Annotated in this window: 32 protein-coding genes and 1 pseudogene (1 of these 33 running past the window's edge); 15 read left to right on the top strand and 18 right to left on the bottom strand. The window is 42.0% G+C overall.

The window, feature by feature from the left end; genetic code table 11:
* The 6 genes from LEP1GSC050_RS17155 to LEP1GSC050_RS17130 all read right to left on the bottom strand — a co-directional run.
* On the bottom strand, nt 1-2,545 hold the 5' portion of the coding sequence (locus LEP1GSC050_RS17155) for a SpoIIE family protein phosphatase (protein ID WP_010568985.1). Its footprint begins 638 nt before the window's first position; only the first 2,545 of its 3,183 coding nucleotides appear in the window; the start codon lies at nt 2,543-2,545; its stop codon lies off the left edge, out of view.
* Between the two features lie 70 nt (nt 2,546-2,615).
* Nucleotides 2,616-4,673 (bottom strand): AMP-dependent synthetase/ligase, encoded by a 2,058-nt coding sequence (locus LEP1GSC050_RS17150; protein WP_010568984.1) that lies wholly within the window; start codon nt 4,671-4,673, stop codon nt 2,616-2,618.
* A 301-nt stretch (nt 4,674-4,974) separates the two neighbouring features.
* Nucleotides 4,975-10,914 (bottom strand): carboxyl transferase domain-containing protein, encoded by a 5,940-nt coding sequence (locus LEP1GSC050_RS17145; protein ID WP_010568983.1) that lies wholly within the window; start codon nt 10,912-10,914, stop codon nt 4,975-4,977.
* Between the two features lie 7 nt (nt 10,915-10,921).
* On the bottom strand, nt 10,922-20,974 hold the full coding sequence (locus LEP1GSC050_RS17140) for a type I polyketide synthase (protein WP_010568982.1): 10,053 nt from the start codon (nt 20,972-20,974) through the stop codon (nt 10,922-10,924).
* Between the two features lie 411 nt (nt 20,975-21,385).
* Nucleotides 21,386-22,525, bottom strand: coding sequence for an acyl-CoA dehydrogenase family protein (locus LEP1GSC050_RS17135; protein WP_010568981.1), 1,140 nt, complete (start codon nt 22,523-22,525; stop codon nt 21,386-21,388).
* A 56-nt stretch (nt 22,526-22,581) separates the two neighbouring features.
* Complete coding sequence (locus tag LEP1GSC050_RS17130) at nt 22,582-23,430, bottom strand: 3-hydroxybutyryl-CoA dehydrogenase (RefSeq protein ID WP_010568980.1); 849 nt, start codon at nt 23,428-23,430, stop codon at nt 22,582-22,584.
* 475 nt (nt 23,431-23,905) lie between these two features.
* Here LEP1GSC050_RS17130 and LEP1GSC050_RS17120 point away from each other — a divergent pair, with 475 nt between their 5' ends.
* From LEP1GSC050_RS17120 to LEP1GSC050_RS17110, 3 genes are all read left to right on the top strand, one after another.
* Nucleotides 23,906-24,712: a helix-turn-helix transcriptional regulator gene (locus LEP1GSC050_RS17120; protein WP_010568979.1), complete on the top strand. Its 807-nt coding sequence runs from the start codon at nt 23,906-23,908 to the stop codon at nt 24,710-24,712.
* 261 nt (nt 24,713-24,973) lie between these two features.
* The gene (locus LEP1GSC050_RS17115) at nt 24,974-28,120 is read left to right on the top strand and encodes a SpoIIE family protein phosphatase (RefSeq protein WP_010568978.1); all 3,147 of its coding nucleotides are present in this window, start codon (nt 24,974-24,976) and stop codon (nt 28,118-28,120) included.
* Between the two features lie 187 nt (nt 28,121-28,307).
* On the top strand, nt 28,308-28,886 hold the full coding sequence (locus LEP1GSC050_RS17110) for a hypothetical protein (RefSeq protein ID WP_010568977.1): 579 nt from the start codon (nt 28,308-28,310) through the stop codon (nt 28,884-28,886).
* Between the two features lie 37 nt (nt 28,887-28,923).
* Here LEP1GSC050_RS17110 and LEP1GSC050_RS17105 read toward each other — a convergent pair whose 3' ends face one another.
* Nucleotides 28,924-31,251, bottom strand: coding sequence for a sigma-54-dependent Fis family transcriptional regulator (locus tag LEP1GSC050_RS17105; RefSeq protein WP_010568976.1), 2,328 nt, complete (start codon nt 31,249-31,251; stop codon nt 28,924-28,926).
* An 83-nt stretch (nt 31,252-31,334) separates the two neighbouring features.
* Complete coding sequence (locus LEP1GSC050_RS17100) at nt 31,335-32,384, bottom strand: DUF3089 domain-containing protein (RefSeq protein WP_010568975.1); 1,050 nt, start codon at nt 32,382-32,384, stop codon at nt 31,335-31,337.
* 363 nt (nt 32,385-32,747) lie between these two features.
* On the opposite strand from LEP1GSC050_RS17100, the gene LEP1GSC050_RS17095 reads away from it, so the two are divergent.
* Both LEP1GSC050_RS17095 and LEP1GSC050_RS17090 read left to right on the top strand, forming a co-directional pair.
* On the top strand, nt 32,748-33,578 hold the full coding sequence (locus LEP1GSC050_RS17095) for an extracellular medium-chain-length polyhydroxyalkanoate depolymerase (protein ID WP_010568974.1): 831 nt from the start codon (nt 32,748-32,750) through the stop codon (nt 33,576-33,578).
* Between the two features lie 66 nt (nt 33,579-33,644).
* Nucleotides 33,645-34,235 (top strand): hypothetical protein, encoded by a 591-nt coding sequence (locus LEP1GSC050_RS17090; protein WP_010568973.1) that lies wholly within the window; start codon nt 33,645-33,647, stop codon nt 34,233-34,235.
* Nucleotides 34,236-34,315: 80 nt separating this feature from the next.
* Here LEP1GSC050_RS17090 and LEP1GSC050_RS17085 read toward each other — a convergent pair whose 3' ends face one another.
* A complete protein-coding gene (locus LEP1GSC050_RS17085; RefSeq protein WP_232225805.1) occupies nt 34,316-35,398 on the bottom strand; it encodes a hypothetical protein in 1,083 nt (360 codons plus the stop codon).
* A gap of 340 nt (nt 35,399-35,738) precedes the next feature.
* On the opposite strand from LEP1GSC050_RS17085, the gene LEP1GSC050_RS17075 reads away from it, so the two are divergent.
* From LEP1GSC050_RS17075 to LEP1GSC050_RS17060, 4 genes are all read left to right on the top strand, one after another.
* Entirely contained in the window at nt 35,739-38,024 is a 2,286-nt protein-coding gene (locus tag LEP1GSC050_RS17075; protein WP_010568970.1) for a SpoIIE family protein phosphatase, read from the top strand.
* A gap of 40 nt (nt 38,025-38,064) precedes the next feature.
* Nucleotides 38,065-38,961 carry a bile acid:sodium symporter family protein gene (locus tag LEP1GSC050_RS17070; protein ID WP_010568969.1) on the top strand — a complete coding sequence of 299 codons (897 nt, stop codon included), beginning with the start codon at nt 38,065-38,067 and terminating at the stop codon, nt 38,959-38,961.
* A 216-nt stretch (nt 38,962-39,177) separates the two neighbouring features.
* Nucleotides 39,178-40,263, top strand: a complete 1,086-nt coding sequence (locus LEP1GSC050_RS17065) for a fatty acid desaturase (protein ID WP_010568968.1) — start codon at nt 39,178-39,180, stop codon at nt 40,261-40,263.
* Nucleotides 40,264-41,095: 832 nt separating this feature from the next.
* Nucleotides 41,096-42,760, top strand: a complete 1,665-nt coding sequence (locus tag LEP1GSC050_RS17060; protein WP_040911892.1) for an outer membrane beta-barrel protein — start codon at nt 41,096-41,098, stop codon at nt 42,758-42,760.
* 71 nt (nt 42,761-42,831) lie between these two features.
* Here LEP1GSC050_RS17060 and LEP1GSC050_RS17055 read toward each other — a convergent pair whose 3' ends face one another.
* Nucleotides 42,832-43,320 (bottom strand): tetratricopeptide repeat protein, encoded by a 489-nt coding sequence (locus LEP1GSC050_RS17055; RefSeq protein WP_010568966.1) that lies wholly within the window; start codon nt 43,318-43,320, stop codon nt 42,832-42,834.
* Nucleotides 43,321-43,767: 447 nt separating this feature from the next.
* Here LEP1GSC050_RS17055 and LEP1GSC050_RS17050 point away from each other — a divergent pair, with 447 nt between their 5' ends.
* From LEP1GSC050_RS17050 to LEP1GSC050_RS17025, 6 genes are all read left to right on the top strand, one after another.
* On the top strand, nt 43,768-44,448 hold the full coding sequence (locus LEP1GSC050_RS17050) for a tetratricopeptide repeat protein (protein WP_198012861.1): 681 nt from the start codon (nt 43,768-43,770) through the stop codon (nt 44,446-44,448).
* Nucleotides 44,449-44,752: 304 nt separating this feature from the next.
* Nucleotides 44,753-45,184, top strand: a complete 432-nt coding sequence (locus LEP1GSC050_RS17045; RefSeq protein ID WP_010568964.1) for a MarR family winged helix-turn-helix transcriptional regulator — start codon at nt 44,753-44,755, stop codon at nt 45,182-45,184.
* Between the two features lie 117 nt (nt 45,185-45,301).
* Nucleotides 45,302-45,694, top strand: a complete 393-nt coding sequence (locus LEP1GSC050_RS17040) for a nuclear transport factor 2 family protein (protein ID WP_010568963.1) — start codon at nt 45,302-45,304, stop codon at nt 45,692-45,694.
* Nucleotides 45,695-46,191: 497 nt separating this feature from the next.
* Nucleotides 46,192-47,568, top strand: coding sequence for a copper-containing nitrite reductase (nirK, locus tag LEP1GSC050_RS17035; protein WP_010568962.1), 1,377 nt, complete (start codon nt 46,192-46,194; stop codon nt 47,566-47,568).
* 73 nt (nt 47,569-47,641) lie between these two features.
* On the top strand, nt 47,642-48,322 hold the full coding sequence (locus LEP1GSC050_RS17030) for a formylglycine-generating enzyme family protein (protein ID WP_010568961.1): 681 nt from the start codon (nt 47,642-47,644) through the stop codon (nt 48,320-48,322).
* Entirely contained in the window at nt 48,319-48,831 is a 513-nt protein-coding gene (locus LEP1GSC050_RS17025; protein ID WP_010568960.1) for an SCO family protein, read from the top strand. The genes LEP1GSC050_RS17030 and LEP1GSC050_RS17025 overlap by 4 nt, the downstream gene beginning before the upstream one ends.
* Before the next feature lie 29 nt (nt 48,832-48,860).
* Here the strand turns inward: LEP1GSC050_RS17025 and LEP1GSC050_RS17020 are convergent, their stop codons facing one another.
* From LEP1GSC050_RS17020 to LEP1GSC050_RS16980, 8 genes and pseudogenes are all read right to left on the bottom strand, one after another.
* Entirely contained in the window at nt 48,861-50,405 is a 1,545-nt protein-coding gene (locus tag LEP1GSC050_RS17020) for a methyl-accepting chemotaxis protein (protein WP_010568959.1), read from the bottom strand.
* A gap of 18 nt (nt 50,406-50,423) precedes the next feature.
* Nucleotides 50,424-51,029 carry an SCO family protein gene (locus LEP1GSC050_RS17015; protein ID WP_156896024.1) on the bottom strand — a complete coding sequence of 202 codons (606 nt, stop codon included), beginning with the start codon at nt 51,027-51,029 and terminating at the stop codon, nt 50,424-50,426.
* A 626-nt stretch (nt 51,030-51,655) separates the two neighbouring features.
* Nucleotides 51,656-52,633, bottom strand: a complete 978-nt coding sequence (locus tag LEP1GSC050_RS17010) for a patatin-like phospholipase family protein (protein WP_084695349.1) — start codon at nt 52,631-52,633, stop codon at nt 51,656-51,658.
* Nucleotides 52,634-53,041: 408 nt separating this feature from the next.
* A pseudogene (locus LEP1GSC050_RS17000) lies at nt 53,042-53,668 on the bottom strand (TIGR04388 family protein); the annotation flags it as partial.
* 64 nt (nt 53,669-53,732) lie between these two features.
* Nucleotides 53,733-54,149, bottom strand: coding sequence for a hypothetical protein (locus LEP1GSC050_RS16995; protein WP_010568954.1), 417 nt, complete (start codon nt 54,147-54,149; stop codon nt 53,733-53,735).
* A 76-nt stretch (nt 54,150-54,225) separates the two neighbouring features.
* Nucleotides 54,226-54,579 (bottom strand): hypothetical protein, encoded by a 354-nt coding sequence (locus LEP1GSC050_RS16990; RefSeq protein ID WP_010568953.1) that lies wholly within the window; start codon nt 54,577-54,579, stop codon nt 54,226-54,228.
* Nucleotides 54,580-54,684: 105 nt separating this feature from the next.
* Nucleotides 54,685-54,996, bottom strand: coding sequence for a hypothetical protein (locus tag LEP1GSC050_RS16985; protein WP_010568952.1), 312 nt, complete (start codon nt 54,994-54,996; stop codon nt 54,685-54,687).
* Nucleotides 54,975-57,671: TIGR04388 family protein (locus LEP1GSC050_RS16980; protein WP_020987815.1), on the bottom strand; the 2,697-nt coding region annotated here is incomplete at its 5' end. The genes LEP1GSC050_RS16980 and LEP1GSC050_RS16985, both read right to left, overlap by 22 nt.

Here is a 57,671-nt window from a genome sequence, read left to right as displayed (position 1 = left end):
CCAGGAAACGAGTATGATCGTCGTTTATCAATTTTTCGCCCGCTTCGTTTAATCCGATATGTATATCGTCCCTTCCGTCGGAACCGGCGATAATGACGTCTCCTGGTAGTAATTGGAATGTTTTCACATAGACCCGACCGTTCATTCCCTCTGTTCCTAATTTTCTAAATGTCAAATCATTCTCGATAAAGCCGGCTTGATCGTTTCTATATAAGACCGTCCACGGATGCTCGGCATTTAAATGATAAAGTATGCCCGTCTCCTCATCCACTAATCCTATCACGGCGGAAACCAACATGGAGCCGTTAAAACTTAGAAAAACTTTATGGAGCTCCATGAAAGTGCTTTTAAGCCATCTTTCCGGCGAATAGTCTCGGATCGAATCGGTGATTTTCGTTCGCTCGATGATGGCTTCGAAAACGGCTCCGAATACCAGCGCTCCGCCGGCTCCTTGCATCGATTTTCCCATCGCGTCCGCATTCAAAAAGACGGTATAGTTTTTCCCTCTCAATTGGATACGATTCGAAGCGCTGATGTCCCCTCCGATCTCAGAGTCATAATTGCGAAATTTGAATTTCTTTTTTTGATCCGTTAATAAATCGACTTTAACATTCCCGTGGTTTGCACGGTTAGCGGCTAAAGATTTTAATAGAAGAGACATCAGGAAATAGTCGCCATCCTGCTGTTCCTTAAGAACTTTAACTTCGTTTAAAGTTATTTCAAGTTCGTTCGTTCTTTCCTTAACTTTTAACTCCAGATTTTCGGCATAGTTCCTTAGACTATTTCTCGCCGACAACATGCTTTCCGCCATATGATTAAAGGACCTAGCGATAAATCCTATCTCATCCTCGACTTTAGGGACCAGTCGATATTCCAGATTCCCGGCATATACTTCCTGCAAACCGGATACGACCTCCTTCATCGGGATAATTAACGCATATTTAAAGAAAAGCTCGAAGCCAAAAACGACTAGAAACATTATGGAAATCAGACAGAGAAGTAAAATTAACGAAGGGTAATGTAGATAGGCTCTGTATATGCGGTAATCGAATCCGGCTTCGAATAGCCGGCCGGACGTTTTGTTTACAAGATAATAAGCCACATAGTATCTAAACGGCTTACTTTCCTGAGCCATACTCGAAGAATCGGCCCCCCTATACATTCGTTCTCCCTCTCGATAAATCGGGAGTGTGGAATTAAATACCAGACGCCTTAAATCATCGTCAGACGCACCCGCCTGCAGCTCCCGTCCGTAGGTGATAGAAAGTTCGTTTAACATTTCGGTGACGCCCGGCTCGCTCGAGGAAAATAATTTCGAAATACGAACTAAGTCCTTCTTATCTTGAACGTGAGCAAATTGACTGTTCAATACAATCATTCTCTGGGATAGACGTTTTAAAAAAGTTTCCATTTCGATGTTCGATACCGCTTTATTTTCCCGGGAAGAAAGAAATCCCAGAATCGCGGCTTTATATGCGAAAAACTCCGGAGGGCTATCGATTAATAGAGACTCCGTTTTTAGTAATCGCTCATTTGCCGGAAGATCCTCCAAGTCGTTAAGCGAATTCCAGAGATGCATGTAATTAGCTTCGAGCCTTCTTGCCGATTCGGAAATAGGATCGGATTTTCCGAAAACTTGATTCGAACTTCGGGTAGATATGTCATACGAAACTACATATTCTAGTCCTTTCGCTTTTTCTTGAGTCGCAACAGACAATTTGGCTTCTTGGTATTGTATCCGATCGAATGCAAGCTCGTATTCGATTAATATAAAATAAGCTATTATCTGAAATACAAGAAAGAAGGTTGCCATCGAAATGCCGACGATACGATTTAGGATCGTGGTTTTCTCCTTAGCGATATTAAGATAGATCACTAAAAGGAGAAAAAAACCGATTACGAACGATAAGTCTACCGCTTGTTGATAAACGATTCTAGAAATGGAACCGTTTCTATTTAACGCATTGGTTACCGCAGGAATGACGAGAATAATGCAGAATGCGAAAAGCATATAAATTACCGCTTTCCTTTCTTTCCCTTTCTCGCTGAGAGCCCTCCAGATTCCCAAAAATACGCAAAGAAGGTTAAAAAAGAGAACCAATACGGAATATATCATGTAAAAGGAATATGTTTCGAAGTCCCAGTAATGACTTCCTTTTACGAAGCGTCCGACGGAATTGCGGGAATTCAATATAAACAGAATCTCCACGACTACGACGATTAAGACTAGGAAGAAATAAATGTATTTCCCGATCTTTTCTTTTCTTGGTGTCGGGAAATAAAAGAAGACTAAGGAAAACTGAGCGAATACAAGCAGCGCTGACGGAATGACTATCCATCGATGGTAGATCCCCCATCGTTCCAAAGTGAAGAAACCGATCGTATATCCGAAATGAAAGAAGAAAGCAAAGCAGGATGCAATTCCTAAATGAAGTGCAGCCTGACTCCTTTCTTTGATCCTTAGAAAGAAAAAAGCCACATACAAGCAAAACAGAGCGGCCAAAATGGAACCGAAAGAATAGAAATTTAAATATCCGAATTCCATCTAAAACCCCTCCTAATTTCTGATACACGAACAAAGCAGGAATGGCCCTATCTAAAGAACCATTCCGAATTTAAACCTTAGTTGTTTCCCCTGACTTATATAATTCTTCGATCTGATACTTGTATTTTTCCATTATCGTTACGCGTTTCATCTTAAGAAGATTCGTTAGCTCATCTCCCACCTCGAACGGCTTAACTATCAATAAAAATGGAGTTACTTGCTCGAACGATTTGAAGCCGCTTCTCGCGTTATTCAGGGCTTTGATTTCGCTGCGATACAGATCTATAACCTGCCTTCTTTGAAGCAATTCCTGTATGGAATCAACGGGAATGTAATTCTCTTTAGCCCAACCGATAAGAGACTCAAAATCGGGAACTATAATCGCCCCTAAATTTTTCTGATCCTGCCCGATTACCATACATTGGCTTATATACTTGGAAACCTGTAACTTTGCCTCGATCGGGACCGGCTCCACATTTTCTCCCCCTCTCAATACGATCGTTTCTTTTGCCCTGCCGGCTAAGGTTAAGGTGCGATTGTAACTGACGATTCCAATATCGCCGGTATTCATCCAACCTGCATTCAGTGCGTCCGCAGTGATGTCGGGGTTTTTATAATAGCCTTTCATAATATGCGGCCCACTTGCGAAAACGACTCCCTTCTGGCCTGGTTTTCCTTTCGTAAACTTTCCGTTTTCGTCTATTTCCGATAATACTTCGTTCTTTTCGGTCCGAATTTGGAGTCTAGTTTTTGGTAAGATATGACCTACGGAACCGATTACGAATTTGTCAGTTCTTCTAATGGATATTACCGGCGAAGTTTCCGTCATACCGTATCCTTCCAATAAGCGAATTCCTAAATGATTAAGCGTCCGATCCACTCGATTAGGCAAAGCCCCCCCGCCAGAAACGGATGTTTTTAAAAATCCTCCGACTATATCCTTGCGTATTTTCGATAACACCAACTGATCAAGCATGAAACTATTGAATAAGAGACCTATCACGCCGATCGTATATAATAAGATTTTGATTTCTTCCGCAGCATACCCGAAAGGAATCAATGCTGCACATAGAAACGAGATCGCAGACAATGTAAAAGGACCGAAAAACAAATATTCGAACGCCATTCGTAACCCTTTTAGAAACGTTGCGAAGGAGCTCCTCCCTTTCAAATCCAGTTCGTTTCCTAGAAAGAACGCTTTTGCCTCGTTCTTCTTTTCGGAATAAGTATAAGCCAATTTAAATAAGATTCGACCCAATCTCGAAGTGCGATCGGGATCGGTCATTCTAGCGAGAATACCGTTACAAATCATCTCCCAAACTCTAGGAGCAGCGCCGAAAAACGTAGGTTTAAAATCCGTAAGATTCTGCTTCAAGTCCTGAACGTTCGAATAATATGTCGTTCCGCCGACATGCAAAAAACAATATTCCAAAAATCTTTCAAAGATATGCCAGATAGGTAAAATAGAGATTGCGCGGTCTTTTTCCGTTATCTCCAAGATAGGCGAAACTGAGCGAACTTGAAAAATCATATTAGAATGGGTTAATTGAACCCCCTTTGGCTGGCCGGTGGTTCCGGAAGTATAAATTATAGTGAATAAGTCGTCCGATTTTAAGGATAAAACCCGCTCTTCTACGTTTCGACTTCCTTGCTCTCGCAGTTTCCGGCCTTTGCTTAGCAATTCGTACATATCGAGCGCTTCTTTCCGTTCGGGATCTGATTGCATCAATATTAACGTTATTTCATGATCTATATTCTTTTTTTGTTTTATAACTTTTTCCAATACTCTATTATTCTCTACGAAAATAATCTTACTCTGGCTATGATTGATTATATAAGTGATTTCAGAATCGGTTATATCGGAACCGCGTGGAACGCTAACTGCCGCGGATAAAATGATTGCACAATCAGTAATCATCCATTCGGCACGATTGTCCGAAAATATCGCAACATTCTCTTTCGCTTCCAATCCGAACTCGATCAATGCTTCGGCTAAACTTAGCCCGGATTCATAAAGCTCTTTGTAACTAAGGAAAGTCGGCCTTTTCTGAATATCCTTGTAGCGAAATGCGCTTTTTTCGCCGAACTTAAGAGCAGACTGTTGGAATAATTGAGCTAAGTTTTCCATCTAACTAAACCTTTTTGCATAATTATTGTTATATTTAAAACAGACAAATTCAACGCCTGTTCCAAACGAACTAAATATAGCTCCGGTTCAATCGGATTGCTTGAACGGAGCGGCTATAGGTAAGTAAATGTTTGTACGAAGCGGCTACGGTCTAAAATTCGAAAGCGAAAATCCCACCCGATAAATCTCATTATCTATATATTATATATATATAATATATCTTAGCCGCAAACAGGCGAGAGAAAAACGGATGGGTCGCGGTATTAACGTCTATCAAGTAGATAGGAGCTTACGCAAAAGTTCACTCGCGAACTCGAACGTCTGATTTGGAAAACACCTCTCCAGATGACTTTCCGTTCTTTTGTTCCATCCAGGCGTTTCTCTTCCCTTTCGCAGAATCCAACCCATCGAGAATTACGCTTCTTAATTCGGACAAAGATTCAAATACTCCATCCAAGACGCCGGAATTAAATGCGTCGTTGGAGGCTTGGGCTTTTTGCTTAAATGAATCCAGAAATTCTTTTCGAAGGTTCTCTATCTCGAGGGTCTTTCCCTCTTCCCTCAATTTGGCTACCTTGGCTCCTTGAAATAGATCGAAGGCGGAGAATGCCCCCATTACCGCTAATGTTCCCGAACTCCAAGAGTAGTAGGAGATCCCCGGCCTCAAAAATCCGCTGAAAGCATGTATTTGTCGACCACCATAATTTTGCCGTAGTACGATCGAAACCACTGGATTTTGCGAAAGCACGTTAACATCCAAAGATTCACCGCCGATTTGTTGGATTCTTAACCTTTCCTGCTTGGTTCCAGGCACAAAACCTGGTGCATCGGAGAGCATAACGAGAGGAATATCATACTTATTCAAAAACTCCATGAAAACTCGGAATTTATCCGTTCCATAGGCGTCAGGAGCTCCTCCATCCTTAGGTTGATCCGCTATAATACCGACCGTCCTTCCGAATATCCTGCCGAGGCCGGTTATAAGACTAGTCCCCGAATCCGACGCGTAGAATTCCACGAATGAATCCAAGTCTAAAATCGATTCCACCAAAAACTGCCGCATATCATAGGATTTTGTGGAATCTTCCGGTAATCCAGGTTCCTTTCGGGTCGAACCTGAATCCATTATATTTCTATTATGTATCAATTGAAAAACGGAGGCGGCTTTAGAATATGCGTCTTCGTCGGTGTCTACTACGATCGTTGCCGCTTTTTCCATTTCGGAACTTTGTCGAAACACGTCGTCGTTCCCGCGGTTTTTTTGTCGCTTCGGACGCACGAGAATCCAAGCGTCTCCGACGGAAGAAAGTTCCGTTATAGAAATTCCCGAAGTATCCTTAACGATATGTAGGAGGGGTGCCGAAAATTCCTGTAATAATTTTTGAAAATCCTTTCGAACTCGGAACGATTCGGAATCTTCGATATATTCGCTTCGGAACCATTTTTTGCCATATACGAGCAACAGACCTGTTCCGGTTTTTTGTGCGATTCTTAACGTTTCTTTGGCCTTCACCAAGGCAGCAAAGGAATGAAAACCGAATTCTGTCCGAGGCCCCAGGACAGTAATGGGCATCCCTCCGAATCGAAACATTCCGGTAACTAACGATTCCGAGCCGGAATAATTCGCTTTGATAGGCAAGAACTCGCCGGAATCCGATACCGACCTCAGCTCCGATTCGGAGATAATCTCCGTAGCTAAGTTTGAATTTTTATTTTTTTGTATATTCTTAATTTTTAATTTTCCGGAACAATCCTCGACTTCTTTCAAGACCGATTGAATTTTACGAATATAGGAAATTAAATGTAACTTATCGTTTGCTACAAAATCGACGGTTCCGGTTCCTCGACCCATAATCTTGGCCCCGCCGATCTCGTAATTCGTGAACGTTTCTCCAGTCACTGATTCGATGACGGCCGCACCGGTCAAAACCCGATACGATTGTTCTTCGTCCAGAAGCACTTGCAGAGAAGCCTGGGAAGATCCATAGACGTCCAATCCCGTGGAAGAGCCGACGCCGACTGCAACTACAAAACAGAATTTGGGTCGATCTTCCGATTGATAAGTTCTAAATCCTAAATTTTGCGTCTTCTCCAACCGATCGCACAATCTTCGAACTTCTAAATCATTATGTGAACGGATTGCCGATTGAAACTCCTTAGCGTTCACACGATGAGCCAGAAGAGCATTGATAAAGAATCCTTCCGCAGCTCTATTTAAGGAAACCATTCCTTCCTTAATGTTCGCTCCGGCCCCGTCGTTCCAAACGTAAAAAGGTACATCTTTTCTGTAGGCAATATAAGCCCCGGCCAGATATTTTTTCCCTTCTTTATCCCCCGTTGCCCCTCCAGCTATTCGAGAATCCTTTAAAAAGAAAACTGCTTCGCTTCCGGCGATGTGTCCGATATAAATCTTTGCACCGATCGGAATCCGTTCGCTTGAATCGGAATTTCCTTTTTCATCAAAATCAAGACCGGCGAGCAACACTTCTTTAAAACTACCTGGATCAAAGCTTTCCTCGACCCATCTTTCCAAAGGCCATTTTCCTTTTTCATAAAGCTTTCTGTCCTTTGAGTCGCAATCTTCGGCATACGGAAAACGGAAATCGTTCCTACCGAGGGAATCGATCCGTAACTTTCCATCGCGGAAAAAGAAGGAATATCTCTTATTAAGAAAAGCATTGCTGTCGTTAATTTCAAGGGTTAAACTACTGAACGTTCCCTGAAGAAAGAATTCCATCATGGAAGAGGCCGTCTGATTTAGAGTTTCATAATCTATGGATGGATCAATGCGTCGCGCATTGGAAAGTGTTTCGGATTCGACCGCAATTAGTTCCAAACGAAACGAGCTGGCTCGTCTAACCTGATCCGCGGCTCGTAATAAGGCGGCTCCCGAAATCGCTTGATTTTCCAGTTCAGGAAAATGAAATGCTTGATCTAATTCGTTCCATTCTCGCGTTAAAGCCGAGGCGGAAAAGAATGAGAACAAAATGTATTCTATTTTGTTTTTCACCTCAAAAGAATACAGGAATTTGTTTTCCGTCATCGAATCTAGTCTGGAAATTTTCCCCTGACCTTTCCAGTATTCCAGCTTGTTATCAAGCGTAGACCGCATTCTTTCCGAAATATTTTCCTGGATTAGAGGAAGAGTCTCGTTAAAAGCCAAAAGCGACCCGTTTTTATTTGCGGACGAATCGGACACCAAAGTCCAAGGATCCTTCATAAATTGGATATATTTTGATATATTTCGTTTCGATAATGTACGAACTCCTTCAGGGGCGTTAAAATCGGAGGTCTTGCGAACAGAAAGGATTCGCTTTACAATCGCTTCGAACATCGGATCCCTCTCCCTTTCCTCGAGAGCAAGAAGTTCGTGCAAATGTAGATTCACCAGTTTTGAGGCCGGCAACAAGGAAGATAGTTTTTCCAAAATGTTCGAGTATAGCTCGGGATAATTCATCAAATTCTTATATGCTATCAATATAAAGTAGAACGCCTCCCCCTGCTCTTTCAATCTCCGGAAAGAGACCCAAGGCTTTACATCATAGAAAGAAAAGGCTCGGGAGAGCAATCTTGACGTACCTTTATAAGGTTTGAATCCTTCGGTATCCCAATTTAATAAGGATCTTTGTAGTTCACCGAAGTGAGAATGAGAGGATCCGAAATCGGAAGAGAATAATCGCCGAATTAAGACTACATATTTCAATAAAAAGGCTAGCAGTTCGGCCCACTCTTCTGCTTCCTTACTTTCCTTCGCTATTTTAGAAGCATCCATCGCATTGAATAGATTTGCGATTTTTGCTTCGGTTTCTGAGCCGCCGGAGAATCCTAGAATAAGAGAATATAGAATTCTTAAGAGTTCCTTCCTTTGTTTTCCAGTTTCAAGATTCTGAGCATGAGTTAAAGAATGTTGATCTTCCGGCGCTTTGGGAATTTTGTTCCATTGTTCCATAAACGATCGATCCGCAGCAATGGACCGATCAATTCCGGTCGAATTTCCGGAGGTGATTTCTTCGGTATGAATCTCCGAACGAATTTTTGCGAGAACTTCTCCTTCGGAAAAACTTTTCCCTAGGACCTGTCCCGCCGCGGTCGCGCCTCGGACTAATTTACTTAAGTTCCCGTTTTCAATTAAATAACTTACGACGCCGTCCGCTGGAGATTTCAAAATCGTCTCCATCTTCATAGCGGAAATAACTAAAAGAGGATCCCCCTGCTTAATGACACTGCCTTCTGCCCAAGTTTTTTTAGTCTTAGGATCGTCGAAAAGTTTTACAAACGTACCTTGAAACGGAGAACGCAAGACTCCCTGTTCATCACCGTTTTCCTTTTGGTCCTCCGAGGCTATCCTAAGCCGGGAATAATGCAATTTACCGCTAGAACCGGAAAACCGAATTAAATGGAAGTTCGGTTTCGCGTCGATTCTGACAGAAACGGATCTTCCGTTCGATTCGGCTAAAAATTGCCTTCCATCTGCCGAGGAGCGGCTAACTTGTATTTTTCGAGTAGGTAACGAATCTCCTCCTACAAGAAATTCCCTCAAACCGATCCTTAATAGAAATATATGGTAGGAAGTTTCATCGATCCAGACTTTGTAATGATAGGGAGATTCCTTCGAATCGTCCGTGTATAATATTTTTATTAAATCCCTTTTCCTAAAAACATCCGAAACGGATTCCCCGTTGCTTTTCAAGGTTTCGCTTACGCATGCAAAGATAACCGATTCCTCGAATAAAGAATGATCCGTCGTCGTTAATTCAGGATATTCCTCGAGCAAGCGATTATCATAGTCGCCTTCTATAAAACGATGATGTCTAACGATTGAAAGTAATTGTTCGATATTCGAAGTAATCCCGCTAAGATACAATTCGCTTAACGCTCGTTCCATCCTCAAGAGGGCTTCGGAACGATCTTTTCCGAATGATACGAGTTTTCCGATCATCGGATCGAAATCGCCGGGTATGACGTCGCCCTTCTTAAATCCAAAATCGCAGCGGATGCCGTTGAACGTAGGAAGCTCTAGTTCTCGTATTTTTCCCGGAGACGGAGAGTAATTTTGATACGGATCCTCGGCATAGATTCTACATTGGATGGAATGATCCCTCTCTCTAAATCTCATCCGTAACACGCTATGGTAGGGAATCTTTTGTTCCCTCTCGTCAAAGAGAAATATCTGCCATTTGGCTAAATCTATTCCCAAGGATTGATCGGTGACGGCGTATTCGACCTGCAACCTTGTATTCATTTCCAAAAATCCGAATTGCCCCGTCTGCCGATCCAATAGGAACTCCACAGTTCCCGCGCCGCAACGTTCGGAATAACCGGAGATACTCGCTAACTTTTCCGCGCTCGAGAGTAACTGCAATTGAGTGTTAGGAGGTAAGAAAGATTCTCCCGATTCTTCGATGATCTTTTGGTTTCTTCTTTGAACGGCACATTTCCTTATACCGACCGCAACGCCGTTAAATATCTGCACTTCAAAATGGGCAGGATGCTCTATATATTTTTCTAAATAGAAAGTATCATTTCCGTAGGAATTCCTACCGATACGAACGGCGCTCTCGATCGCTGGAGGAAGTTCTTCGATCGAACGTATCACGATCATTCCTTTTCCACCACCCCCCGCGTCTAATTTCAAAATTACCGGAAAACCGATCCGCTTCGCCTCCGATTCCGCTTCTTCCAAACCGGTTATCGAACCGGATCCCTGAAAAAGGGGAATTCCATTCTGAATCGCTAGGTTTCGCGCATCCAATTTGTTTCCGACGCTTCGCATAACGGATGCTTTAGGCCCCATGAAAATAATTTCATGCCCGTAGAATTTTTCAATCTCCCGTAGACGGTCTACAAAGTGATAGTTTTCGGACAGAAAACCGTATCCTGGATAAACCGCGTTTGCACCGCTTTCCAAAATGGCGGCACAAATCGCCGGAATATTTGCGTAATTCTTAGCCTCTCCGATATAGATCACTTCGTCCGCAAATTCAAACCAAGACTGCCCGCGATCCTGATCTGCGACTACCGCAACGGATCGAATTCCCTCCTCATGCAAAGCCAAAAAGAATCGTTTTGCGATCTCCCCTCTATTTGCGATAAGGACTTTCTGAAGTCTTCCTTCCCGTTCCCTGCGGTTTCTGACGGTATCCGATAAACTTTTATTCTTCGTTCTGAATAATTCGCGAAAGGATTCTATATCAGAAAAATCACATATATAATCTATATTCATCTTTTCTTCACTATTCATAAAATCCTCAACTTCTTATCCCTGCGCTTTTATGTTCCTTCGATTCTTCCAAGAAATGTTCGGTAGACTGTGCAGCGACTCTGAAAGATGCATCCAGAAGAACGGATTCTTCCTGATCGGATTCCACAAAGGAATGGGTTTTCTTTTCGTAGAGATTAACGCCCGTGCCTAAACGTATTTCGTTATAGCGACGACCCGCATAGTTTTCCCTTTTTTTTCGCAATTTCAGATATTCTCGCTTCTCGTCCTCATTCAAAGAGACCCAAAAGAAATTACGATGCAGCAGTAGAACTAAAGCTCCTATATGACCGAAACCTAATGTACTTAACATTCCGGCTTTCCAGAAATTTTTTCCGAAGGATATCGTCTCGTCGGTAAAGCTAAGCGAAGAGTAGACGTTCATATCCGAATCTACGTCCTCCAAATTACGATTTCCCGAGATCACTCCTTCCTCTAAGGATTGAAGAAGCCCTATCGTTTGCCAAACTGCCGCGCCGGCCTTCGGATGCCCGGTCAGAGATTTTTGAGAAACGACTGCGAGAGAATTGCCAGGTGTTCTTCCCAATTTTCGCATCAGAGTATGCAAAAGCCTATTTTCGTTCTTATCATTCGCTTTCGTAGACGTATCATGTTTATATACTAAAGCGATATCGTCCGCGCTTAATCCGAAATCTAACAACGCTTCCTTTAGAGGAGAAGACTCGGTTTCTGAATCCGCTGCCAAGGAAAGAAGTCCGATTCCAGGAGCCGGAATCGAAGATTGAATACCGTCCGTACGAGATGCAGCAAAGCCTACGATTCCGTATACCGGCAACCCCATCTGCAGAGCGATATCTCCTCTTGATAGAAGAATAATCCCTCCTCCTTGCGATTCCAAAAAACCGTTTCTACGAATATCGTTCGGTCTGCAAATGCTAGAAGGTTCGATTCCATGTTCGGCCATTTCTTCCGAATTTGCCGTGGCATTCATATCTCCAAAGCCGATCATGCTTTCTTCCGCAATATCGTCGAATGCTCCTGCGATCATAAATTTCGCCTTTCCCGAAAGTATCGTGTCTCTAGCAAGTTCAATTGAAATCCCGCCTGTCGCACAGGCTGCAACGGGCGTTTGCATCGTTCCGTAAATTCCGGCGTAGGAGGTAACTGCCCAGGCAGCAGTGACGTTGATCAACGCCTCCTGAAGCGCGTCATGTTGTCTTTCATCTCCCAAACGATAATCCAGGAATAGACGTTTTAGCATCTTCATGCCACCCATACCCGATCCGACGGTGGTCCCGACTTGACTAGGATGGACGGTTTCAAAAAGTTCGAACGGATCCAGTCCAGCTCGCAAATATGCTTCGCAAGTGCAGTACAGATTGAATATCGTAATCATATCGACCTGCCGAATGAGATCTTTAGGAATTCCGTATTTTTCCGGGTCCCAACCGTCGGGGATTTGACCGGCGATTTTTCTGTTGATCGCCGACGCTTTACGAATTTTTAATACGGATCCTTTTTTCCTTTTAATGAACCATTTTTCGGATTTTTGATTATTGTAGATCTCCGTAATTTCCGGTTCGGCTTTTCGGAATTCTTCCGCCTCTTCCGAACTCGATACTGGAATGTAAAAGTCTTCCTCCAATACCACGTCGGCGAATACGGAAATCTCCGTCGGATCAAATCCTGAACTTTTAACCTCTACGATTCTAATCCCCGAGTGCTTTAGGATTTCGCTTTCATACTTCTCCTTAACTTCCCACTCCTGAATTTCTTCTCCCGTTTTCACATCAGTCCAGACCTTACCCTTTTCTCCGGTACGATATTGAATATAGCCCATCATCCAAGCCATCTCCAAACTCGCTTCCAGAGATAGAGTTCCGAATTTTTCCAAGTCCCAACGAGTGAGTGAACTCCCACCCGGACCGAGTTCGGAGTATCCGACGACGCAGACCAATTTACTTAGATCGGTTTTAATGGTTTGTTTAAATTCCTCCAAGTCCGTTGCATTTGGGGCTTCCGGAAACGCCAAGCCTTGTTTCGGAATAGGCTTAACCTTTCTAACGGGGCGAGTCGGATACAATGTCGAGCTTATGTTTTGGATTTCCGTCGTATGTTTGTTACGAGCGATTATTTCAGCACGAATCTTAGCCAGACGTTCTCCTAGATTTTTTACATCCCGTAAATTTCCCGTTAGATCCGCCTTCACGACCTCCAGCGAGCCGTTCCGCATACTCCAGCCGGCTAAACCGATTAGTAAAAATCCCATTTCGGAACGCGAGAAGGTTCGCATTCCCGTTTGGTCTTCTAAAATAGGAGCCAATAAATCGTTGGCTTCCATAAGGCCGGTTCCGCGCACCCATCCGATAACTCCTCCGAGTATCCGTACGGATCGCCCCCAATCGGCAGCTTCCGAAAATTTCTTACGGAACAAAGTTTCTAAGCCGAGTTTCGTCTCGGCATACATTCCATCCCTACCGAATATCCCGTGATTCGGAGACAAGGGTAGGATAACGTTGAGTTTATGTTCCGCATCGTCGAAATTCACTCTTCGCTTACCCAGTTCCCCGATCAATTTTTCGACTCCGACAAGCATTATCCTTATCGAAAGAAGAGAAGTATCGTCCAAGGCCGAAGCCGTATTTTCTTCTCCGATTGCAGCAAATGGAAATAGAAAATCAGGAATCCAGTTTTTAGAATCCAGCCAATCAGCAAGAGAACGAATGTCCGCAAATGATCCCTGTGAAAAAGGAACGACTTGAAGGGAAGAATTTTTCGCGCCGTATCTCTGATACAGTTTTTTATAAAACCCGATTCTATCCGAAGAATAGGAACTGGTAGTCAGGACTACATCCGCACCTCCCAATAAAAAGGCTTTTACTATTTCCGAAGCGATGGATCCGGGGCCCGCGCCGGTGACCAAGACTTTCTTTCCTGAAAACGAAATTCCGGTTAGACAAAGATCATTTAGAATTTTCGAATATTCTTTAGTTCCCGCTTCGTTTCTTTCGAAAGTCGACCCGAAGTCTTCGCTGGATTCCAGAAATGAGAATCTTGAATAACTGACTGCCGGATTTAGTTCTACTTCTTCGTCGTCGCAGACCAATGAACCGTTTTCCCCATCTCTCAAATCCGGTCGGTGGACAACTCGAGGATACACAAAGATCGGAGATTCGTCGATTCTTTCGGAAAGGCGATCCTTTAATCTCGAAAATTGCAGGTTAGCGTTTTCAAACCTTTTCCTCTCGTCCGATAAAACGGATTTGTCGGCCTTTTTCCCGAAGGCAACTTTCCAATATTCCAAAATATCCAGAATTTCGGAGTCGGAATGATTGCCGAAATAGAGTGTGTCTTCTTTGGAAAATTCCCGAATTTCACCTTTTAAAAATTGTGCCGCGATAGCTAAAATTCTCTTCTTCGCCCATTGGTGGGAATTTTTGAAAGAAACGATTTTCTTTTCGGAGAAAATGGGAAGAATTCGATTTTCGCTTTTGTCGAGAACGGAGCGACCTTCTTCGATCTTACTCAAATCGTGAATTAAATATTCCGAATATGGGTCGTCTTCCAAAAGACGTCTTCTCAAGTCTCGTATTGATTTTGCAAAAGCTCCTTCGAGACCGAAGTATTTCCTTTCCAAAGCCTCTAACGCCGCTGCGTCCACTTTCGCTCCGCCTCCTCCGCTACTTGAAAAAGCCGATCTTTTGGGAATTTGGACTTTTTTCCATGAGGAGAAAAGATCCACGGCCTGATCCAGCCAACGCACGGATTCTTTTGCACCGGTAAGTCTGCTTTTGAGTCCGATCGAACTCAAAGCTCCTTTTCCGAGAGATTCTCCATCCCTGGCCGCCAAAGGTAGATAAATGCTTACGGCAAAGACTCCGCCTTCACTTAACATTCGTTCTTCTTTCAAGTGTTGAAAGATTTCTTTTCGTCCGAATTCAGGAGGGAAGAATTTCTTTACGGTCTCTTCAAACGCACTTCGCAAGTAAGGGCCCGGTTGCTCGTACGGCATCCGATCCGCAAGTACTTGGATGAAATCTTTCAAAGGCTTTTCGTGTGCACCTTCTAAGGCGTTTGTTCTGAATTCGGAACCGATATCCGCGAGCGCTTGATTTCGTTTCGAGGAGTTTCCCCCGAATAGATCGTCGACGGTCCCGGATTCGGAAATTTCGTCCACGCGAACTCCCGCTTTCAGCGATAGAAGGGAGAAGAGTGCATCCTTTCGATCCAGAGTTACATTCGGGATTTCTAAAGAAGAACCGTTATGCGAGGCGATGATAACCTCTTCTTTAACAACTGGCGGAACGGATACGTTATGTTCCACAGAGGTGGACGATTTCGATTCCTCGGGAAGCGATTCGGCTTCTTCGATTTGAACGCTCCATTCTGCGTCGGGAACATCCTCTTTCTCGTAAAAAACTTCATCCCTGTTCTCTTCCAAATGAAGAATTTGAAATTTGGAAGAGTCCGTCCGGTCTTTCAGAGTTTGCCTTGCCATTCCGGACAGATCTCCCCTTGCTCCGACGTCGATTAAACGATTGATTCCGAGTTCTCCGAAGAACACTTCCTGAGTCCGAATCCATTGCACCGGCATAGCAAATTGATATGCCAATAGTTCGATTAAGATCGTTCGTCTAACTTCGTTTGAATCCAATTCTTCGGGATTCTTCTTTAAAAGAGCCGAGATATATTCGCTTCCCGAGACATCCATCAACGTTTGAAGGAACTCTTTCGATACGCTGAACGGAATAGCGACTAAATTCGGAATGTATTTCCCGTCCAGATCCCGTAAGGGCAAATCGGAGGGAATATTCTGCTCTAAGGTAGCGCGGAAATCCGGAACGCCTGAAAATAATATACGCGAATGGAACGGTACATCTATCCCTTCCAATCTAATCGTAGTTTTTTTACCCTTAGCGAATTTTTTGGATTTCGCCTCCAGCAATTCCAATGCTTCGATATGGCCCGTTACAGAATATTGCTTATCTCGAATATTATAATTTACTACTTCTAAATGAAGACCTGTTTCTTTTTTAGATTCGTTTACCAACTCCAATATCTTAGCTTCGTTCAACCCTACGTGACGGTTTCCTAGAACCACGCTCATCGCATAATTACTTTTTCCCGCCGCATCCCTCGGAACCAGTCTTTGCATAGTAAAACCGCGATTGTATACGATTTTAAATACGTTTTCAGAACCGATAAATCCTCTGGCCGCCAACGCGGAAAATTCTCCTAAGGAATGACCTGCAAACGGCGAATCAGGTACTAAATACCCTCTTTTTTTCAGAATAGCCCAGTCCGCTAGGGATTTTGCAACCAAGGCTACTTGAGTAAATTGCGTTAAGTGTAGAACTCCTTTTGGGTGAACCCAATCTCTCCCGCCGCACCGAATCGAAGTCGGATTATTGCGCACTATCTCCAGTAAAGAGAATCCCAATTCGGAATTTGCAGTATGCTCCGCTTGCGTCCAAATTTCTCTAGCTTCGGGGAACTCCTCCAGAAGTTTCATTCCCATTCCCTGAGATTGGGAACCTTGCCCCGTAAACACGTAGGAGGTTTTAGCCGGAGAAACGAGCGCCTCCGCCTTCAATTTAGTCTCACCGTTTTTAGATTGAAGGGAGATTTCAATGACCTGATTCCCCGAGGATTGTGCTACGTGAAATGCATCCAAACGTAATTCTTCGTTTAGATAAACCGGAGCCTCGAAGGTTTCCTTCAAAGAAACTAGTCTGGACGAATCTCCGCCACAAGCAAATCTAACGAGTATGTTCGTCACCTGGGAAGAAGTCCAGAGTCCGTGAACGATAGGTCTTTCCCAACCTCCGAAACGGGCAAAATTCGGATCCGTATGAATCGGATTCGCATCTTGCGAAGCGGCGGAGTATGAGCTCATATCGTTAGGCGCCCGAAATACTTCGGATACGAGCTTATATTTTTTCTTCAAAGGAATCGGAGAGTCCGCCGATTCAAAGACCTGAAAAATTCGATCTAAGGAGGAAGTTTCGGTTCCGACCGTTTTTTCATTTATAATAAAATCGGCATATATTGATTTATTTCCTAGCTTATCGATCCGATAAACGATTCCTTCGATTTCATGTCGAGTTTCCTTTCCCTCCGAAACCGATAACCGTTTTTGAGTCTGAAATCGTAAGACGTCGCCTTGCAGGATTTCCGTCGAATCGCTTTTCTTCCGAATCCAGGATATTTGCCTAAGAACGTCAGCTTTGGCAAGCGAGGAAACGAGAATGCCTTCTTCCTTCTGCCTAGAATCGAAACTCGCAAAATCCACCCGTAATCCGCGCAGTAAAAAGCCCGTCTCGAAACTTGCAACACTAACCTCGCGATTCCAAATTTCTCCCGACACGTAAACTGCGGTTGCATCGGCAAGTTTTTCCACGCTGGAAATTCGAGCCGAGGATGATATGAGATCGCCTACTTTCAAACCGGCAGCCGAGGGTTTCCAAGTGAAATTCTGGGAGAGATGTAAAAGACGGAATAAATCCGCTTTCGGGAACGAGAACAAAGGCCCGATGATTTCTTTCCAAGCGAAAACCGCTCCCATGGACAAAGACGAAAAAAGGTCGCGCCCTTCCTCGAAATCTTTTCTAAAATAATCGTTAGTCGCCTTTCGGAAATCTACGATCTCGCTCCGTTCAATTGCCCTTTCATTTTTTTTCTCCTTGTAAGAACCGTTTGAATATAATGGAAATTGAATGGAATGTGCGAATTCTTGATGGTTCCCCAATTTCCAAACAGTTGAATAGAAAGAACGGATCGATTCGGAACGGAATTCTCCATCTTCCAAAAATAGAACGTCAGGCTCATCCACGGCCGTAAATCTTCTATTAAAAGGAATATAATCGTGATCTTGCGGGTGAGAGAAGAAAAGAGTCAGCTCCGCGGATTTTTTCCCCAGTAGGCGAAGAGTGACGGACGGCAAGGTGTCTCCTTCTTTATAAGCGCATAGCTCAATAAGTTCGCCGGAATCCGCAACCCGCCAGGAAAACTTTCTGCACAAGCTTGGTGAAAACCAATCAGGTATGTCGGAAACTTTTCCATTAATCCTAGCGCAGGCCAAGAGAGCCGAGATCATTCCTTCGCCTTGTCGACTTAAAAAAGCGATCCAAGTTTCTTTTTGAACGAATTCTAACGATGGTAAAAACGCTTCCGTCTTACTTTCCGATCGAATAAATTCTACTCCTTGGAGAGGTTCCGAATTCTTCCGAGGCAGGAACTCCTTCCAAAGTTCGATCTTAATCGGCTCTACCTCGGATTTTAAACCATTCACGAAACTTTTCAGAATCTCCGAGACAGGCTCGTTTTCCTTTAACAAACCTACTAATGCCCTAGGACCCGGAATCCATGGACAGGAATTCGGATCCATATCGATACAATGCGAATACCAAAGAGAGTCCGATCGAATCCAACGCACTAGATCCTCATCCAAAATCGGAATAAAGTTTACGGGCTTTCCGGGACGCTTACAAACTTCCAAGAAAAATTCGCGATCTTCCGGAAGTATGAACAGATCGTTTCCGATCGGATAGGTTTTTCTCCAACGAATCAAGAATGCATTCGGATCGTCTAAATCCTCGATTCGCTGAAGCAAAGATTCTACTTCCTTAACCGGAAATAAGAGCCTTCCCTCAAAACGTAAGAAGAGTTCTTGCAAGCGGGTCCGAAAACTAAAATCGATAAACGGATGATCCGGCCAGTCGCCTTCACTTGACCGAAGTCGTTCCCCAGGACACGTCAGTTCTACGAACCTTTCCAGTACGTCGTTGTAACTCATGGCATCAATGTCGCCAAAGTACGGTTTGGCGGTCCGATTGATTAGTTCTATCAATTCCGCCTTATGATCCAAAACGTTCCGCCTAGCCTCTTTCGGCTCCTTCCCTTTCGTAATTTTTTCGGCCAACTCCGAAAGCTTTGTCCAAGTATTAGAAGCATAATATATGTCCGCTCCTAATCCCGATTTTCCGGATACGACTCCACCGACATCTTTTCCTTCTTTCGTTTTTAGCCAGTCCGCATCGCCGGATTTTCTGACTAATTCTTTCTTAATCGCAAGCGAGGTTTTACATTCCTTCGCGGCCATCAATCGAGTCCCGAGAAAGACAGCGTCCACGGGCTTTTTATTCTTGGGATCCCAGTCTCCGGATAGCCATAATGCTGAATCTTCCGGCGACCCGATTCCTCCGCCTACCGCGAGAATCAGATTCGATCTTTTTCGAATTTCTCCGTAAGTGCTTTGGACCAGGTCCTCCAAATCTTCCCAGCTATGATGTCCACCTGCCGCTCCGCCTTCAATCTGCATCATGAAAGTGATATGCGGAACTTTATCAGCAATCCTTAATACTTTTTGAATTTGATCTACAGTGCCGGGTTTAAACGAATTTAACCAAATTCCTAACGAGGAAAATTCCTCCAAAAGTCTAACCGCTTCGTCCGGTTCCGGAATGCCTGCAGAGATCGTTACTCCGTCGATCGGGGCTCCTTCCGATTTGCATTTCTTGACAAGCGGAACTTGAAGATTCCAAAGATAAGCGTCAAGATAAAGGAGGTTAACTATGATTCCTTTTCCGGGTGGAAGCTCTTGACGGATCAACTCCAATCGCTTTCTAAAAAGTTCCTCCGTTACTTGTCCTCCTCCGGCCCATTCGACTACATAACCTTCTTTTGCGGCGGCTATGACTATCTCAGGTTCCACAGTGGATGGGGTCATTCCTCCTCCGAATACGGGAGGACGTCCTGTCCATCGGGAATATCTATTTAGAGGGAACTCCCGTCCATCGGCCAGTTTGCCGAATGTCACCGCATAGTCTTTCCAATCTAGCGGAAATGAAAAAGAATCGGATTTGAGAAAGGCACGAAAGCGCTCCTCCTGTGTAAGGTTCTTTACCAAGAATGAACGGCCTTTTAAGAAAGGCGCGGACAGCTTTTCTACAAAATTACCGGGACCAAATGATAAGAGAAGTTGCTTTCCCTCACTCCCGATAAGAGAAGAAAGAGTTCGATTCCAATCCAATAGATCATGAGCAACCATCGAAGCCAAGTCGTTGGCCAAGTTCGTCGTCGAGGATAAAGTTCTCATATCTTCTCCTTTACGCGTATCATAAAGGGCGATTTCCAGATCTTGCAGCCTAGGTGAAAATCCGATCCTAGCAAAATCGGCTTCGACCATTTTAGGCACTTCAACGAGGAACGGAGAATGAAACGGGATGGAGGCGCTGATAAAATTCCAAGTCCTCACGCCATCGTGTCCGGATCTAGATAGATAATCTCTAAACTTTAATAATGCCTCGGGAGAGCCGCCGAAAACCCGATCACTGGGACCGTTTATCAGACAAAGAAAAACCCTATCAGAAGAATCGACAAAAGTATTATAATTATATAATACTTCCTGCAATGAATCAACTTGCTCGGAAAATCGCATCTGAGCCATAGGAAAAGGAATCTCCCCTTTTTTTGCGAATCGTCGAAGGACTTCAGGATCCACATCCATTTCCGGGTAGACGATTTGTGCGCGAAATATCAGGAAAAAAAGTGCGGAAAAGGTTTTTTCAAAATTATCCAGAAAGATTTCCCGATTAGGAGAAGAGGATAGTAGAAGCCCGGCAAATATCCCTTGGGAATGCCCGTAAATTCCGGCAGTCTTTGAACGAAACATTTTCCAATCCGATTCGTTTCTAAGAAATCTGAATAAATTTCCGGCCTGAGCCGCGAACACGAGAGGAACACTATATAAAGAGGACTTTTGGATCAAATCCTTCGGAACGGCGTCCGGATCAAGCAGCCAAGTACGCAAGTCAAAGCCTTCGGGAAACAGGAAGCCAGATCCTTCTTTCTGAACCTGAGACATACAGGTTCCTAAGGTCGAATAAAGTCGTTGGAAGAATTCCGATCCGTCTCCCTCCGTTTCGTATAATGACATCAATTCGGGTAATGGATTATTACCCTGGCCGGCAAACAATACGCTTATTCGCACATCCTCCGGCAGAAAATTTCGGACTACGTCCCTCGCATCTTCCCGCATAGTCATATCTTCCCGTCTCTCTTTATTCTCCGTAGCTTTCATCACTAATCACCTTTCCTGAAGCCCTAATATAATATTATTTATTAATAATATTATATTAGGATTCCTTTCGATATAATCCTGGATTAAATCTGCGCCTGATTCGAGTCAATCAGTTTGAATTAAAAAACTTTGAACGTCTCGGCTAAATAACCTTCGATAGCCGATTCGTTCAAGAAAATATAATACCTTTAATTTCCGACGGCCCGGAAATTAAAGGTTATAAAAAATAAAAGCCGAATCGTTCAAAATTAATTCGGTTTATAATGATGCTTATTTATTATATATAATATATATTCTATTTTATAATAATATATATTTCCGCACATTGGAATGAGAGGCGTTTAAAGAATGGAGAAATGTGCAATGACTTAAAAATCGTTCCGGTATCTCCTTTTCCGAAAAAGCATTTCCTTATTGCAATAGCATCTTAGAAATCACGACTCTTTGTATCTCGCTGGTGCCTTCGTAGATTTCGGTTATCTTAGCGTCTCGAAACATTCTTTCCACTTCGTAGTCGGTAATGAATCCGTATCCTCCGTGAATTTGAATCGCTTCTTTGGTAACGAACGTCGCGGCTTCGGAGGCGGAAACTTTGCACATCGCAGATTCTAAGGTATAATTCGGCAAATTTTCCTTTGCCCAGGCGGCACGATAGGTAAGCATCTTACTCTGTTCCAATCTAGTAAACATATCCGCTAGTTTGAACTGAATGGCCTGCAGATCCGCGATCGGCTTTCCGAATTGCTTACGATCCTTCGCGTATGATATCGATCTTTCAAACGCTCCTTCCCCGATCCCTAACGCCTGTGCTGCGATGCCTATACGCCCACCGTTTAAGGTTTCCATGCTGATCTTAAAACCTTGATGTTCCGCTCCCAAAAGATTCTCGATAGGGATTCGCACATCGTCCAAAGCGAAAGCCGTCGTATAGCTGCCTCGGATTCCGAGTTTATTTTCGTTCTTTAAAATAACCACGCCTTCCGACTTCAAATCTAATATGAAAGCGGTGACGCCTTTATGTTTCAGGTTTCGATCCGAGGTGGCAAATACGACGCCTGTCCCGAGATGCGCTCCGTTAGTGATGAAATTCTTACTCCCGTTCAGAATATAATAATCGCCTTCCTTCCGATATGTCGTAGTCAGATTGGCCACGTCGCTACCTGCGTCCGGTTCTGTTAGCAGGAAGCAACCGATTTTACGACCTAACGCCAAGTCCGGAAGCCATTTCTCTTTTTGCGCATCCGTTCCGAATCGATAAATCGGATCACACGCAAGGGAGGTATGACCGGAAATCAATACTCCCGTAGAGGCACAAGCTTTCGAAACTTCTTCTATTATAATAACGTAAGAAAGAATGTCCAAACCGGCTCCCTGATATTTCTCGGGTAAGTAACTCCCCAGAAATCCCATTTCGGCAATCTGAGATATAAGATCGTCCGGCATTTTATGTTCTTCGTCGATCTTCGAAGCTATCGGCTTGATTTTCTCTTCCACGAATTCTCGGACACTTTCTCTCAATGTTAAGTGTTCTTCATTCAATTCAAAATTCATAATTTTATCTTCCTTTATTAATACGAAAAACCGTTCATTTAGTTAATGAACGAATACTAATTTGTGTAATTATAAAATCCCTTTCCGGATTTCCTTCCCAAATGCCCGGCTTCGACCATTTTTACGAGGAGAGGACATGGCCTATACTTCGGCTCTTTAAACCCGCTAAACAAAACGTTCATAACCGCAAGGCAGGTATCTAAGCCGATAAAGTCCGCCAACGTGATCGGGCCCATCGGTTGATTCGTCCCGAGTTTCATCCCTTTATCGATTTCTTCCGGTTTTCCGACTCCCTCATAAACGGCAAAAATGGCTTCGTTAATCATGGGAATCAGTACGCGGTTAACTATGAACGCAGGATAGTCTTCCGACACGCAGGACTCCTTTCCTAGCTTATCCACAAGCGTTCGAGCGGTTTCATAAGTGCTATCGGAAGTATTATGGCCGCGAATGATCTCCACCAATTTCATCATAGGGACCGGATTCATGAAATGTAGTCCGATCACCTTTTCGGGCCGACTTGTCGCAGAAGCGATTCTAGTTATCGAAATGGAGGAAGTATTCGATGCTAGTATAGATTCTTTCTTCGCAATCTTATCTAGTCGTTCAAATAAGCTTATTTTAATTTTTTCGTCTTCGCTAACGGCTTCGATGATACAATCCGCATCCTCTAACTCTTCGAGGTCGTTGATTTTGTTGATCCTGGAAATAGCCGCCTTGATCTCCGATTCGGGAAATAATCCTTTCTTCGCAAGTCTCCCCAAATTTTGCTCTATGCTACCGATCGCTTTTTCCAACTGCGGTTCGCTGATGTCGAATAATTGTACATGATAACCGCTCTGCGCCAACACTTGCGAAATTCCCGAACCCATTTGCCCGGCACCCACTACCCCTAACCTAATCATAATTCTCTCCAATAATAATATTTCGATTCGTTAATCCCTAATTCGTTTAACAAAAGAAGAACCGTACGGAAATCCCGGATTCGCGAATCAAATACGATTCTAAAACTTGGGAATTCCGCACGGGTGATAGCCACTTTAACGATACCTTTTTTTTGCCTCTGGATCGGTTTTTCGAATATTTAGCGATTTGAATGTCAAATCGGATCCAAAAGTGAGATGACTTCATTAGAATCGAATATAGCGACATGATGACAAAAAATATTCGTCTATAATTAATATCCATACTATCCTGACCGCTAACCTTAAGAACTAATAGGACTATACTTGTCCTGCGGTGAGAAAGCTTGAATGTATCGGCTCGAGTTGATAAATAAACTTGAACGTTTCGGCTAGAGATTCACATTTACTCGTTCGTTGAATTCTTTTGCTTTCGCTCAAAATAGAAACTGGAAGCATTGCTTTAAGAGGAATTGGAATGAAGAATTCCCTGTATATTTGGGACTGCCATGTTTTATTTGCAGCTTGGGAAGAAACAAGCGCGATGCATAGTCTATATGCCGCGTCCATACTCATTTCAGTAGAAAGACCCGCTCGCCTTTTCCTTCCGAACGAACCTGCAATCGAGTTCACGGGCGTTTTCATTCCGCCTAATCAAATGTATCGCGAAATGGCTAAGCAAACCCACGTTTTGAATTTAAATATAGATCCGGATTCGCTGCTCTTCGAAAGGATCGCAGGTAGTTTAAATGCGGGGATTCAAGTCTTTGACTCTAACAAAATTCCGAATCTGTCGGAAATCGTAAAGAAAGCCATGTCGGAGGACACCACTGACGCTGAAGCATTTATCATATTACAGAATTTAGTTAATACGATTTTCGGATCGATTTTACCTTATAAAGAATCGAAAGCTTTGGATAATCGGGTTATGACGGTCGTGAATCATTTACATTCACTTGCGCACATACCGCATCCTCAAGAAATCAAACTCGGACATCTAGCTAAGCTAGTAAACTTATCCGAAGATAGATTCAGACATTTATTCAAAGAAACCCTTTTCATTTCCGTTAGAAAATACTTATTAAATTTAAGGCTCAAAGTAGCCGCCAAGAATATGCATAGATGTTCGAATCTAACCGAAGCGGCTCATATTGCGGGCTTTTCCGACTCCGCTCATTTTAGCAGAACATTCAGAACGACGTACGGTCATAGACCTTCAGTCGTTTTTCGAAAATCAAAACGAACTCGCATTCGATCAATCGACGAATCATTGACGGGAATTTGACCGATATTAATTCTCCCCTCCGGTAGATAATGTCCATAGGATATCTTACGTTCTACAGGAAAAAGATTCCAGCCGACAGTCTCTTCTATAGGAAGAGTGCGTAGATTTAAAACTGAAGGGATTTTGACCTAAACTTCGTCGAAAAAAAAGTATGCTTCTTACATGATTATGTAAGAGACGGAGAAATATTGTTGAAATATTGTTTCTCGTCGCTACTGTTTTTCTCTCTTCCTTTATTAATGCAGATCGGATTTCGATAATATGGATTTGTTTCAGTGCAATTTTTATTTCTTTGGATCCGCTTTAGCGAGCTCCTTCGGACTCTTCGTCTCACAATTCTTCCTTTCTCTTAAAGAAAGAACTCGTCCCGCTCTTCACCTGGGTTTATTCAGCTTTTCTTTCTTTTTATTTCACTTAGGTTATGCTATCGGCTTCAGCTCTTCTGCCGAATGGACGGTTTATCATAGATTAATCGTCATCCCGTCATCAATGGTCATCTTTATCGAGATCCTAACCTTTTTCTTTTATTTTCCGGAACCAAAGGGAGTGAAGATCGGAAATGCGATTCGGATCGCTCTATACGCGATCGCATCGGTCTTCGGCGTTTATTATATTTATTCTTCCTTAAAAGCTCCAAAGGCGTACAATATCGGAAGTCATTATTGGGATTTCGAAAGTCACGCGTTCTATAAATGGTTTTCACTTTTTATCCTTTTATTGACTTTGTTTTTCATTGTAGCCGGAGTTTGGCGAGTTTTCGTATCCAAGGGGAAAGAAAGAAGAGCGGTTATTTATTTTCTTATAGGATTCTGCATCGTTGGAGTTCTTCCGGGAATCATGAACTCCCTTAGCAGGGACGGTTCGGTATCAAGAGCCTCTTACCAGCAGACTACCGATTTGTCGTTAGTAATCGGCTTATTTTTAATCGTCATTCTTTACGCGAACGTGACGAAAGAGAGAACTACGATTTTGAGCAGGATCACTGCCATAACAATGGCAACCTGTCTTTTAACGCTGCAACTCGTAGGATATTTCGTCTTAAACGGCTATGACGAATCTTTCGATCAAATTCGAAACCAAGAAATCAAAGCCATTGTCAACGATGGAGAAACTCCCGAAGGATTGATCTACTTGACTTCTTATACCCCGAAGTCGGATAAATTCGATTTTCCTTATAAAAAAGGGAATGTTTCCTTAAATACCCGCTCGGAGTTCGAGATTCGTTTTACCGATCTCCGCATTTCACTTTGTAATCTTGGAAATTTAGAAGGAAAAGAGCGATGGAAAAAATCGCAAACCATCCTGGAGGAGGCGCCTCCGGAATTCTTCGTTTACAAAACCGGAATTAAGGAATTCTTAACTTTGAAAAAAGAATCGAAAGTTTCCGATTCGGAAATGGCTTCATTCTTAAATATGCTCTCGGATCGATTAAGTGTTATCCGAAGTAAATATCTTCACCTTCCGAACAAAACCGACAAATCCGGCCTCCTTAATCTATTGAAAGATAAAGACCCCTCAATTTCGGCAGGGTTAGCCGCTCTGAAACGAAGTTTGGAGACCGAATCTTTTGATGCCGGCGGGAACGTTTCCGAGAAAATTTTGCTACCGATTTCCCCGATGACGGAACCGGGGAAGAGGATTTATCGGATTCTGAAATCGAATCATGGAGAAGGCGGAAGCGATACGTTCACGGTTTCTTATATGTATAAACGACCCGATAATGAATCTCTCTTCGAGGTCGGCTTTCAATACGGCATGTTGAGAAGCTTCAATCATATCCCGTCTCTGATATTCGTGTATTCGCTCATAGCGGTTGTTCTTGTCGTCTCGATCGGTTTCAGATATTTCTTCCGATTTGCCTTAATCATTCCATTAAACGAAGTAGTCGACGGATTACAAGCTATCAACGCCGGGGATTTAAATTATAGATTGCAGCCCAGAGTTGAGGACGAAGTGGGTTTTATAGCGAGGTCATTCAACCGGATGGCGCGATCCATTCAAGCGGGACGAAAACGTTTAGATAAATATGCAAAGGAGTTAGAGCATAAAGTAAAAGAGCGCACGATCGAACTGGAAAATACTCTTAGCGAAGTGCGGGAACTAAAACGTTTACAAGACGGGGATTTTTTTCTTACTTCTCTATTAATCAAACCCCTTGGATCTAATAAATCCGAAAGCAGAGACGTTAAAGTCGATTTCTTCCTAGAACAAAAAAAGAAATTCACGTTTAAAAACCGAGAGGATGAAATAGGCGGGGACCTCAACGTTTCGAATAATATCCAACTAAATGGACATCCGTACGTCGTGTTCCTGAACGGAGACGCAATGGGAAAATCGATGCAAGGGGCCGGTGGAGCGTTAGTCTTAGGCGCGGTTTTGGAATCCATAGTCGAGCGGACCAAAAATGTGGAGTCTGTTCGTTCAAAATCGCCGGAACGATGGCTGAAGGATACTTTTATAGAACTTCATAAAGTATTCGAAAGTTTCGAAGGTTCGATGCTCGTCTCTTGCATGATGGGTTTAATCGACGAAACCACCGGATCGCTACTTTTTATAAATGCGGAGCATCCTAGGGCAGTCCTTTACAAAGATGAAAAGGCTAGCTTTATCGGAGACAAATTCAACTGTCGCAAATTAGGTACCACCGGAATCGAGGGAAAGATTCGGATCGAAACGTTCCAATTGTCTCCTGGTGATAGTATTATCGTAGGCTCCGACGGCCGGGACGACATTCTAATCGGTAATGCATCCGACGGCAATCGGATCATCAACGACGATGAGGAACTTTTCCTGCGAATGGTGGAAGAAGGAGAAGGAAATCTAAATAACATTTATGAGGCGATATTGCGCGAAGGAGAATTGATCGATGATATTTCTATGATTCGTTTATCATACAAAGGCGGAGCCTTAATAGACAATTCCGTTGATGGAGATTTTTCTAATCGAGTAAAAGAATTATTATCCGCTGCCAAAAAGGCCGAAAACGAGGAAAACTTAGTGGAGGCGATAACCATCCTCGAGAAAATCGAAGCTCTTGATCCGAGAGTGCCGAGAGTAAAGAAAAAATTAATCAAGCTTTTTCTCAAGAATGGAAAGTATGATCAAGCGGCCCGCTACGCCGAAGACTATCTTCAATTGCGACCTATCGATAACGAAATTCTTTTCATCTCTTCGGTAATTGCAAGAAAGGTGGGAGAACTCAACAAGGCCGTCGAATTAGGAGAAAGACTGAGATTAAGGGATCCGGAACATTTAAATAATCTAATAAGCCTCTCAAGAGTTTATATGACTTTGAAGAATTATGGAAGAAGTAAAATCCTACTTTCCGCAGCTCTAAAAATTAATCCGAAGTCGGAGACGGCTTTAAAATTATCGAATACATTAAACAAAATTACGTCCAACTCTTAGAAAATAAAGTTTTTCAAGGCGTTAAAGGATCGATTTCTTTTAAAAAATAATCGATCGGCCTTCCTCTTAAACGGTCAAAAAAGCCTGCCTTTGCGGTATAGCTGAAAGAAAATTTGTCAATAAATTTATTTAACGTTGATAAAAATGCTCTTCCTAATTGTTGTGATAATAAATGGAGGAAAAGCAGTTGTATAGAAATTACGCAGCCCTATTACTTTCCTTGATTCTACTCTCCGATTGCAATCAAGCGAGCCGACTCTCCTTAGACTCTTCCAGCGCCACCGGCCTCTTATTGGATCAGGCTTTGTCCGGTTTAACCTATGCCACTCAAAGTTCTCAATCCGTTAATGATTCTTGGGCCTGCCCCTCCCTGACAAATTGCCAGAATGTCTACGACACTCAATTCGTGTTATCCGACACCCTAACAATTACGGTGTCGGCGGTGACCGGAGCCTCCGTTCTACGATTATCCGTTTACGGTCCCGGAAGCGCGCTAAGCGGAACGAATTTAATAAACGGCAGCGTCAATGACAGAACCTGTCCGTCTCCCCCCACAAATTCGAATCAAAACGTAGGCGATTCCATCTCGCTTCCTATTTCTACTTTAGGGGTTTATCGAATAGCCGTGGGTAGGGATTGGGGATCGAGTGCAGGTTCAAGCGGCACATATACTCTAAAGTTGAGTACGACAAAGAGCAGTATGACAAGTTTACTTAAAACTGTTACAAATACGGCGACACTTTCATCCGGGATGCAGTGCCCTTAACGATTAATTCACTTTATAGATTTCGAATTAATTTTTCCTACTCCATTCCGAGTTGTCTCATTTGATATTGTAATTTTCCTCTCGAAATTTTCAAAAGACGTGCAGCTTCCGATTTGTTTCCTGCACATTGACTTAATGCCGATTCGATTAATCTTCTGGAATACATGGAAACTAACGGTTCAAAGCCGGCTATATATGCGCTATTGGTAACCGGAGCTAAGGATGTATTTTCCGATTTTGAAATTTTCAATTCCACTATTTCGGGAGGGAGATCCGACACGTTGATCGTATCCCCTTTAAAATGCACAAGTGTGCGAATAATACAATTTTCCAATTCTCGAATATTCCCCGGCCAAGAAAATTGCAAAAATAAATCCATCACTTCTTCGCTAATTGAAGGCTTTTCAATTTCCATCTGTTTAGAATAGTTTTCTAAAAATCGATTCGCTAAAAACGGAATATCGGACCGCCTCTCCCTTAAAGGAGGTATGTTGATTTCAAAAACGTTAATACGATAATACAGATCTTCTCGAAAAGTTCCCTTTGAGGCCATTTCCTTTAGATTTCGATGCGTTGCAAAAATAATCCGACATTCCGCGTTTAATTCCACTCTACCTCCGACGTTCTTATACTTTCGTTCCTGCAAAAGTCTTAATATTTTCGGCTGAATTTCAAGAGGCATTTCTCCTATTTCATCAAAAAATAATGTTCCTCCTTTAGCTTCCGTGACAAGGCCCGCATAGTCCGATTTCGCGTCCGTAAAAGCTCCTTTGGAATGTCCAAAAATCTGACTCTCCCAAAGATTCACAGGCACTGCGGCACAATTGATAGGAACAAACGGCTGGTCGCTTCCTCTACCCAGTTCGTGAATAAACGCAGCGATTATCTCTTTTCCGGTTCCCGTCTCTCCGGTTATCAAAACAGGTTGCTCTTTGTTGGCAATTCGCTCCACTCGATCCACGACTGCCTGCATGCTTCTGCTAGCATAAATAAGCGTCTTATTGACTAGATTTCTTTCTTGCGGAACCGCATCATAAATCGAATCTCTTTCTAAAATCGTCCGTTCGAGGTTGGAAGTGTACTGCTGCAATTCTTGGCGAGCTTCTCTCATCGCGTTAACCATTGAGTTGAAGGCCTTAGTAAGAAGACCGATTTCATCCCGATTGCGCACTTCGACTTGAACGGATAATTCTCCGCCTTCCACTCGATCTACTCCTTGCAATAGCTCCAAAAGCGGATTAAGGATTGAGATTTTCATAAATATCAAGAACCCGACGACTAAAATAAAAAGACTCGCTATTAATCGAATAGCCCAATCCAGAATATAATGATGTATGAAATTACGATACGATTCATAGCTGAAACCGACTTCGACTTTTGCAGTTTCGTTTCGATAAACGACGATCGGTTTTCCGTCTGCGGATATAAAATATGATCTGGACCCGACCGTCACGTAGGGCCGGTCGGAAGAAATAGTATTCCTAGGATTTTCTAAAATATTGGATATGAAAATCAGATTCTTTGTGCCGGGAAGAGATTTTAAATCCGCTATGCGAGCAAATTGAAGACTGTCATATTCGTTTTCAATCGAATGACTTAATCCCCCAAGCATCACCTGCGAAACGGAAAGCGCCATTGCAAGAACGATAGTAAGAATTCTCACGGCTAAAGAAGTCTGAAGATTTCCGTAGCTGACGAAAAAAACATGAAACACGAAAAAGCCGGCGATTACGGAAATTGCAAATACATTCACAAATACGTAGGCGTTTACTTGTCCCAAACGAAACAGTGCGAGAAACACGGTAGGCACAATGAAGGTAAGGAAAAAAGCGAAAAGAATCCCGATCAGTGCGATTCTTTTCTGACCTTGGTTCCGCAAAATTTGAACGACCGCTACTATAACGATTCCGAATGAAAGAAGCAACGAATAGAATGCTACGATTCGACCTTGAAACGTGGCCGTTAAATCCCAATAATGGCCGTTAAAGTGAAACGTTTTACTTTCTTGTCTTGTTTCCCAATAGAACCAAGCGGACACGGCAAAACTAACCAGAAGCTCGACTTGAAAAATAATATTCGAATTCTTTATGAAAATTTTAGATGGGAATTTGAAAAAAAAACCCTGAAAAAAAACGGCTGCGAATAGAGACGCAGTCACCGAAATCCATCGGTGCTGCGCTCCTCTCGGATCTAATTCAACTGAAGCATAAACGCAGGCCGAATATAAAAAAGCTAAACATACAAAAGAAATCGTTAGCTCTTTTATTCCGGAAATTTTATTTCGAACTTCGAGGCAATATAACACGCCAAGCAAACTAAGCAACACCGCTATTAAAAATGATAAAGTCAGAAATTGCAGATACATGAAAAAAGAGTTTTCAAATTAGCATTCTTTCTAAGAAGATCAAGCAGCAATTTTATAAAGTCCAAATCTCTAGAGTAAATATTTTAATCTTTCGTTTTTTTAGAAAAGTATGCCTCTAACCTTTCGCGGATATTCGTTCGTACATCCAGATAAAAAAGTCCATAGTCGGCGATATGATAATTTTTTTTATTTCCTCTACGAGACTCGTACTCCGGATTCGAAGGCAGATCGACTTGCAGCATTTCGTCCTGGCATTTGGTCCTAACGTAATTTCGATCCACATGAGAGAATCCGATTCCAACCCCTCCTTTATGAAACTCTTTCGAGGTTTCGGAGCTATTCAAAATCCAATTCACCGGATTAACGCAAATCCCGCCCACATATCGCTCAGCAGGAAGAGCAAAATCGCTAAGTTGCGAGCCCCATTTTTTCGAGTTCCAGCTTACGTAACATCCGATGTCTTTGGGGCCCTTGCATATTTTCAAATTCGAGAAATCCGAAGAATGAATCGACCAACCTGGTAGATATGCCGCAACGAAATTGGAGACCTTTCTTTTATCCAAATACTCCTTTAGGACCGAGATCAACATCATAGAACCTTGGCTATGACCCGCAATAAAGAACGGCCTTCCTTTGTTATAGTGTTTTAAATAATATTCGAATGCGCTTAACACGTCCCTTCTTGCGATTGAGAAGGCCTGCTCACCGCTTCCCGTCTCATCTACAAAAGAATAAAGTACCGCCTGCCTGTATCGGGGCGCATAAATTCGCGCCGATTCGTTAAATACGGAAGCTTGCAATTTCAACGGCGAAATCCCATAGACGATTAAGTTACTACCGATCTCCGCATTCCAACCCTCCCCTTTGATGAAAGTAGTAGGATGAACAAAAAAAACATCTGCCTTCGCTTGATCCTGTAAGTTTTTAAACTCGGGGGAATTCGGGACCTCGTCCGAATCGTCTTTGATCGAAGGAAGGGCCGCCCAAGATTCCTGCTTAGAATAATCCGGAGCTGCAGGAACTTTATTTTCTTGGAATGAACCTGACGGCTTGATCCAATATAAAAATAAGGAAGTACAATCTGTTAAAAGCAAGCCGCACAGCAGCAATTGTAAATATAAAGTATTTTTCATACTATGAATGTTCCCTTTTACCGAAAGCTTATAGCTTCCGAGTAAGTCTTTTAATAGGGAGCAAACTGCAATAAGTATGCCATATAATCGAGACATTCAAAGCTAGTCGAAACCTTGCTTTAAACCCGTTTTACGATTTCCAATCGATCTAACCTGATTGATTTCGATCAGATGAAGTTTTCAATCGATTAAAATGAGTCACAAGCATCGAGGCAAAAATCTAAATACTTGATCCTCTCAACTATTCCGCATCAGTATTTAATACAATTGTTATATTAAATAGATTTTTTGCTCGGCATGATACTTGCTTTGATGCTCGTAAACCCAGGCCGTATAAAACGTAGGACTGGTGAGGATGAAAAAATGTTGAAGAGAATAACTCTGTTATTGCCTCTACTAGTAGGCAGTTTCTTTTTTGCAGGAACGAACGAACTGGATGCGGCTCGATGCCAAACGACTGGTTTTTTATTAAAAACAACCGCTTGTTCTTATTCCAGTACGCTAATCGAGGCGTTACCAGGCACCTTTCGTAACGTTAAATACCAAGTACCTGAAGGAACTCCGCCTGCCGGGGGTTGGCCGGTGGTGGTGGTGTACCAAGGTTCTTTCTTTCCGGTAGAATTTACTAGAACCGAGGGAACACCGTTCGGAGGATATTATGAATTACAAGTGATTGAACGTATGCTCAATAACGGATTTGCAGTCATTGCTCCCGATGCTGCTGCGGATTTGTTTTGGGAAACCAATCTTCCTGGATTTTCGATTGCTTACGAACTGTCGGGTGATTACCGATACTTAACTAATTTATTTGCGGCAATTCGAAAAGGAACTTTCGGGCCGATTAATCCCAATAAAAAATTTGCTACGGGAGTCTCTAGCGGAGGATATAATACTAGCAGAATGGCAGTCTCTTTTCCGGGAGAATTTAAGGCCTTAGCGATACAGTCGGGATCTTATGCGACCTGCGGCGGCCCCTTATGCATAGTACCAACCTTACCTGCAAATCATCCACCAACGTATTTTCTTCATGGCTGGCTTGATATCGTAGTTCCTTGGTGGACTATGGACCTATATTACGAAAAACTCCGATCTCAAGGAATCCCTACCGGCCTGTATACGGACTATTTCGCCGGACACGGTTGGTTCTCCGCTTCCCCCGATAAAATCTACGCTTGGTTTAACCAGTATCGTTAATACCTTTCTGAAGAGCTCGACATTCAATCGTGTCGGGCTCTTTTAAATAGCCTTTCGAGGATAATTATGAAATTCTTTATCAAAACGAACCTTTTATTTGCATTAATTCTTCTTCCGGCTTTACCTCTAATACTTTCCATAATATTACTCTCCCAGAAATCTCAATCGTCTCTTTCTATCGAAGAAGAAACGGAAGAACTTGAACTTAGCTCTTTAACTCCCCGCGAAACGGAATCTACAAAAGCGGAGAATAGAGATTTTTTTAGTTCGGATAAAGTATCCGAACTAGCTAAAATGACTTTAGTAAAGATTCCATTCGCGCATCTGTCATTGAGCGGAATGCGGGATAATTTGGAGGATAATATCTTTAAGCCGAATCCGGACCCAACTCGCATCGAAGAGATAAAATCCTTTCATGAAAAACTAGATTATCTCGAAGGAAAGGAAAGAGCTGTCGGATTAACCCTATTTGAGGAGGAAGAATTCATTTCCCTTCAATTGAAGAAAAAAAAAGACCTTCGAGAGGTCCTAAAAAATTCTTACGAACAGTTTAAAGAAGGGCTTTCCGAAGAGCAAAGAAAAGAATTCAATTTGCAGATACAATCGATCGACGATTCGATCTTAAAACTTTCGAATAAAGCTTCGAGAAGCGAATAATCCTATGCGTTGAAACGGGCTAGTGCGCCCGTTACGCTAACTCCGTCGAATTGTAAATTAGGGACCCTAAAAACATTTTTCTAAAACGATGCAGTGAACACTGGCCCGATCGCCCAGCCTCTATTGAAAGATAATAATATTTCCGGCTCTGCATACAGGTATGTCGCCATAATTCCAGCATTCGGATGAAAGAAGAATGCTAGCGTCGCCGAAACGTTCCAAGCTCCTTGAGTGAAATTTCTCCTCGCATTGATCGTAAGACTCAGGAATTTCTTATAATCGAAGAAGAATACCATTCCGACGCTCCGCCCTTGCCTCTGAATCGGAATCATTGAATCTACAATACTTGCAGAACCGGTTCCTTGGCCGTACCAAGCATCCTGCAGAGCTCCTGGGTTCTGCGGGTATCCGTTTTGTTGAGCTTGTATCGCCCCGGCAGCCGTCCTTACGTTAATATGATAATAGTTCCCTGCATATTGGAAATAGGGCGTAATATTCCAACTCTGGATGGGTAATTTTATCCGGAGCCCGGCCTTACCGATATCCGAGTTGTATCCATCATCCGCATCGATGACCGGAAACGATTCATAAAAACTATTTCCGGCCGTCGTTCCGACGACATTACGTACTTTATAATATGCTCCAAATGCACCGTAAGCTACGCCTATCATCGGCTGTACGTATTGACTGAATTTGAAATAGTAATCTAAACTCGTTGAGTAAATATTTCCGCCCGCATGTCCTTCCGCGATATTGACTCCGATAGGCGGTTTATTTAACGGTGAGAAATTTACGTCTACTCTCGCATAGGCTGCTTGAAATACGAGCTGGTCGCTCAGTATCATGAATTGAAATCCTTTTTGAGGTCCATAACCGTTTAATCCTAAATCCAATGATCCTGATTGCGTTAAGCCGGTCGCGCTTCCTAAGGATGGGATTTCCCTCTGTCCATTAATCGGGTTTACGTAATTAAAAGGAAGTTTTGTCTGTAATTGCAGGTCGAACTGGCCCGCCATCGCTCCCAAAAGAATTCTCCACTTTTTATCTTTATCGTCGGCGACAGGTTTGGATTCTTCCGCCGAAATTGGTAATCCGGTAAGCGTAAATAATCCTAAAATGATTATAATCCTCATTAAATTTTCTTTAACTTTTTCTCGCATCATACTTCTCCTCGATCTATTTTTGAGAATGCCTCGAATGCTTGTTAAAGCACAGGAAGTCATCCCTCCCTAAGCAGGTTCCGTGCCATGCGAAAATTATTGATAAGAGTAATGTAAACCTAGCCGTACGAGGCTAATGAGAGATTTTCGATCGGAGCCGATTGAAATTGATCGACCGTTTTTTTGCGAATCGATTGAAAACAATCAGATCGATACGAATTCGAAAATCCGTTCGATTTAAAATGAGGATTCGGACCAGAATTATCAACATATCCGAATCGGACCCGTCTTTTTTAAAACAATCGTATTGGTACGCTTCCTGCAAAAGTATCTGCAAGACTTTATGGATCTAAAACTTACATTCTTTTCTTTCGGTTCGTTGATCGTATGCGTTTTTACCGGAGTGCTGAGTACTTTTTTATTAGGTATTCCGGGAAGATCCAAGTCCAGCACGTATCTGGGTACCTCCTTCGCGTTTCTTTCAATTCACGCATTTGCATTCGTAACCGCTTATAGCTTAAATTCACCTACCGCCGCTTACCATCGCTGGCTTATTCTTTTCGTCATTCCCGCATTCGTATGCCTAACACAATTTTTCCTACACTATCCAGTATTAACGAACCGTAAATTCTCCTCTGCACTACTATGGACGCAGACCGTCATATGGATCGGCTTCTCAGCATACTATATTAATGCTACATTATCCTTAAAGCCCGTATTCGATTTCACTGAACAAATTTGGACATTCGGCTTAATTAACGAAAATAAACTTTTAGGAATTCTGATACTTAGCTACTGCTCCATCATGATATTCATCGGGATACGAAGATCCTGGTTAAACAAACAAATAGGAAAAGGATATGTGACCTCCTTATTCTTATTATTTTTTATTCTTCTAATTCTTCCGGCCGTAGTCGCAAACGCTATGAGTCGAGCAGGAATCATCTCCAGGGCGACATTCCTGACGATCTATACATTCTTCATCATTCCCGGAAGCTTTATAATTTTAGTTTTATATATTAATACTACCGAAGACAAAACGAGATTCTTGAATCGAATTACCGGGATATGCTTGGGAACATTTCTGCTCATACAATATTGGTTAGGCCTAGCTTCCGTTGCCAGACAGGAAGAAACATTTGATTTAGCTAAATTGAGAGAATCTGAAAGTTCGGTTTTTCTGAAAAACTTTCCTGTCGGAATTTTGTATGCGATTGAAATTTCCGGAACAAACAAGGTTGCACGTTCGCTGGACGCTTCTCTTCCCGTGCCGACGATCAAAGGGAATGAATTCAAAAGGCAGGCTTTAGAAGATGTAGATTCGTTCTTTCCTAAACATGTAGATCGTTTCTTTCTTTCCGACGAATCCAAGAATCCCTGGTCGGTATCCTATCGTTTCAATATTAAGGATTCTGCAAACCTTTATGAAGTCGGCTTTCCTTACGAATCATACAGAGAATACATACATGAAATTGTCATCTTGCATGTATATATATTAGCTGTTACCATCGTCACGATACTTATTGGATTCAGATTTTTTTTCAAAGGAACTATCTGGAATCCTCTTAAAAACCTTTTGTCCGCGATTGAAAGGATTAACAAAGGCGATCTCTCCACCAAAATACCTGTTCGTATTCAAGACGAAATCGGCTTCCTATCCATTTCGTTTAATGGGATGGTGGCAACGATTCGGGAGGCACAGACGGCTTTATCCGTTTATGCGAATACGTTAGAAGACCAGGTAAAGGAAAGAACGTTTCAACTTACTCAGCTTTTGGAGCAACAGCAAGGGGATTATTTTTTAACCTCCCTGCTTCTCAAACCTTTCGGAATCGAAAAAATTGAGAACGGGAGAATAGCATTCGAATCGTTCATACGTCAAAAGAAACAATTTACGTTTAAAGGTCATGACTACGAAATCGGCGGGGATCTTTCGATGGCAGAAACTCTCACCATTGGCGGTAAGAGTTGTAGCGTATTTATCAATGCGGACGCGATGGGCAAATCCATTCAGGGAGCCGGAGGAGCTATAGTTTTAGGTTCCATCTTCGGTTCCATCCTAAATCGGACAAAACTTTTCGAAGATAAGGTAAACGAAATCACACCGCAGAGATGGCTAAAATCCACCTTCTTAGAACTTTCCAAAATATTCGAAATATTCGATGGAACGATGCTTGTTACAGCGGTAATAGGAATCATCGAAGAAGATTCAGGGAAAGCCTATATAGTCAATGCCGAACACCCTATTCCGATTCTCTATCGAAATGGCAAGGCTTCGCTATTACATACGAAGCACTTTTTTAACAGGATGGGCGTACCTCAGGATTCTTCCGAAGCCTTCATAATCCAATCATTCCAGCTACGATCCGGAGACTGCCTTATTATCGGCTCGGACGGAAAAGACGATCTTATAGCGGGACGTTCCGATGATGGGAACAATATTATTAACGGAAGTCCGGAGACGTTTTTAAGCTGCATCGAGGAAGCGAAAGGCGATCTCAATGAAGTTTACGAGAAAATTAAGAACCACCTCTTCGATGATATTTCCATTCTAAAAATAGAATATACTTCGAATCCTGAAATTAACCTTCACATCGGAGGATTCCAGAAAAACCGGATTAAACTGTGAAATAATAGAAGATTATTAAAAATATTTAGGAGAAAAAAAAATGCAAGGCGGATTTCTGTTAGAGACGGTATTGCCGTTCTCTTTGTTCATAATTATGTTTGGAATGGGCTTATCTTTAACCGGTAAGGATTTTGCAAGGGTGGCATTATACCCGAAAGCCGTTATGGTAGGTCTACTGGCTCAATTGATACTCTTGCCGATTTTAGGCTTTTGCGTGGCAGTAATTTTTCATTTGGAACCTTTATTGGCCGTCGGCTTAATGGTTTTATCCTGCTGTCCGTCTGGTCCAACCTCGAATATGTATTCTTACTTGTTCCATGGAGACGTTGCGCTTTCGGTTACCTTAACGGCGCTTATCAGTATTATTAAACCTTTTACACTTCCTTTTCTAGCTTACTATTCGATGGTTTATTTTATGGGAGAAGGAAAAGCGATCAATCTACCTATCTTAAAAACTATCCTACAATTGTTTACTATCACCGTATTGCCGGTCGTGTTAGGAATGTCGGTCAAACGCTGGGCTCCGAAATTTGCGCTCGGTTTCGAAAAACCGATTAAGTATTTTTCTATGATTATTTTGTTCCTAATTATAGCGGGCATAGTTAGACAAAACTGGGAGAATATGCTCGGATTCTTTGCGCTTAGCGGCGCCGCAGCATTAACGATGAATTGTTTATGCATCATCGTCGGATTTCTTCTCGGTATTCTTCTGCGTTTGAGCCGACCTCAAGCGATTACCATCGCGTTCGAATTAGGCATACAAAACGGGACGACCGCGCTCTTAGTAACGGGAACTATCCTTATGGTTCCTACCATGACTATTGTTCCGATTACTTACAGTTTATTAATGTTTTTAACTGCTCTCATTTTCGGGCTAATTATGGTTAAACGAAATAGAGACGCCAGAGCTGCCGATCTTTCGGAAACCGTAAGTTAGCGGGTTTTAAAATCCACTATCGAATGAATGTAGATACTTATGTCGAGTTTAAAGAAAATCGGGAGCTGCGGGCCCCGATTTCGTTCGTCTCCACGATAAAAACCGGATAATAGAATCCTTTTTTGCAACAAAGGATACGGTTCTGGCTCTTATTTACCAAGCGACAGGACAACGGGTTTTACCCAATTTGTAAACGAAAGCGAAAAAGGAGCCAATATGGAAGAAACGATTAAGTCGAAAGAAACGCTCGGAAGCGTTCGAGAAATTCTTTCCAAGAAAAGTTTTGATAATCCGACGTATAAAGGTGTTCTCTATTTTATAAGAGATATTACGATCTTTGCATTTACTATCTTTCTACTTTGGAACGTGGAATCTTGGTATATTCTGCCGTTTCTCTGGATTCTCGTAGGATTATCGATATCCTCCCTCTTTATCATCGGCCATGATGCCGCGCATGGCGCTCTATTCAAAAGCGAAAGACTTTCTTATTGGATCGGGCAAATCGCGATGTTACCTTCGCTTCATGCTTATACTCAATGGGCTTACGGTCATAATAGGATCCATCACGGACATACTATTAAACTGAAAGGGGACGTCGTTTGGCACCCCGTTAGTCCGAAGCAATATAAAAGGTTCGGCTTATTACGCAAAGGATTTCATAGAATCGCATGGTCGGCATTCGGTGGAGGAATTTATTATCTCGTCGAAATTTGGCTTAAGGGAATGGTTATTTTTACCGCACCTTTAAAGGAAGCCCTCCGCGATAAAATCATCATGCTGACCTTTGCTTTCGGATCGGCTGCGGCGGTCTTTTATTTCGGCGGAAGGACGGCAAACGGTTTCGACTCTTCCTTGGGTGGCTGGTTTTTACTAAAAGTCTGGTTCCTTCCATTTTTATCCTGGAACTATTTCATCGGAATCACCGTCTACGTTCATCATATTCATTCGGAGATCCCCTGGAAGGAAGCCAAAGATTGGAGTCCTTTCTACGGACAAATGATGGGAACGATAAATTATCATATACCCGGCTTCTTGAATTTCTTTTTACACAATATCTTTCTTCATTCCCCACATCACGTTCATATGAAAATTCCTTTCTATCGATTAGGACATGCATTACAGGAAATGAAAGTTCATTACTCTTCGTTTATACTGGAGAGAAAATCGATTTTTAAGGATTATTTTCAGTCCACCTCCCGATGCAAACTGATGGATGAGAAAACAGGCTGCTGGATGACCTATAGCGAAGCGTTTAACGACGAAGATGAATCAGAGTTAAAAGCTGCGGTCAATATAAGTTAATACCTTGGCTTCTTCCCGCATGTCGATTTACAAAGGGTCCGACGTGCGGAAAGCCGATGTCCAATAAACGAATCCGATTCACGATGGACGGTTTATTTGAGTAAGGCTCTCGTCTGAATATCTCCGAAGCCGTTCGAAATACGTTCCAATCCCTTCCTTAGCACGCTTCACCTCCTTTTAATAAAGGACTCGTAATTCAAAATATTATAATATAACTCATAACCGTCCTTCTCTTATTTTCCAACCAATTTGCCATATAGGCTGCTTCCTATTCCTAAAGAGGATCAGTAATGTTCGCAACCGGTGAACGGTAGAATTCTTACAAATGAGTAGCCATTCTTAAAGACCGCTTTCCGCAGATTTCAAAAACCTCATTCAAATAAAAAGGCGCGGTCAATTCGACACCGATTCTGCAGTCGAGAATTTCAAGTTTGCGACGATTGACTTTTGTCAACTTTCTCAACTCAAGACAGCAATCTAAAAATAATCCGAGGAATGGGGATTTTCCCGATTTTAAGCAAACTCGAAATCTTTATATAAAATTAACGCAATTCGCCACTTTCCACATTCTCTCCCGCATTGACTTATTTATTAAATAATACTAATGTTCAACTCAAATGAATATTCCTGCGAATATCAAAAATCAACCTATCAGGGAAGTATTGTGAAAATTCAGACCCAGACAATCGGCTCACAGAGTCCTACATTTTTTCGAGTGAATTCGATCCGAACATTAAGATCATTTTGGATGTACATAGCGAAAGGAATACGAGGATATCTCCTGCTCACGTTCTCAATTTATAAGAAGTTAAACAAATATTTTATAAATAATATGGGTGTAAGGTCGATCCGTCTCTTTAGCGCCGTTTTATTGATGGGATCATCGTCGGTTTTTGCACAGGCGGAGAAGAAACCTGCGCCCGATACGACTACAGTAATACCGGCTATCAAAGATGCAGAGCCGATAGAAAGCAAATGGTATGATAAGGTGGAGTTTTCCGGATTTGTGGACGTTTATTATATGTATAACAATAACCCGTTACAGGGAAATTCCGTTGATACTACCCGTGCATTCGAGACTAGTAATAAAAACTTCGCAATCAATGCTGTTTCATTGGTGACTCATAAAACTGCGGAGAAATCTTCTCCTTGGGGATTCAGAGTCGATTTCCAAAACGGGCAAAACAACGCATTTCAAGAGACGCCTTACACGACATCCAATCAAATCTACAACATGAATATGTTGAAACAAGCCTATGTAAGTTTCTACTTTCCTGTCTTGAAAGGGATGACCTTGGATGTCGGAAAGATGGCGACGCATATAGGTTATGAACTTCTTGAATCGATGAACAATCCCAATTATTCGATCGGGGCAATCTTCCAGAATACGATTCCCTTCATTCATACGGGAGCGCGATTAACGACGCAAATTAATGACAACTGGTCCGGAACGGTATACCTTTATAATAGCGGACAAGGAACCGGTTATCTCGCACCTACCAGCGCGACTCTAACCGACACTACTCATAGTCCGTACGTCGAAGCTTATACCCAACACAAATCGATCGGAACTCAGATAAAAGGTCAATTGATTGAAAACAAGCTCGCAATTATATGGAACACGATTTACTCGCAAGACTTTCCTAACGGAAGAATGGACGCGACCAACTCACTCCTTGCAAATTACGCGAATACGGGAAACATCAACATTCCCGCAGATCCGGCGATTACACCTAGCCCAATCGCTCCCACCGCACCTCGCGCAAAATATAGTAAAGACTATTGGGCAATGAGTCATACTGTACTTTCAATTACTCCTACTGACCGAATTCAAATCGATTTGGATTATACCTGGAGTCAGAAAGCGGGTATCGATGCCAATGCAGGACTAAATCAGCAAAGATATAATCCGAATAACACGATTACTGCAACTAATATTGCGTTGGGTTATGTGACGCCGGAAAACGTAAAAAGCATCTATAAGGCTTATGGCATATTCTCCAAATTTAAAATCAACGAAACATGGGGAGTCAATATACGTTATGAGTATCTGGACGATAAGCTCAATAACGGAGCATTAAATACGTTCGCTCCCAATGCCTTCGGAACTAACGGCATCAATAACTATATTAGTAGTTATCAGCTAGCGAATGATACTGCCGTTGCCAATGCCATCCTCTCCGCTAATCCCCGATTGAATGCGCTCTTAAGCAGTGCTAACGGATTGCAGGCCATCGGTGCTCAGGGTTATACTTCCGCAGCTAGCTGGGTCATGGCCCAATTGAACCCGACTAACTATAAACATTATAACGGAGCGAATAATTACGGGCAATACAGAACTTTTACGGTCACACCGGTTTGGAACTTTACCGAAAATCTCTTAATAAAACTGGATATCCGACGCGACTGGTCTTTAGGTAAACAATTTGTAGATGCCCAAGGCCATAGAAGAAGCGACCAAATAGGATTTACATTAGGAGTTGTTGCTAAGTTCTAAACTCGGCACTTTCACATAGAATTAAAAAGATTTAAATCGGTAGGCCGAGATGGGCGTTACAAATAGAAAGCTCAATCGGCCGTCAGTATTCGAGGATAGGAATTCTCGGAAAACCCGGGAGAATTAAAGGTCAAGGAATTACAAGCATTCGTAAATTCAGGTAATGCGTGTTTTTCCGCATGAAGAGCGGAGTCCAAATCTCCAAGCATCTGATAGATAACGATCGCTTCACGGACATTCATTTTTGCGTTGCAGAACCTACCTAATCGAAATTCGGAGATCGACTTGAGATAGAGCAATAGCGCATAAATCCCGGTATGCTTTTCTCCGATCCTGGAAAGTATTTCGAGAGCTTGATCGTAATACTTAATTGCCCTATCGTATTTCTTAATCTTTTGTTCTAGACTGCCCAACGCCATGTATTTTTTAGCAAGCTCCAGATCGGTTCCGGGAATATATTCATAGAATATTTCGCTACCTTTTGAAGCTTCCAACTCCGCTTCTGCATATAAATCTATATAGGCGATCATGCAAAATGTGAACAGTAAAATGAACCTCATAACTCCTTCTCGCAGTTTATGCGTCTCGAAAGGATCGGACGCATACTAGTTAAAATATACTTTAACGGAAAAAGAAAGTATATTTGATTTCACGTAAGTAAACCCGATTTTAGCGTAAAGATTTCGTTAAGATCGGATATTGCCGATTATGTAACGAGATTCTTCATTTTATTTTTAGGGATATCTGCCCTATTTGACGCCAGTAATTCATGAGAAAAATCACCCTACGCGGGTTAACAATCGGCTTCCTGCCGAATTCGTGATCATAAAAATTTAACCCAATCGTAAATCATTGATAAACAATAACCGAAAAAAGGGAATTTATTCATGCATATCATGCGAGACATACATAAAAGCAGTTATAGAAAGAGGAACGTTGTAATTCGAATCCTAATTTCATTCCTTTTTATAATATTGCCTAACCAACTAATTGCGAAAGGACTACAAATGAATGAAGAAAAGGAATTACTAAGTCGGTGTGAAGAAAAATTCAATTTTAAACAAACTGAAGAAGCTCTTTCGCTCTGTAGCAAGGCCATAATTATTGATCCGACCGACGAAAATGCCTATAATCTCCGAGGCTGGGTTAAAGTTTATAAAAATCAATTTCCCGAAGCTGTCCTCGACTTTTCTTCTGCGATCAAAATAAATTCGAAGAATTGGAACTCCTTCTTTAGACGAAGTTATGCTTATTACTCTCTGGGAGAATATGAAAAATCTCTTTTAGATATTAATAGTTCGATCCAACTCAATCCGAATCACTTTGATTCCTATTTCTTAAGATCGATGATTTACGAATCTCAAAAAAAATATTCGGACGCATTGGCAGATATCAACGCTTGTTTATATAAAGATGCGAATTCCGACGAAGCGCTTATCCAAAGAGGACGTCTTTACCTTAAATTCAATAGATCTGCTGATGCATTGAAAGACTTTGATAGAGTGATAACATTCATAAACCCCAAAAATCCAATAGCCTTCTATTATAGAGGGTTAATTCGAGCATCGTATAAGCAACCGCAACTTACCGAACAGGCTTGCGACGATTTCAGGCAAGCCGTCAAATTAGGAAATGAAGGAGCACAAAACGCGATACTGGAATATTGCTCATATAATCCGAACTATTAATCATTCTTAACATTTTATAAGCCTACGATAGAATTTTCACTTCAACAATTTCGAGCGTGCCGTCTATTGTAAATCCCGTGCTCGCACGATTTATTGATCGAAAGTATTGCAAACGCAGCCTGGCCGAGTTACCGACCGAAACCGGTCTTTTGTGATTAATTCGCGCCGAAGATAGAGTTAAATATCGATCGCTTTTATTAAATCTCTCTGTCGCTATTTTTTCTTTTTGAGTGATTAAGAGAATATAAAATTCTTAATGGTATTTAAGAACCTCTCGTAAAACGAAAACAGCAGGGTTATTACAGTGGAAAACGTCAATTGGGATGAAATCGAACTCATAGTATTATTGATTCGCTCTGGAAGAGTCTCCGCCCTACTCCTGGAAAAAGAATTAAATCTAATGAACCTGTCCGTTCCGCAGGCAAGCATCATCGCCAGTATCTATAAATGGGGGGATATGAGTGCAACGGATCTTTGTAAGCTAACAATGAGAGACAAAGCAAATTTAAGCGCACTCCTAAAAAAGCTTGAGAAAAGCGGACATATTCGGACCGAAAAAAATTCGAAGGACGGGAGACGATCGAATTTAACGCTTACGCAAAAAGGTAGAAAAGATGCGCAAAAAGTCAAAAAGATACAGGAAAACGTTTCCAAATATATAGAGACCAAGTCCGAGCATATTTCGAATATCCGCAAATTCCTAAAATCCGTGATATTAGAATCCGAAGAAAATTAAGAAAAGACTTGCAAAATACTGACAAGATTATGAGCATTAAATAGTTAGTATGCGAACTAACTATTTAATGCTCAGAGAGCAATAAAACATAATCTAAAAAACGGCAGGAATTTTGCAATGGCAGATCTTTTATCATCGACTTCGGATATGGATAAAGCGGAACTACAATCTTTAGTTGCGAAGTTTGTAAAAGGAGGAGACGAGCAAAACGTGGAAATTCTCGATGATGTCCTTCATCCGGATTATCGAATCACGTTTGCATTTCCGGGGGAAACGAAAGTCACGATTTTGAACCGCGAGGTTTATTTACAAATGCTTCGCGACAAGAAATTAGGAGGACGGAAACGGGATACTACGATCGAAGACATTTCGATTCGAGGAAATGTAGCCGTTGTTCGTGCTAAACTTCAAAGTCCGGTCATGAGATTTAATATCTTCTTTTCGTTTATCAATACTGGTTCGGGCTGGAAGTTAATATCCGATCTACCGTTTGCCGAAATGATAGGATGAAATTTATCTCGCGTAAAATTTGAGGAAATCCGCAGATAGCAAATCCAAGCGGCGATGAAATAGAAAGATTTGGGATAGGCTTCGGGTGAAAACGCTTATTGAATATGCATTGCCGCATTCGAAAGTAAAAAAAAGACGTTTATTCGAAATCTCAGCTTAATCGATTTTCGTTAAGAATATCCGAACTCGGTTTTTCATATCAAGACTGAGGAGTCCTTATATTTAGCTGTATAGTCGGCTAGATCCGTTCGATTTAATAGAATTAATATCAGACTCGTTCAAGATATAGCATTGGATCGCTCGGAAACAAGTAAAAATCGAAACAACCCGTCGATCCATTGAATTACGATGACTCCATTTATTACCTGAGATCATTGCAAATCCTCGTTTCGAAATCAAAGATCCATAAAAAAGATCTTGAAAATTAGTCGGAGGAAAGGATTAATGCTTCTCCGAACATTATATTTTTCATTTATTAAAATATAATAGATGGGTTTATGAAAAAAATAATTAAACTACTAAGCTTTTCCTTAATATTCAACTTGCTTTTCGCCTGCAATAAAGTTCCGGTTTCCGCCGCAATTGCATTTGCACCCGAGGTCCCGCCTCCTTTAAATCGAAACGTTTCGGATGTAATCGTAAAATTAGAAACTAAGGAAGTAGTTAAACAACTAGCTCCGGGAGTTGATTACACATTCTGGACATTCGGGGGGAATGTCCCTGGCCCTTTCATTCGTTTGAAGGAAGGGGACAATGTGGAATTTCATCTCAGTAACCATCCATCGAGTAAGATGCCCCATAATATCGATCTGCATGCCGTCATGGGCCCGGGAGGAGGCGCCGGCGCTTCCTTTACAGCACCGGGGCGCACAAGCATTTTTAAATTCAAAGCATTAAGAGCCGGTCTATACGTTTATCACTGCGCCACTGCTCCAGTAGGAATGCATATCGCAAACGGAATGTACGGATTGGTTTTCGTGGAACCTTCGGATGGATTGCCAAAGGTCGATAAAGAATATTATATTATGCAAAGTGAATTCTATACGAAAGGTAAGACGGGCGAAAGAGGTTTGCAGCCCTTCGATATGGAAAAGGCATTAAAAGAGCAACCGGAATATATCGTATTTAATGGGAGCGTGGGCGCTAATATCGACGATAGGGCGATCAAAGTTCGAAAAGGAGAAAAAGTAAGATTGTTCGTAGGAAACGCCGGACCGAATTTAGTATCGTCGTTTCATATAATTGGACAAATTTTTGATTCGGTTTTTCCCGAAGCCTCGATGGGAAGTTCTACAAAGAACATTCAAACGACTCTTATTCCGGCAGGCGGAGCTTCCATCGTAGAGTTCGAAGCAAAAGTTCCGGGAACTTATATTTTAGTCGATCATTCCATTTTCAGAGCTTTTAATAAAGGAGCATTAGCACATTTAAAAGTGGAAGGCGATACGGAAGAACAAATTTTTTCCGGCAAAATATCCGATCTCGTCTATCTACCCGAAGGAGGTGCCGTCCAAAGTATGGGTGACGTTCAGAAACCCGCTTTAGTCACCCTAAAGCAAAAGATGGAGCAAGGTAAAAACGTTTTCGAACATAACTGCGCGGCCTGCCATCAAATCAATGCGAAAGGAATCCCGGGAGTCTTTCCTCCTTTAGAGAATTCAGATTTCCTCAACGCCGACAAATCAAGAGCCGCTAGAATTGTTAAAAAAGGGTTTTCGGGTCAAATCAAAGTAAACGGAGAGACCTATAACGGAACAATGCCCGCTTTAGGTTTAAGCGACGAAGACATAGCAAGCGTTCTCACATATCTATTCAATTCGTTTAATAATAAAGGCGGAGCAATCACACCTGAAGAAGTGTCTAGAATCAAGTAATCGGATGCGCAGCCTCAGTGTAATCGGAATAGTACTATTTTGCAGTCTATCGATCCAAGCTAGGGATGATAAAATGGTCAAAATCTCCGCAGGTTTTTTTCTTCCGTTTTTGACGTCCGAAAAGGAAAAGCCGATTTTAGTTAAAGAATTTTTAATGGATTCCGATTCGGTAACCAACGCGGAGTTCGCCGAATTCTTAGAGAAAAACCCAGCTTGGAAGAAAGGTTCAGCAAAATCTTCCTTCGTCGACGACATGTATTTAAACGACTTTGAAGAAAAAAGAATTAAATACCCCGGATATTCCGTGGTAAATATTAGCTGGTTTGCCGCTAGAGCATACTGCAACTGGAAAGGGAAAAGACTTCCTACAACATCCGAATGGGAGAGAATCGCCCAGTCAGAATTAAACGATAAATCTAAGCAACAGATTCTAAAGAAAATTTTAGACTGGTATGCCGAGCCCGCGAAAACCGTCGATTCAAAGTCCTTTAAAAGTTACACTGACCGTTATGGAGTCCGGGATCTGTTCGGAAATGTATGGGAATGGGTAGAGGATTTTAATTCATTTTCAAGCAGCATCTTTTCCGATCGAGAAGGCGCCGCGAGAGGATCCTTTTGCGCGAGCGGAACCGCAACCGTAAAGGACAAGACGGATTATGCAAGTTTTATGAGATACGCGTATCGTAATTCATTAAAAGCTAAATACTCGGCGTCGAATCTTGGATTTCGTTGCGCAAAAAATATAGAACCATGAAACGCACTATTATAATTCTTTTATATTTCCTCGTTTTCCTAAAATGTTCTCAAAAGCGGGAATTAGGGCCGGTAATCGGATCGCTAACGGATCTGAACTCCGTCTGGGAAACCGATCAAGGAAAGAGCGTTACATTTCATAAATTTATCGGAGAAAAATTCATTTTAAGCGTTTTTTATACTTCATGCAAGACCGTATGCCCGTTGGTTGTCCGAAATCTAAAAGAAATGGATCAAAATCGAACGTTTCTAAATGAAAAGATCGTTCTGGTGGACATCGACGCGAAAGACAAAACGACTGATTTAGAGAATTTTCGGAAAAGGGAGGAATTAAACGATCGCTGGATTTTAATTCACGGCAAAGAGCCTGATATCCGCGAGTTAGCAGCCGTTCTGGATATAAATTATAGATCAAACGGATCCGAAATCGAACATACAATCGGTAAATTCGAGGTATCCGAAGACGGACAAATTAGAAAAATCATCGAAAAGAAACCGGTCCTAGAATAACTAATATCGATTACTATCCAAAGTTTCGATTACGCCTGGAATTCCTCCACCTTTCTTTGCAATGAGGTACTTAACTCTTTACATTCTTTAGTTTGATCGGCAGACGCTGAAGCCTGTTGCGAAATAAAGGAATTAAAAGACTGTATTTTATCTAACAATATTCTTATTTCTCCCAATCCTTTCTTTTCTTCCTCCGTTGCATTCCGAATTACTTCCGCAATTTGATCCACTTTTCCGTGTGCGGAAGAAACCGTGTTTATTGCTTCGGATTGAATGCCTAAAATGGAGACGAACTTATTTAAACTTTCCCGGACAGAGTCGACATCGGATAAAATTAAGGAGATCGTTTTGGTTCCGGTTTGGACAATTTCAGTGTTTTTAGACATTTCCTCTGTTCCATTCTTAACCAGGCGAAAAATTTCTTTGATCGTTCTTCCGGTTTGATCGGCTAACTTTGAAATTTCATCCGCCACCACTGCAAAACCTCTTCCGTGTTCTCCCGCTCTCGCAGCCTCAATTGATGCGTTTAACGCCAATAGATTTACTTTATCTGCGATATCGGTGATTGTGCCTAATTTTGCAGCCGTCTCCGACGAGCTGGTTTCGATTCTCTCGATAGACTTTTCGATGGCCTGTAAACTTTTTTCGGATTCTCTGGCATGGTTCCAGGTAGTTTCAAATAAATTCTTAGTGGAAAGCAACTGGTCTTTCATTTTACCGAAGCTTTCTTCGAGATTTTGGAAAGAGGAGCCGAGGGCCTGAGTCGCTTGAATTTGAGTAAGCGCAGATGCGGAAATGTTCATTATAGAATCTGAAATTTCGTTCACGCCTGAATTGATTTCCGACAAACTATTTGCCTGATCCGTCGTTTTTTCTGCAACGAAACCGGAACTGATTACCAAATTTTCTAGAATTTGGTTAACGGATTGCGATCTATCTCGGACCTCGGCTTGAATTGAATGATTGCTTTTTCTTAAATCACTTAGAGCTAATAGACTTTCGGCTTGGTTCATGAATTCCTTTTTGAACCGAACAGCGTAGTAGATCAAAATACCAGTTTCAAATATCACAAATATTGCATGAGTAAAAACTATATCCCAACCATATCCGTAATTGAAGATTACGAGGGGAATATCGAAAATTTTCGCATTAATACTCTGACAGTAGGAAAGTAGTCCATGATGCACGGCGATGTACAGTGCACCGGGCAAAAGCGCTTTCCAATCCCTATAGAGCAGTAGAAAAGCGAGTGCTCCGAAAATATGAAAATGCATTTCTATACTTCCGTATTGCGATTGTATCAGAACCGCCGACCAAAGCATGATTAGGACCGAATTTAGCAGCCGCAGTAGATAATGCCCTCGCAATAGTAGAAAGCCGATAGTCGCAGATACGGTAATGACTATTGAAGAAACCGCTACAAATTTCCAAGATCCAAACTTTATGGAAAATAAGAATACGACAGGTATATGAGCTAATAGTAATATATAGAAAAAACGATCAACTTTCTTAATTTCGCGGTCGAATTGAGTTTGCGCGATTAAATAGAAAGTGCTACTGTCGGATGATTGCATATTTCGCCTCGGATGGTATTATTTTAGTGACGCTAGTTTTTTAAATTCGGAACTAAATGTATTACTTTGCGAAAAATTCGGAAAAAGACTTTTTATCTTCGCTTCTTCGTTAACCCAGAACATGACGTCTAGATGTTCTATTTCGAAAGTGGTCGGATTCCTAATGATTCGATTTCCAAAGACACTTGCTAACTGAAATGACTTCTCGGAAGTATCCGGCTTTAAAATTCGTATTCTTCGCGGTGGAGTATCCGGAAAGTAATTCCGCCAACTATCCAGAGATTCATTTTCTGGATCCAGGCTGATTAAGACGATTTGCAAAGATTCGCTTTTGGATTCGTTCAGAATTTTTTTGAATTTCGAAACAGCGCCGTGGCAAACCGACTTACAATTTAGATAACCGAAATATACGAAACTCTGTTTTCCAAAAAAGATAGAATTCTCGCGGGTTTTCGGTTGGCTCTGATTTTCAAAGAAAATAGGGTCTAAAACCACTTCTCGATCAAAATGAGAATAGGAAGAAAAAGAATAAATGTGAAAGGCGATTAACGGAATGATTGAACCGATTATTCCCAAAGTCAATTTCGTAATCTCTAATTTCCCTACTTTTTCTTCCGGCTTCAAACTAGAATTCCTTTCTAAAATCTTATAGACGAAATTCTTTTCCTCAAAGCAAAATATTTCCTGAAAATTATAAAAATGAAATAAATCAAAATCTGTCAAATATATGTGATGAAACGGATCAATTCTCCAGAATTGTCACAATTTTGAGCCAACCGCCGTTTATCGCTTCTGCGAAGAATACTAAGTCGATTATCTTCCGCTTCACAATCTGTAATTAACCGGACCCTTTGACCAGAACTTAGTCAAAAATTGTCAGGCAGCATGTGCCGTTTCATCTCGAACGCCTCTGAACGGTTTTTCCTCGGAAGTGAATACTGCTTTAATCAATCGAATACTCGAATCAGTTTAATGTAGCAATTGAAACACGCCTTTCCATCTTTTGGGAGCAATGTTCCGATCCTAAAGACTTATCGAACGATAAAGGAAATTACGGGTCGCCTTGAATCTGAAATGAGCAATTCATAAACTGAAAATTTTGAAATATAGAAAAGACCACCTTTGAGAGTGATCCCTCGATCTTCTCATTATTCGGAGAAAATCGATATTTACTTAAAAATATCCGTGTTCGATTTTTCGGATCTCTCGAACACAAAATACACATTATTTTAGTCTAATGTAGATCGTCTTTAAAAATACCTTTGCACAAAACCGATATCCACGGAATCCGCCATCCGATGTCCATATTCCACAAAATGATCGATATATTCAACTTTATCCAGCTCGTTTTCATTATCGTGAAGTATAGTATCAAATCTATGAAAGCGCAGGTTCTCGTTCAGTTTTGCTAAATACTGTGCGGCAAGTACTTGATCAATCGTTGATTCGGCCCGAGCTTGAAATGGGTATTTAAATATTTGGCCTAAGAAATCGGTTTTGGATGCTTCCGAGTAGCTTACTAAAGTGTCCTTATTTCCGGTCCCAAGAGATAAAATGACAGTTCCCTCTTCATACCAGCGATTCGCCAAAATCTCCGTAAGAATGTAATGAATAGTATTGTTGTTGATACCTTGTCCACCGTCTTGAAATACTCCTCCCTCGACTCTTTTGCTAGAACCGTCGGGAAGAAAATCCGTCCATTGAAAATTGGGAACATTGATTTTTCCAAAATAATAGGCAGCAGAGAGAGCCGACCATGAAATTACTTCATAGAGCGAATGAGTACCATCATACGTATCCCAGGACTTTAAGAAATGAGTTCTTTGAGAACAAAGATTAAATGAAGTGGCCATAAAGCGAGTCTTCAAGTCCTTCATAAATAATGTTTCCAAAGGTTTGCCGTCGAAGGTTTTTGTGCTTTTGATTTGCTCGATAAATGGATTTCGATCGTACTTTCCTCTAAGCCAGTTTCCCGGATTCCATCGGGTTCTAGGAGAGAACAAGTCAGCTCCCTTTTTAATATATAGATCTGCAATCGCTTGCGCTGGAACTCCTGCTGCGATAGCACCTCCGATAATCGCTCCGGTAGAAGAGCCTGTTATGAGGTCGAATGATTCGGACAACGTAGCCTGCTTCACTTCTTTAAGGAGAGCCTCTAGTTTTACGAGGACCAAAGCAGGCATGATACCTAATATTCCGCCACCATCAATTTGTAATATTCGTTTCATATAATACCTTAAGTTTCTTAGAGTCGAAGTTGGTGTGAATTACGTCTTTCAAATCAAAGTCGCCAAGACGGTCATTTCTCTACATATTTACGTTTCTTGCAATGAAGAAAAATACCTAGGTCTATATAAAAATATAACGACGAAAATTTTCTCTCTTGCAGTGATCGGAGTTATCGATTACTATTCTCGGATTTTTAAAAATACGAACAGGTTAAGAAAGAATACTAATCGGAACTTTTCTCCTACAAGATTTCGTAATATATTTAAAGATTTCTTCTTTAATCAACTGAAATCTACTATTGCGGAGATCTTTAACGGAAGGTTATTAGGATTCTAAAGAGCTAATACTAAAAATTACGCTGGAAGAATAATTTCGTTAAATGCAGAAGCTGGTAACATTGAGGAACCCCAGGACTCGAATGTCCCGCCTTGCAGCATTGCCTTCGCTAAACTTTGGACATCCGACGCGTAGCTCGCTGCCGATTGGAAGGCTAGATCGTTCTTCGCGTTTTGTGCATTCAGCGAGTTGATTTGCGTGTTTAGGGTATTGATTGCTGTATTATACGATTTATGAAACGAATCTTCGTTCGTTCGATTCTCTGTAAGAACCGAGTTCGCATCCCAGTTTTGGAATAGATTTCCTCCGCTCGCTATCTTGATCGTCGACGGAGCTCCTATATAAACGTTTTGGTTCGTTTTCGTCGCTTCGTAGTCGCTTGAGTTCGTTGCATCTCCGCCTGCTTTTAATTTGGCGTGGCCGTCTTCGATTGCTGTCGTATACGTTATATTCCCGTAGCTATCCACAACCGCGTTCTTACCAAGTGACGAGGCTATCTGGTTTACCGCGTTTTGTTTCGTTGTTATTGCTTGGTCGTTCAGCCGGCTCTCTAACGCTACGTTGCCTGCTCCAATCAACGATTGCTGGAATATTATTGTAATTAGGAGGGTTAGGGCCGCGCCCTTTGGGCCGGGCTGCTTCGGGTTCGGGCAGTCGCCCTCATCCAACACGCTCTCTTTTGTTAGCTTACCTTTCATTTATCTATCCGTGTTGGACAAAGCCCTGCGCATCCCTCGCGGGGGGAGTAGTATGAAATTCCTATTATTCCAATTTCTCATAATATCCTGCGCAATCACAACCAATGCCTTTATAATAAGCTTTATTTCCTTCAATTCTATAAATTGATTCTATAATTGGAAAGGAGAACATATGTTTTTTTTCATTTTCGGATTTAGTCGGATCATCGATTTCCACAATCCGATACATGTATGTACACCTTCCAACGATTTGAAATATTGCCTTTATTTTATATGATTCCGACTTTTCATCATAAAGAAAACTAAAGGAACCATTGTTTATCAATATTGTCGAATCAGCTCTATTCTGTACGAAAGATTTAAACTTACCTTTGTAAAAGTTAAAGCATTCTTTATCACTTGGCAAACGAATATTCTCTTGTGAAGCTTTTATCGGACCAATCACTACCAATAATATTAAAATAATATACTGAATTTTCATAACTTAGTCATTCCTGGATTTGCATAATCCCACTCAGCTCCAGTTTATTACCTAAACGAATCGAAACTTTAACCCTCTACCAGGGCCTTCGACCTACGTTATTTTCTTTCGCACGCTTTATTATTTTGCCAGTTTTTAAGTCTATCGTCACGTAAGAACCGTCCATTTTAAATAAATCTGTTCCATCATTCTGAATGCTGACATAAGGATTATTTTCATCCGCCTCTAAATCCGGCTCAATGCGCCAGATTTCTTCGCCAGATTTATTAATAGCCAATACATTTAAATCTATTTTACTATTTACATCATATTCAAGGAGAACAATAATCAATGTATTAGTCTTCACTATTCCTTCGATCGGTCGAGGAAACTCCTTAATAACTTTTCGACCAATTAATACCTTGTTATTTTCAAAAGAGACCTTGCTCACTTGAGTCTTCTTGAATTTGTATAGCTACCTTTTTCGATTGGCTTTCAATTCTGTTGCGTTCGATATTGATACCAATTACTTCGGATAATTAGCTTAAAAATAAGGTCAATGATGTTCACTCCTCATTTCGCTTAATATATTTAATAAATTATACATTTTATTTGTAAAGTCTGGTTCATCAACGTGAGCTCCCAAAGTATCTGCAATTCCTTTCGACTCTTGATCAATCCAATTCAATGAATCAATATCATTCTCCATTATCGCCAACTTAATCCGATTAAGGACCATTAAATCTCTAAGAAAACCCTTTTCTGAGTAGGATGCTTTATACTCATTTATTTTTTGATTAATATAATTGTAAAGATCTAAGGCTTCCTTTAATTTTTGGTCATTAACTATTTTTGTTTTTTTGGCCATGTCATCGGTTCCTTTTTAATCCATTCTTTTGGTACGACAGGAAAATAAATCTGCTCTTTCCCGCCGTAGTAATAAGTTTTCGGTACTTGCCCAGCAGCAGGTCCTCTGTAGCCAAAAACTCCTTCATCTTTTGGGATCGTAAACGATTCAATGATAGTCCCATCATTCCAATCTTTTTTTACGGCAGCTTCTCGACGCCACGTCGCTTTGCTGTCCGGTTTTTCTTTTACCCACCAGACCGACCTTGAATCAGGATCTCTTACTCCGTAGTAAGTTTCCCCCGGCATTCCGACAAATCGTTCAACTTTTCCATTTTTGAAATTCGGTATCTCTTTGTCCGGTAATGGCACTTGACCGTGAATCGTTTTAAGAGTTGTGGGAGAAGGAATGTCAAAACCTACTTTTCCTTTTTCTCCTGTAGAGGCAGATATTCGGAACTTATTAATGTCGCCTTCATTTATTGGATCAAGCCCAAGTTTCCTCATTTGTGCAGCTTCGTCAGGGGTTACGGAAGTATCTCGCGGAGTAGACGGTTCTCCTAATGCACTCTTAACTAATTCGTGTAACCCGGCTATGCCAGAAGCGGCAGCACTGCCGATAGCGGACCAGAGACCAAAACCTCCTCCTCCACCGGATCCACTTCCGCCGTGCAAAAGTTCAGTCTTGTCCGGTAATCCCGAAACAGAACAGCCCCCCTTATTATGAACCAGTACCCCGTCTTTACCTACGAAATACGTGTGATTCTCTTCTACTTCAAAGTTATATACCTTCGTCTTCTCGTAGACTTCTTCTATCTTAGAAATCCCAACCGTTCCACGAATCTCGTCCTTCCAAGTCGCTGAGTTGGAATTCGTGGACTGGCTTCCGATCGATGCAAGAGAAGCTCCAATCTGTATTCCTGAACTTCTCTCAATACGAGACGAGTTCCGTATACTCGCAACCGTGACCGATCTTTCTTCCGGCTGAATGTTTCGAACTTCTGTAAATCCCTTACCTCGAATAAAGAAAGGGTGGTTCCAAGTTGTATTGATTACGTTTCCGTTAGTATAAGTGATTCTATGAACGATAGGCGTTTCATTCGAGAAGAGTCGAGATACCTTCTTATACGATAACTCTCCCGTTTTAGGATCTAACGATAATACTAAATCCCCAATCTCGATTTTCTCGATAGGCTTTAAGCCTTCTTTAGTCCGAATGAGTGTCCCTGCCGTAAAACAAGTCCGCTGGACATACTTTCCATTCTTATCTATAAACCCATTGCTATCACTCGCACCTAAACCCGTACTACCAAGAAAGCTACCCACTACATCCTGAGTCGTTCTTCCCAACCAAGTAGATGCAGAGCTAGGATCGGTTAGAAACTCTCCCGCTTTAGCAAGAGTCGCCAAGACTCCATGCTGATCTGCTGCACTCGCATTCTCATTGTTTAAGATCTCTTTCTGAGGTTCATTCCCCGTTTCTGCTATGGCATTTCTACCGGCCTCTAACTCTGCACGTCCGGCAGTTAAATTCTCGTCAGCCTTACCCATCGCAAGGTTCTGGTTCAGATCACTATTAAAGTTATCGTTCACACTCAGGTTACCGAAACTACTAGGATTGTGCACGTTCCCCGTCGCTGACACTACGGTAGCGTTTCTATACGTGGCGGCTACTGTCGTATTTCCCTTACCATCTATCGTTACGGAACCACCTACTCCGCTAGATTCATCCGATTCCTGGATTGTTAAGCTAGGTCCGCTATGCTGGCCTAGATTCACCATCGCTCCGGTATTCTGGCCAGGTGTTAGATTCACACTACCGCTAAACCCTGATTGCGGGTTATAGCTTACATTGCCATACGTCCCGCCTATATTAAAGCTACTGCTTCCATGTTGCGAAAAACTGACTCCTGCATTCAGAGACGATGATCCTAATCCTACACTTCCTCCGAATCCTCCCGAGTAGCTATACGATACGCTTACGTTCACTCCGAACTGTCTCGCATACCCCGTTGCTGCCCCACTCGCCGCTCCTACAAGCGCTCCTTCCATTCCTCCGTTCTGGTAGCCTTGTACTGCTTGCAATGCTGCCTGCCCTACTGCCATCATCTCCGGGCCTGCTATAAAAGACGCCGCTATACTTGCTACTGTCACGAGTCCTGACGTGATCTCCTGTGTTCTAGCCTTGGCTTTTGCTTTCTTGTCTGCCTGCTTCTTTTCAAACCAGCTTACGAGTTGGCTTGCCATGTCAGGGCTCATCCCGGTTGCATTTGCAATCGCTGTCGCCATTGCAGCATTCACTTTATCCTGGATCTGGCCTTTAGCCCAGGACTCGAATGTCCCGCCTTGCAGCATTGCCTTCGCTAAGCTTTGTACATCCGATGCATAGCTTGCTGCCGATTGGGCCGCTGCTTGGAAGGCTAGATCGTTCTTCGCGTTCTGTGCGTTCAGCGAGTTGATTTGCGTGTTTAAGGTTTTGATTGCTGTATTATACGATTTATGAAACGAATCTTCGTTCGTTCGATTCTCTGTAAGAACCGAGTTCGCATCCCAGTTTTGGAACAAATCTCCTGCACTCGCTATCTTGATCGTCGACGGAGCTCCTATATAAACGTTTTGGTTCGTTTTCGTCGCTTCGTAGTCGCTTGAGTTCGTTGCATCTCCGCCTGCTTTTAATTTGGCGTGGCCGTCTTCGAT

Source organism: Leptospira broomii serovar Hurstbridge str. 5399 (assembly GCF_000243715.2).
Lineage (GTDB): Bacteria > Spirochaetota > Leptospiria > Leptospirales > Leptospiraceae > Leptospira_B > Leptospira_B broomii.
Note: the sequence above shows the minus strand (reverse complement) of the source record. Positions and strands in the feature narration are given on the sequence as shown.

What these genes read in the sequence shown, in the direction of transcription:
- LEP1GSC050_RS17120 (WP_010568979.1), top strand. Translation starts at nt 23,906, where the DNA reads ATGAAGAATTCCCTGTATATTTGGGACTGCCATGTTTTATTTGCAGCT.
- LEP1GSC050_RS17070 (WP_010568969.1), top strand. Translation starts at nt 38,065, where the DNA reads ATGCAAGGCGGATTTCTGTTAGAGACGGTATTGCCGTTCTCTTTGTTC.
- nirK (WP_010568962.1), top strand. Translation starts at nt 46,192, where the DNA reads ATGAAAAAAATAATTAAACTACTAAGCTTTTCCTTAATATTCAACTTG.
- LEP1GSC050_RS17075 (WP_010568970.1), top strand. Translation starts at nt 35,739, where the DNA reads ATGGATCTAAAACTTACATTCTTTTCTTTCGGTTCGTTGATCGTATGC.
- LEP1GSC050_RS17085 (WP_232225805.1), bottom strand. Translation starts at nt 35,398, where the DNA reads ATGATGCGAGAAAAAGTTAAAGAAAATTTAATGAGGATTATAATCATT.
- LEP1GSC050_RS17095 (WP_010568974.1), top strand. Translation starts at nt 32,748, where the DNA reads ATGTTGAAGAGAATAACTCTGTTATTGCCTCTACTAGTAGGCAGTTTC.
- LEP1GSC050_RS16995 (WP_010568954.1), bottom strand. Translation starts at nt 54,149, where the DNA reads ATGAAAATTCAGTATATTATTTTAATATTATTGGTAGTGATTGGTCCG.
- LEP1GSC050_RS17020 (WP_010568959.1), bottom strand. Translation starts at nt 50,405, where the DNA reads ATGCAATCATCCGACAGTAGCACTTTCTATTTAATCGCGCAAACTCAA.
- LEP1GSC050_RS17130 (WP_010568980.1), bottom strand. Translation starts at nt 23,430, where the DNA reads ATGATTAGGTTAGGGGTAGTGGGTGCCGGGCAAATGGGTTCGGGAATT.
- LEP1GSC050_RS17030 (WP_010568961.1), top strand. Translation starts at nt 47,642, where the DNA reads ATGGTCAAAATCTCCGCAGGTTTTTTTCTTCCGTTTTTGACGTCCGAA.
- LEP1GSC050_RS17050 (WP_198012861.1), top strand. Translation starts at nt 43,768, where the DNA reads ATGAATGAAGAAAAGGAATTACTAAGTCGGTGTGAAGAAAAATTCAAT.
- LEP1GSC050_RS16985 (WP_010568952.1), bottom strand. Translation starts at nt 54,996, where the DNA reads ATGGCCAAAAAAACAAAAATAGTTAATGACCAAAAATTAAAGGAAGCC.
- LEP1GSC050_RS17090 (WP_010568973.1), top strand. Translation starts at nt 33,645, where the DNA reads ATGAAATTCTTTATCAAAACGAACCTTTTATTTGCATTAATTCTTCTT.
- LEP1GSC050_RS17055 (WP_010568966.1), bottom strand. Translation starts at nt 43,320, where the DNA reads ATGAGGTTCATTTTACTGTTCACATTTTGCATGATCGCCTATATAGAT.
- LEP1GSC050_RS17145 (WP_010568983.1), bottom strand. Translation starts at nt 10,914, where the DNA reads ATGAATAGTGAAGAAAAGATGAATATAGATTATATATGTGATTTTTCT.
- LEP1GSC050_RS17040 (WP_010568963.1), top strand. Translation starts at nt 45,302, where the DNA reads ATGGCAGATCTTTTATCATCGACTTCGGATATGGATAAAGCGGAACTA.
- LEP1GSC050_RS17100 (WP_010568975.1), bottom strand. Translation starts at nt 32,384, where the DNA reads ATGAAAAATACTTTATATTTACAATTGCTGCTGTGCGGCTTGCTTTTA.
- LEP1GSC050_RS17060 (WP_040911892.1), top strand. Translation starts at nt 41,096, where the DNA reads ATGGGTGTAAGGTCGATCCGTCTCTTTAGCGCCGTTTTATTGATGGGA.
- LEP1GSC050_RS17105 (WP_010568976.1), bottom strand. Translation starts at nt 31,251, where the DNA reads ATGTATCTGCAATTTCTGACTTTATCATTTTTAATAGCGGTGTTGCTT.
- LEP1GSC050_RS17150 (WP_010568984.1), bottom strand. Translation starts at nt 4,673, where the DNA reads ATGGAAAACTTAGCTCAATTATTCCAACAGTCTGCTCTTAAGTTCGGC.
- LEP1GSC050_RS17115 (WP_010568978.1), top strand. Translation starts at nt 24,974, where the DNA reads ATGGATTTGTTTCAGTGCAATTTTTATTTCTTTGGATCCGCTTTAGCG.
- LEP1GSC050_RS17065 (WP_010568968.1), top strand. Translation starts at nt 39,178, where the DNA reads ATGGAAGAAACGATTAAGTCGAAAGAAACGCTCGGAAGCGTTCGAGAA.
- LEP1GSC050_RS17025 (WP_010568960.1), top strand. Translation starts at nt 48,319, where the DNA reads ATGAAACGCACTATTATAATTCTTTTATATTTCCTCGTTTTCCTAAAA.
- LEP1GSC050_RS17140 (WP_010568982.1), bottom strand. Translation starts at nt 20,974, where the DNA reads ATGAAAGCTACGGAGAATAAAGAGAGACGGGAAGATATGACTATGCGG.
- LEP1GSC050_RS17135 (WP_010568981.1), bottom strand. Translation starts at nt 22,525, where the DNA reads ATGAATTTTGAATTGAATGAAGAACACTTAACATTGAGAGAAAGTGTC.
- LEP1GSC050_RS17010 (WP_084695349.1), bottom strand. Translation starts at nt 52,633, where the DNA reads ATGAAACGAATATTACAAATTGATGGTGGCGGAATATTAGGTATCATG.